The sequence below is a fragment of the Curtobacterium sp. VKM Ac-2884 genome (assembly GCF_015350945.1).
Taxonomy (GTDB): domain Bacteria; phylum Actinomycetota; class Actinomycetes; order Actinomycetales; family Microbacteriaceae; genus Curtobacterium.
The window spans coordinates 1-56,821 of the sequence record NZ_JADKSA010000007.1 but is presented as its reverse complement, the minus strand read 5'-3'; the positions used below and the strand labels follow the sequence as shown (position 1 = coordinate 56,821).

General features: G+C 71.3%; 53 protein-coding genes and 1 pseudogene (1 of these 54 cut by a window edge). 18 read left to right on the top strand and 36 right to left on the bottom strand.

Features of this window, described 5'->3' with window-relative positions:
• On the bottom strand, positions 1-57 hold the 5' portion of the coding sequence (locus ITJ60_RS17270; RefSeq protein ID WP_194648825.1) for a MarR family winged helix-turn-helix transcriptional regulator. 435 nt of this gene lie to the left of the window's left edge; only the first 57 of its 492 coding nucleotides appear in the window; it begins with the start codon at positions 55-57; its stop codon lies beyond the left edge, outside the window.
• Positions 58-95: 38 nt separating this feature from the next.
• Between ITJ60_RS17270 and ITJ60_RS17265 the strand changes: the two genes are divergently transcribed.
• Positions 96-1,310, top strand: coding sequence for an FAD-dependent monooxygenase (locus ITJ60_RS17265; protein WP_194648824.1), 1,215 nt, complete (start codon positions 96-98; stop codon positions 1,308-1,310).
• Between the two features lie 66 nt (positions 1,311-1,376).
• Here the strand turns inward: ITJ60_RS17265 and ITJ60_RS17260 are convergent, their stop codons facing one another.
• From ITJ60_RS17260 to ITJ60_RS17245, 4 genes are all read right to left on the bottom strand, one after another.
• A complete protein-coding gene (locus ITJ60_RS17260; protein ID WP_194648892.1) occupies positions 1,377-3,830 on the bottom strand; it encodes a glycoside hydrolase family 3 N-terminal domain-containing protein in 2,454 nt (817 codons plus the stop codon).
• 107 nt (positions 3,831-3,937) lie between these two features.
• Positions 3,938-4,819: a carbohydrate ABC transporter permease gene (locus ITJ60_RS17255; protein WP_123313217.1), complete on the bottom strand. Its 882-nt coding sequence runs from the start codon at positions 4,817-4,819 to the stop codon at positions 3,938-3,940.
• Positions 4,819-5,841: a carbohydrate ABC transporter permease gene (locus tag ITJ60_RS17250; protein WP_123313216.1), complete on the bottom strand. Its 1,023-nt coding sequence runs from the start codon at positions 5,839-5,841 to the stop codon at positions 4,819-4,821. The genes ITJ60_RS17255 and ITJ60_RS17250 overlap by 1 nt, the downstream gene beginning before the upstream one ends.
• Before the next feature lie 2 nt (positions 5,842-5,843).
• Complete coding sequence (locus ITJ60_RS17245) at positions 5,844-7,142, bottom strand: ABC transporter substrate-binding protein (protein WP_194648823.1); 1,299 nt, start codon at positions 7,140-7,142, stop codon at positions 5,844-5,846.
• Between the two features lie 145 nt (positions 7,143-7,287).
• Between ITJ60_RS17245 and ITJ60_RS17240 the strand changes: the two genes are divergently transcribed.
• Positions 7,288-8,319 carry a LacI family DNA-binding transcriptional regulator gene (locus ITJ60_RS17240; protein ID WP_194648822.1) on the top strand — a complete coding sequence of 344 codons (1,032 nt, stop codon included), beginning with the start codon at positions 7,288-7,290 and terminating at the stop codon, positions 8,317-8,319.
• A gap of 7 nt (positions 8,320-8,326) precedes the next feature.
• Here the strand turns inward: ITJ60_RS17240 and ITJ60_RS19420 are convergent, their stop codons facing one another.
• A complete protein-coding gene (locus tag ITJ60_RS19420) occupies positions 8,327-9,310 on the bottom strand; it encodes an AraC family transcriptional regulator (protein WP_194648821.1) in 984 nt (327 codons plus the stop codon).
• 121 nt (positions 9,311-9,431) lie between these two features.
• Between ITJ60_RS19420 and ITJ60_RS17230 the strand changes: the two genes are divergently transcribed.
• The gene (locus ITJ60_RS17230) at positions 9,432-9,878 is read left to right on the top strand and encodes a MarR family winged helix-turn-helix transcriptional regulator (RefSeq protein ID WP_194648820.1); all 447 of its coding nucleotides are present in this window, start codon (positions 9,432-9,434) and stop codon (positions 9,876-9,878) included.
• A gap of 67 nt (positions 9,879-9,945) precedes the next feature.
• Here the strand turns inward: ITJ60_RS17230 and ITJ60_RS17225 are convergent.
• The 8 genes and pseudogenes from ITJ60_RS17225 to ITJ60_RS17185 all read right to left on the bottom strand — a co-directional run bounded on the left by ITJ60_RS17225 (position 9,946) and on the right by ITJ60_RS17185 (position 18,437).
• Positions 9,946-11,644: pseudogene (locus tag ITJ60_RS17225) on the bottom strand (choice-of-anchor G family protein).
• 134 nt (positions 11,645-11,778) lie between these two features.
• The gene (locus ITJ60_RS17215; RefSeq protein ID WP_194648818.1) at positions 11,779-12,507 is read right to left on the bottom strand and encodes a hypothetical protein; all 729 of its coding nucleotides are present in this window, start codon (positions 12,505-12,507) and stop codon (positions 11,779-11,781) included.
• Entirely contained in the window at positions 12,504-13,055 is a 552-nt protein-coding gene (locus tag ITJ60_RS17210) for a signal peptidase I (RefSeq protein ID WP_123672932.1), read from the bottom strand. Before ITJ60_RS17210 ends, ITJ60_RS17215 begins: the two co-directional genes overlap by 4 nt.
• A gap of 8 nt (positions 13,056-13,063) precedes the next feature.
• The gene (locus ITJ60_RS17205; protein ID WP_228510604.1) at positions 13,064-13,801 is read right to left on the bottom strand and encodes an acyl-CoA dehydrogenase; all 738 of its coding nucleotides are present in this window, start codon (positions 13,799-13,801) and stop codon (positions 13,064-13,066) included.
• Positions 13,802-13,924: 123 nt separating this feature from the next.
• Positions 13,925-14,773 carry a carbohydrate ABC transporter permease gene (locus ITJ60_RS17200; protein ID WP_228510603.1) on the bottom strand — a complete coding sequence of 283 codons (849 nt, stop codon included), beginning with the start codon at positions 14,771-14,773 and terminating at the stop codon, positions 13,925-13,927.
• A complete protein-coding gene (locus ITJ60_RS19415; RefSeq protein WP_194648817.1) occupies positions 14,773-15,744 on the bottom strand; it encodes a carbohydrate ABC transporter permease in 972 nt (323 codons plus the stop codon). Before ITJ60_RS19415 ends, ITJ60_RS17200 begins: the two co-directional genes overlap by 1 nt.
• Positions 15,741-17,060 (bottom strand): ABC transporter substrate-binding protein, encoded by a 1,320-nt coding sequence (locus tag ITJ60_RS17190; RefSeq protein WP_194648816.1) that lies wholly within the window; start codon positions 17,058-17,060, stop codon positions 15,741-15,743. Before ITJ60_RS17190 ends, ITJ60_RS19415 begins: the two co-directional genes overlap by 4 nt.
• Before the next feature lie 360 nt (positions 17,061-17,420).
• Positions 17,421-18,437, bottom strand: a complete 1,017-nt coding sequence (locus ITJ60_RS17185) for a LacI family DNA-binding transcriptional regulator (RefSeq protein WP_194648815.1) — start codon at positions 18,435-18,437, stop codon at positions 17,421-17,423.
• A gap of 174 nt (positions 18,438-18,611) precedes the next feature.
• Here ITJ60_RS17185 and ITJ60_RS17180 point away from each other — a divergent pair, with 174 nt between their 5' ends.
• The 5 genes from ITJ60_RS17180 (at position 18,612) to ITJ60_RS17160 (ending at position 23,682) form a co-directional block, all read left to right on the top strand.
• Positions 18,612-19,823, top strand: a complete 1,212-nt coding sequence (locus ITJ60_RS17180) for a sugar ABC transporter substrate-binding protein (protein ID WP_194648814.1) — start codon at positions 18,612-18,614, stop codon at positions 19,821-19,823.
• Positions 19,824-19,971: 148 nt separating this feature from the next.
• Positions 19,972-20,832, top strand: coding sequence for a carbohydrate ABC transporter permease (locus ITJ60_RS17175; protein WP_194648813.1), 861 nt, complete (start codon positions 19,972-19,974; stop codon positions 20,830-20,832).
• The gene (locus tag ITJ60_RS17170; protein ID WP_111084887.1) at positions 20,829-21,719 is read left to right on the top strand and encodes a carbohydrate ABC transporter permease; all 891 of its coding nucleotides are present in this window, start codon (positions 20,829-20,831) and stop codon (positions 21,717-21,719) included. The genes ITJ60_RS17175 and ITJ60_RS17170 overlap by 4 nt, the downstream gene beginning before the upstream one ends.
• Before the next feature lie 47 nt (positions 21,720-21,766).
• Entirely contained in the window at positions 21,767-22,582 is an 816-nt protein-coding gene (locus tag ITJ60_RS17165) for a ThuA domain-containing protein (RefSeq protein ID WP_194648812.1), read from the top strand.
• A gap of 35 nt (positions 22,583-22,617) precedes the next feature.
• Positions 22,618-23,682 (top strand): Gfo/Idh/MocA family protein, encoded by a 1,065-nt coding sequence (locus tag ITJ60_RS17160; protein ID WP_194648890.1) that lies wholly within the window; start codon positions 22,618-22,620, stop codon positions 23,680-23,682.
• A 245-nt stretch (positions 23,683-23,927) separates the two neighbouring features.
• On the opposite strand, the gene opgC is transcribed toward ITJ60_RS17160, so the two are convergent.
• The 4 genes from opgC to ITJ60_RS17140 form a co-directional block, all read right to left on the bottom strand.
• Positions 23,928-26,453: an OpgC domain-containing protein gene (gene opgC / locus ITJ60_RS17155; protein ID WP_194648811.1), complete on the bottom strand. Its 2,526-nt coding sequence runs from the start codon at positions 26,451-26,453 to the stop codon at positions 23,928-23,930.
• A complete protein-coding gene (locus ITJ60_RS17150; protein WP_194648810.1) occupies positions 26,450-26,860 on the bottom strand; it encodes an ATP-binding protein in 411 nt (136 codons plus the stop codon). The genes opgC and ITJ60_RS17150 overlap by 4 nt, the downstream gene beginning before the upstream one ends.
• A complete protein-coding gene (locus ITJ60_RS17145; RefSeq protein WP_416371918.1) occupies positions 26,857-28,881 on the bottom strand; it encodes a glycosyltransferase in 2,025 nt (674 codons plus the stop codon). The genes ITJ60_RS17150 and ITJ60_RS17145 overlap by 4 nt, the downstream gene beginning before the upstream one ends.
• A 254-nt stretch (positions 28,882-29,135) precedes the next feature.
• Positions 29,136-29,876, bottom strand: a complete 741-nt coding sequence (locus ITJ60_RS17140; RefSeq protein WP_194648809.1) for a TetR/AcrR family transcriptional regulator — start codon at positions 29,874-29,876, stop codon at positions 29,136-29,138.
• Positions 29,877-30,044: 168 nt separating this feature from the next.
• Here ITJ60_RS17140 and ITJ60_RS17135 point away from each other — a divergent pair, with 168 nt between their 5' ends.
• Positions 30,045-30,971: an NAD-dependent epimerase/dehydratase family protein gene (locus tag ITJ60_RS17135; RefSeq protein ID WP_194648808.1), complete on the top strand. Its 927-nt coding sequence runs from the start codon at positions 30,045-30,047 to the stop codon at positions 30,969-30,971.
• Between the two features lie 281 nt (positions 30,972-31,252).
• Here ITJ60_RS17135 and ITJ60_RS17130 read toward each other — a convergent pair whose 3' ends face one another.
• From ITJ60_RS17130 to ITJ60_RS17120, 3 genes are all read right to left on the bottom strand, one after another.
• Positions 31,253-32,593, bottom strand: a complete 1,341-nt coding sequence (locus ITJ60_RS17130) for a fibronectin type III domain-containing protein (RefSeq protein WP_194648807.1) — start codon at positions 32,591-32,593, stop codon at positions 31,253-31,255.
• A gap of 247 nt (positions 32,594-32,840) precedes the next feature.
• A complete protein-coding gene (locus tag ITJ60_RS17125; protein WP_123294656.1) occupies positions 32,841-34,619 on the bottom strand; it encodes a DEAD/DEAH box helicase in 1,779 nt (592 codons plus the stop codon).
• Positions 34,620-34,668: 49 nt separating this feature from the next.
• A complete protein-coding gene (locus tag ITJ60_RS17120) occupies positions 34,669-35,133 on the bottom strand; it encodes a MarR family winged helix-turn-helix transcriptional regulator (protein ID WP_194648806.1) in 465 nt (154 codons plus the stop codon).
• A 96-nt stretch (positions 35,134-35,229) separates the two neighbouring features.
• Here ITJ60_RS17120 and ITJ60_RS17115 point away from each other — a divergent pair, with 96 nt between their 5' ends.
• Together ITJ60_RS17115 and ITJ60_RS17110 are read left to right on the top strand one after the other, a co-directional pair.
• Positions 35,230-37,479 (top strand): MDR family MFS transporter, encoded by a 2,250-nt coding sequence (locus ITJ60_RS17115; protein ID WP_228510601.1) that lies wholly within the window; start codon positions 35,230-35,232, stop codon positions 37,477-37,479.
• A 73-nt stretch (positions 37,480-37,552) separates the two neighbouring features.
• Entirely contained in the window at positions 37,553-38,140 is a 588-nt protein-coding gene (locus tag ITJ60_RS17110; protein WP_194648805.1) for a TetR/AcrR family transcriptional regulator, read from the top strand.
• A gap of 109 nt (positions 38,141-38,249) precedes the next feature.
• Here the strand turns inward: ITJ60_RS17110 and ITJ60_RS17105 are convergent, their stop codons facing one another.
• The 12 genes from ITJ60_RS17105 to ITJ60_RS17050 form a co-directional block, all read right to left on the bottom strand.
• On the bottom strand, positions 38,250-38,753 hold the full coding sequence (locus tag ITJ60_RS17105; protein ID WP_194648804.1) for a flavin reductase family protein: 504 nt from the start codon (positions 38,751-38,753) through the stop codon (positions 38,250-38,252).
• Between the two features lie 14 nt (positions 38,754-38,767).
• The gene (locus tag ITJ60_RS17100) at positions 38,768-40,477 is read right to left on the bottom strand and encodes an MDR family MFS transporter (protein WP_323749207.1); all 1,710 of its coding nucleotides are present in this window, start codon (positions 40,475-40,477) and stop codon (positions 38,768-38,770) included.
• Between the two features lies 1 nt (position 40,478).
• Complete coding sequence (locus ITJ60_RS17095) at positions 40,479-41,813, bottom strand: NtaA/DmoA family FMN-dependent monooxygenase (protein ID WP_123340573.1); 1,335 nt, start codon at positions 41,811-41,813, stop codon at positions 40,479-40,481.
• Entirely contained in the window at positions 41,810-42,502 is a 693-nt protein-coding gene (locus ITJ60_RS17090) for an isochorismatase family cysteine hydrolase (RefSeq protein ID WP_323749206.1), read from the bottom strand. Before ITJ60_RS17090 ends, ITJ60_RS17095 begins: the two co-directional genes overlap by 4 nt.
• A gap of 44 nt (positions 42,503-42,546) precedes the next feature.
• A complete protein-coding gene (locus tag ITJ60_RS17085; protein WP_194648802.1) occupies positions 42,547-43,611 on the bottom strand; it encodes an LLM class flavin-dependent oxidoreductase in 1,065 nt (354 codons plus the stop codon).
• A 48-nt stretch (positions 43,612-43,659) separates the two neighbouring features.
• Entirely contained in the window at positions 43,660-44,850 is a 1,191-nt protein-coding gene (locus tag ITJ60_RS17080; RefSeq protein WP_228510600.1) for an ABC transporter substrate-binding protein, read from the bottom strand.
• Between the two features lie 189 nt (positions 44,851-45,039).
• Positions 45,040-45,882 (bottom strand): ABC transporter permease, encoded by an 843-nt coding sequence (locus ITJ60_RS17075; RefSeq protein ID WP_173170619.1) that lies wholly within the window; start codon positions 45,880-45,882, stop codon positions 45,040-45,042.
• A 13-nt stretch (positions 45,883-45,895) separates the two neighbouring features.
• Positions 45,896-46,723, bottom strand: a complete 828-nt coding sequence (locus tag ITJ60_RS17070) for an ABC transporter ATP-binding protein (RefSeq protein WP_194648801.1) — start codon at positions 46,721-46,723, stop codon at positions 45,896-45,898.
• 174 nt (positions 46,724-46,897) lie between these two features.
• The gene (locus ITJ60_RS17065; protein ID WP_194648800.1) at positions 46,898-47,311 is read right to left on the bottom strand and encodes a hypothetical protein; all 414 of its coding nucleotides are present in this window, start codon (positions 47,309-47,311) and stop codon (positions 46,898-46,900) included.
• A gap of 44 nt (positions 47,312-47,355) precedes the next feature.
• Positions 47,356-47,778 (bottom strand): hypothetical protein, encoded by a 423-nt coding sequence (locus tag ITJ60_RS17060; RefSeq protein WP_194648799.1) that lies wholly within the window; start codon positions 47,776-47,778, stop codon positions 47,356-47,358.
• Positions 47,775-48,380 (bottom strand): nucleotidyltransferase domain-containing protein, encoded by a 606-nt coding sequence (locus ITJ60_RS17055; RefSeq protein ID WP_194648798.1) that lies wholly within the window; start codon positions 48,378-48,380, stop codon positions 47,775-47,777. The genes ITJ60_RS17060 and ITJ60_RS17055 overlap by 4 nt, the downstream gene beginning before the upstream one ends.
• Positions 48,381-48,453: 73 nt before the next feature.
• Positions 48,454-49,212 (bottom strand): SDR family NAD(P)-dependent oxidoreductase, encoded by a 759-nt coding sequence (locus ITJ60_RS17050; RefSeq protein WP_194648797.1) that lies wholly within the window; start codon positions 49,210-49,212, stop codon positions 48,454-48,456.
• A gap of 68 nt (positions 49,213-49,280) precedes the next feature.
• On the opposite strand from ITJ60_RS17050, the gene ITJ60_RS17045 reads away from it, so the two are divergent.
• A complete protein-coding gene (locus ITJ60_RS17045; protein ID WP_194648796.1) occupies positions 49,281-49,889 on the top strand; it encodes a TetR family transcriptional regulator in 609 nt (202 codons plus the stop codon).
• 84 nt (positions 49,890-49,973) lie between these two features.
• Here ITJ60_RS17045 and ITJ60_RS17040 read toward each other — a convergent pair whose 3' ends face one another.
• Complete coding sequence (locus ITJ60_RS17040) at positions 49,974-50,915, bottom strand: aldo/keto reductase (protein ID WP_194648795.1); 942 nt, start codon at positions 50,913-50,915, stop codon at positions 49,974-49,976.
• 109 nt (positions 50,916-51,024) lie between these two features.
• Between ITJ60_RS17040 and ITJ60_RS17035 the strand changes: the two genes are divergently transcribed.
• From ITJ60_RS17035 to ITJ60_RS17025, 3 genes are read left to right on the top strand one after another with little or no spacing between them, the layout of a single operon-like run.
• On the top strand, positions 51,025-51,615 hold the full coding sequence (locus ITJ60_RS17035) for a TetR family transcriptional regulator (RefSeq protein WP_307861005.1): 591 nt from the start codon (positions 51,025-51,027) through the stop codon (positions 51,613-51,615).
• 40 nt (positions 51,616-51,655) lie between these two features.
• Positions 51,656-52,069 carry a VOC family protein gene (locus ITJ60_RS17030; RefSeq protein WP_194648794.1) on the top strand — a complete coding sequence of 138 codons (414 nt, stop codon included), beginning with the start codon at positions 51,656-51,658 and terminating at the stop codon, positions 52,067-52,069.
• A gap of 7 nt (positions 52,070-52,076) precedes the next feature.
• Positions 52,077-52,472, top strand: a complete 396-nt coding sequence (locus ITJ60_RS17025) for an arsenate reductase ArsC (RefSeq protein WP_123672903.1) — start codon at positions 52,077-52,079, stop codon at positions 52,470-52,472.
• A gap of 4 nt (positions 52,473-52,476) precedes the next feature.
• On the opposite strand, the gene ITJ60_RS17020 is transcribed toward ITJ60_RS17025, so the two are convergent.
• A complete protein-coding gene (locus ITJ60_RS17020; protein WP_123294645.1) occupies positions 52,477-52,746 on the bottom strand; it encodes a hypothetical protein in 270 nt (89 codons plus the stop codon).
• 98 nt (positions 52,747-52,844) lie between these two features.
• Here ITJ60_RS17020 and ITJ60_RS17015 point away from each other — a divergent pair, with 98 nt between their 5' ends.
• A complete protein-coding gene (locus ITJ60_RS17015; RefSeq protein ID WP_194648793.1) occupies positions 52,845-53,717 on the top strand; it encodes a DUF808 domain-containing protein in 873 nt (290 codons plus the stop codon).
• Positions 53,718-53,836: 119 nt separating this feature from the next.
• Positions 53,837-54,271 carry a VOC family protein gene (locus ITJ60_RS17010; RefSeq protein WP_194648792.1) on the top strand — a complete coding sequence of 145 codons (435 nt, stop codon included), beginning with the start codon at positions 53,837-53,839 and terminating at the stop codon, positions 54,269-54,271.
• A 19-nt stretch (positions 54,272-54,290) separates the two neighbouring features.
• Here the strand turns inward: ITJ60_RS17010 and ITJ60_RS17005 are convergent, their stop codons facing one another.
• Positions 54,291-55,244, bottom strand: coding sequence for a manganese catalase family protein (locus tag ITJ60_RS17005; RefSeq protein ID WP_194648791.1), 954 nt, complete (start codon positions 55,242-55,244; stop codon positions 54,291-54,293).
• Between the two features lie 140 nt (positions 55,245-55,384).
• Between ITJ60_RS17005 and ITJ60_RS17000 the strand changes: the two genes are divergently transcribed.
• The gene (locus ITJ60_RS17000) at positions 55,385-56,770 is read left to right on the top strand and encodes an FAD-binding oxidoreductase (protein ID WP_194648790.1); all 1,386 of its coding nucleotides are present in this window, start codon (positions 55,385-55,387) and stop codon (positions 56,768-56,770) included.
• The last annotated feature ends 51 nt before the right edge of the window (positions 56,771-56,821 follow it).

Sequence of the window (56,821 nt, the reverse complement as noted above, 5' to 3'; positions counted from 1 at the left end):
CATGACGGCCACCTCGTCGTCGGACCACACCGTGGTGAGGGGGTCGATGTCGGGCATCCAGCTTCCTTTACTGTGCAGTTGCTTTACTGTGAAGCATGACCTTACAGCACGCAGTGATCTCCGGAGCCAGCATCGCAGGCCTGTCCGCCGCCTGGTGGTTGCGCCACGTCGGGTGGCAGGTGACGGTGATCGAACGTGCGCCGTCCTTCCGCGACGGCGGGCAGAACGTCGACGTCCGCGGGGTCGCTCGCGAGGTGCTCGAGCGCATGGGCCTGGTCGACGCCGTCCGCGCACGCAACACGACCGAGACCGGGACGGTGATCGTCGATCGTGACGGCAACGTCCGGTCCGAGCTGCCCTCCGACGGCCCGGACGGTGCCACCGCCGAACTCGAGGTCCTGCGCGGCGACTTCGCCCGGGTGATCCTCGACGATCTGCCCGACGGCGTCAGCATCGTCTACGGCGAGACGATCCAGGACGTCGACGACCAGGCCGGCGGACGCCGGGCGACCGTGACCACCGACGCCGGACGGGTGCTCGACGCCGACCTCGTGGTCATCGCCGAGGGCGTCCGCTCCCGGACCCGCGACAGGCTCTTCGCCGCGGAGGGCGAGGTCGACGAGCGGGACCTCGGGGTGACCATGGTCTTCGGGACGATCCCGCGCACGCCGTCCGACGACGACCGCTGGCGCTGGTACAACGCCGTCGGCGGGCGTCAGGTCCACCTGCGCCCGGACCCGTACGGCACGACGCGGGCGATCCTGGCCTACGCCGGCGGCGACGACCTGGTCGGCCGCTCGCGGTCGGAGGCCCTGGCGACACTGCGGACCCGCTACGCCGACGCCGGCTGGCAGACCGAGCGCGTGCTCGACGGGTTCGACGGCTCGGACGACGTCTACCTGGACGAGCTGACCCAGATCCGGATGCCGCGCTGGCACCGCGGCCGCGTGTGCGTGATCGGCGATGCGGCCTGGTGCGTGACACCGATGGGTGGCGGTGGCGCTTCGCTCGCCCTGACGAGCGGGTACGTGCTGGCGGCATCGGTCACGGCGGACGAGGACCTCGACCGCGCGCTCGACGCCTTCGACACGTGGATGCGCCCCCTGGTCGACAAGATCCAGGGCATCCCGAAGGGCATCGTGCACTTCGCGTACCCGCAGACCCGGCTCGGGCTCGCCGCCCGGGGTGTGGCGGACAAGGTGCTGCTGTCGGCGCTCTTCCGACCACTGGCAGCACGGCTGACCCGGGTCGCCGACAGCGATCGCCCCCTGCCGCCACTGCCCGAGACCCTGCAGCAGGGTTCGCGGTAGCGCTGCCGGGGCGGGCCGTGCGTCCTGATCCGTCCGCACGGCCCGCCCCGTCGGCGCAGCCCCGGTTCAGGCCACCGTCCACTCGACCATCCGCGGGTCGTCCAGCGTGACCTCGCGCACCGGCCCGGTCACCATGACCGAGGCGCGCTCCGTCGCGGAGCCGGGGACGGGGTGTCGGACCGGCCCACCACCGGACGCGACGATCCCGCCTGCCGGCACCGGGCCTCCCGGTCGTGACGCCGCCGCGTGGGAGGCGACCCAGACCTGCACGTCCCCGGGTTCGACGACCCGGCGCATGCGCCGGTCGGTGAACGCGAACCGCTGGACGGGAACGCGGAAGCGGACCCGGGTGGACTCCCCCGCGGCGAGCGCGACTCGCGCGTAGCCGAGCAGCTGGACCTCGGGTCGGGTGACGCTGCCGTGCACGTCGTGGCCGTAGAGCTGGACGACGTCCTCGCCCGCGTGTGCGCCCGTGTTCCGGACGGTCACCGAGGCGTCGAACCACCCGTCGGAAGGCACCGACGCGTCGACCGTCAGCTCCTCGTACGCGAACGTCGTGTAGCCGAGGCCGAAGCCGAACGGGCGGACCGGCGTCGAGTCGGCGGCGGTGACGTCCGAGGGCCCCCCGAGCCGCGGGTGCAGGTACGTGTACGGCTGGGCGCCGGCGGCACGCGGCAGCGAGACGGGCAGGCGACCGGACGGCGATGCGGCGCCGGTGAGCAGCTCGGCGATGGCGGTGCCGCCCTCCTCGCCGGGGAAGAACGCCTGCACGACGGCCGCCGGACGTCCCGCGCTGGCCGGGCCAGCGGCGACGACGCCGTCGCCGTCGCCGTCGAGCGCCCACGCGATGGCGTACGGCCGCCCTGTGAGCAGCACCATCACGGTCGGCGTGCCGGTGGCGACGACCGCCTCGACGAGCGAGCGTTGCACGCCCGGCAGGTCGAGCGACTCGGTGTCGTTCCCCTCGCCGACGGTGCCGCGGCCGAACAGGCCGGCCTGGTCGCCGACGACGACGACCGCGACGTCGGAGGCAGCGGCCACGGCGACGGCGTCCGCGAACCCGGCACGGTCGGAGCCGGTGACGGCGCAGCCCGCGGCGAAGCGCACGGCATCGTCGCCGAGGGCGTCGACCAGCGCCTCGCGCACGGTCGGGATGGCGAAGCCGAGCGGCAGGTCGGGGTGCGACGCGAGCACGTGGTTGGCGAAGGAGTAGCAGCCTTGCAGGGCCTCGGCGCGGTCGGCGTTGGGGCCGATGACGGCGATGGACGCACCGGCGCGCAGCGGCAGCACGGGCGCGGCGGCCGGCACGCCTGCGCCAGCGCCAGCAGGCGCCCCAGCCCCAGCGCCAGCACCAGCGCCAGCGCCAGCGCCAGCGCCTGCGCCTGCGACCACATCGTGGTTCGACAGCAGCACCAACGACCGCGCCGCCAACTGCTTCGCCAACGAGCGGTGCAGCGGGGTGTCCAGGTCGATGCCGGTGGGTGGCTCGTCCTCGAACGCCTGCGGGTCGAGCAGCCCCAGACGCTCCTTCTGCCGCAGCACCCGCAGGACCGCGCGGTCGAGCAGGGCCTCGTCGAGCAGCCCCGAGCGGACCCGTTCGACGAGCGGCGCGAGGTAGGCGTCCCCGGTGGGCAGCTCGACGTCGATGCCCGCCTCGAGCGCCAGTGCCGCCGCTTCGCCACGATCGGCGGCGATGCCGTGCATGACCTCGAGGAACGCGACCGAGAAGTAGTCCGCGACGACGGTGCCGTCGAAGCCGAGTTCGTCACGCAGCAGGCCGGTCAGCAGTTCACCGTTCGCCGCGACGGGCACGCCGTCGATCTCGGCGTACGAGTTCATGACGCTCCGGGCGCCCCCGTCGCGCAGGGCCATCACGAACGGCGGCAGGTACACGTCGGCGACCTCGCGCGGTCCGGCGTGCACGGGTGCGTGGTTCCGCCCCGCCTGCGAGGCCGAGTACCCGAGGAAGTGCTTGAGCGTCGCGTCGACGCCGGCCGCCTGCAGGCCGCGCACGTAGGCGGTCCCCACGGTGCCGACCAGGTAGGGGTCCTCGCCGATGCACTCGTCGACCCGCCCCCATCGCGGGTCGCGGATCACGTCGAGGACCGGTGCCAGGCCCTGGTGCACGCCGAGCTGCCGCATCGACGCGCCGATGGCGGCGCCGACCTGCTCGACCAGCTCCGGGTCGAAGGCCGCACCCCACGCCAGCGGGGTGGGGAACGTCGCGGCCTTCCACGCGGCGAGCCCGGTCAGGCACTCCTCGTGCACGAGCGCGGGGATCCCGAGCCGGGTCTCGCGCTTGAGACGCCGCTGTTCCGCCCACAGCCAGGCCGCGCGGTCGTCGGGTTCGACCGGTCGCGTGCCGTAGACGCGGGTGAACTGGCCGATGCCGTCGCGGGTGATGTCCGCCAGGGTGCGGCCGTCGGCGGCCGCCGCCATCTCACCCTGCATGGGCGCGACGACGCCGGTCTGGTCGAGCCAGTAGCCGACGAGCTGCGCCGCCTTCTCGTCAAGGTTCATGGCGGCGAGCAGGGCGGTGGCGCGGTCGGGTCCGGTCGCGTCGGGTGCGTCGTGGTCGGCCTGGAGGCGCGGCTGGCGTCCGGTGTCCCGGGTCGCGTCCGTCGTCGTCACCCCTTCACCGCCCCGGTCAGGCCGCCGACGATGCGGCGCTGGAAGATGGTGAAGAACACCAGTGCCGGGATCATCGACATCGACGTGAACGCGAGCACCTTGGCCGTGTCGACCGAGTACTGCGACGAGAACGCCTGCACGCCGAGCGGCAGTGTGTAGCTGCCCTCGTTGTTCAGGATGAACAGCGGCAGGATGTAGCTGTTCCAGCTCGCGATGAACGCCAGGATGCCGACCGTGACGACGCCCGGCAGCGACAGCGGCACGACCATGCGGAAGAAGAACCCGAGGCGGCTGGCGCCGTCGATCGACGCTGCCTCTTCGAGCTCGTCCGGGATCGCCCGCAGGAACGGCACCAGGATGATGACCGTGGTCGGCAGCGCGAAGGCGATCTGCGGCAGGATCACGCCGGCCAGGCTGTTCGTCAGACCGAGGTCCTTCACGAGCAGGTACAGCGGCGTGATGGCGACGGTGATCGGGAACATCAGACCGGCGGCGAACAGGGCGTACAGCGCACCGCGGCCGGCGAACCGGTACCGGGCGAGCACGAAGCTCACCATCAGTCCGAGCACGACGACGCCCGCGGTGGTGGTCACGGCGCTGATCGTCGAGTTCGCGAGCTGCTGCCAGAAGATCCCGCTGGACAGCACGGATCCGTAGTTGCCGAGCTCGAACGGCGCTGGCAGCCCGGCCGGGCTCGTGGTGATCTGCGAGTTCGTCCGGAAGCCGCCCAGCACGATGTACAGCACCGGGGCGAGGTTCGCGGCGACGAACAGGATCGCCACCAGGTAGGTGAGCGGGTTCGCGCGACCGATGGCCGCGCTGGAACGCCGCTCCCGAGTGGCCCGCCGCCCGGGGGCGACGATGCTCGTGGTGGCCATCAGTTCTTCCTCTCGGTGAGTGCGCCCGCGGTGTCGCGGCGGAGCACGAAGCGCTGGTAGATCAGAGCGACGGCGAGCGAGATCACGAACATGACCACGGCGACGGCGCTGCCGAAGCCGAAGTTGCCGGACGTGCGGCCGTTGGCGACCATGTACGTCGCCATCGTCGAGGTGCCGGCGGTCGACGAGATGTACTGCCCCCAGATGATGTAGACGAGGTCGAACAGCTGCAGTGAGCCGATGATCGACAGGAACGCCCAGATCCGGATGGTGGGGCCGAGCAGCGGCAGGGTGATCCGCCGCTGGATCTGCCAGTAACCGGCACCGTCGATGGCCGCCGCCTCGAACAGCTCCTCGGGGATGCTCTGCAGGCCGGCCAGGAACAGGATCACCGCGAAGCCGATGTACTTCCACGAGATGATCACGAGCAGGGTCCAGATGGCGATGTCCGGGTTGGACAACCAGTCGGCCCGCAGCCCGCCGAGGCCCATGCCCTGGAGCAGGTCGTTCACCGCGCCGTTCGACTGGAGCATCAGGCTCCAGCCGGTGCCGACGATCACCTCGGAGATGACGTACGGCACGAACACGAGCACGCGGACGAGCCCGCGGCCGTGCATCTTCTGGTTGAGCAGGAGCGCGAGCACGATGGCGATCGGCCCCTGCAGCACGAGCGACAGCACGACGATGAAGCCGTTGTGCATCAGGACCGCGTGGAACGCCTTGTCCTGGAAGATGATCAGGTAGTTCTGCAGCCCCACGAAGTCGGTGGGCGGGCCGTAGCCCTGCCACTTGAAGAACCCGTAGTAGGCGGCCAGCACCACGGGCAGGATCACGAAGGTGACGAAGACGATGACCGCGGGGCCGGCGAGCACCGCGATCTCGACGCGCTTCCGCCAGTCCGCGATGCGGCGCGTGGACCGCCGTCCGGCGGGGAGCGGCGTACCGCTCCCCGCCGGGGACGTCCCCGCGGCCGTGTCCGACCCGGTGGTCGGGGTCGTGCCGAGCGAGGTGTCGAGGGTCATGGTCAGCCCTTGGCCGCAGCCTGGTTGGTGGTGTCCACGATGTCCTTCGCGCTGCCCTTGCCGGCGAGCAGGTCGACGACGCTGGTGTTCAGCGCGTTGCCGACGTTCTGGCCGTACAGGGTGTCCAGGTACTGCGAGACGAACGGGGCCTCCTGGTAGGCGGCGAGGGCCGACTTGAGGTAGTCCGCGTCGACGACCGACTGGGCCTCCTGGTTGACCGGGATGGCCTGGAACGCCGTGTAGTAGGCCTCCTGGTTGTCCTTCTGCACGATGAAGTTGAGGAAGTCCGTGCAGGCCTTCTTCGGCGCCTTCGCCGAGCAGGAGTTGCCGTCGACGCCGCCCATCATCGACTTCGGGTCACCCTTGCCACCGTCGATGGTCGGGAACGGGAACCAGCCGAGGTCGGCCAACGGCTTGCCGTCCGGGGTGAGCGAGCTGATCACGCCCGGGTCCCACGCCCCCATGAGCTCCATGGCGGCCTTGTGGTTGGCCAGCAGACCGGCGGAGCTGCCGGCACCCTGCTGGGCAGCGGTGGTCAGGAAGCCGTTGTTGAACGGCTCGGTGGCGTTGAAGTCCTCGAGCTGCTCGCCGGCCTTCGTCCAGCAGGCATTGTCGAACTTCAGCGACTTCGCCGCGCCCTCGAGCGTCTTCTGGCTGCACTCGCGCAGCGCGAAGTTGTAGTACCAGTGGGCGGCGGGCCAGGCGTCCTTCGCACCGACGGCGACGGGGTCGATGTCGGCGGCCTTGAGCTTCGCGATGTCGTCGTTCAGCTCGTCCATCGTGGTCGGGGTGCCGTCGATGCCGGCCTTCTGGAACAGGTCCTTCGAGTACCAGATGCCCTCGGGGAGCACGGCGCCGGGCATGGCGTAGGTGGCGCCGTCCTTCTCGTAGCCCGCGAACGTCCCGGCGCTGATCGACTTCTTCGCGTCGGCGCTGATGGAGTCGGAGATGTCCATGAGCTGCCCGGCGGCGATCATCGCGTCCATCTTGCCGCCACCGCGCTGCAGGAAGACGTCCGGCCCGTCGCCCGAGTTGAGCGCGGTCTGCAGCTTGCCGTCCAGGTCCTCGTTCTGGATCGCCTGGGTCTTGATGGTGACGTTCGGGTACTTCGCCTCGAACGCCTTGACCGTCGAGGCCCAGTAGGCCTTGCCCGGTCCGGTGGTGGAGTTGTGCCAGAAGGTCATCGTGACCTTCCCGTTGCCGTCGTCGGCCGCGTTGCCGCCTGCCGAGCAGCCCGTGGCCACCAGTGCTGTCGCCCCGATCAGCGCGATGGCTGCCGCGGCACGGATCTTCCTCGTCATCGTGGAACTCCTCGTGTCGTCGTTGACATGCAGCGACATCCACTGCCGCTGCGGAGAGCGTGCCAGGTGCTCCTGCCGCTTGTCAATCGATATCGATAACGTTTTCTACGCCGTTTCGACGCTCCATCAGCGGTACGGTGAGCACATGGACTCGGCACTCGGCGCGCGTCCCGGTGCCGGCCGGGTGACGATCGGCGACGTCGCACGGGTCGCGGGGGTCTCGATCCCCACCGTGTCGAAGGTCATCAACCAGCGCGACGGCGTCGCCGCGGCCACGATGATCCGCGTGCAGCAGGTCGTCGCCGACCTCGGCTACGAGACGTCCTTGGTCGCCCGCAGCCTGCGGAGCTCCCGCACCGGGGTCGTCGGCATCCTGGTGCCCGAGTTCGAGCCGTTCTCGACCGAGCTCCTGCGCGGCATCTCGAGCGCGACGACCGGCACCGGCTACGAGCTGCTCGCCTACGCCGGCCTGATGACCGGCGCCGACCGTCCGGGCTGGGAACGCCGGTCACTGTCACGTCTGTCCGGCACCCTCATCGACGGCGCCATCGTCGTCACCCCGACCACGGCCCTGTCGAGCTCGTCGATCCCCGTCGTCGCCATCGACCCGCACACCGGACCCGAGGGCCACGCGACGGTCGACGCCGACAACGAGGGCGGGGCCGTCCAGGCCGTCGAGCACCTGCTCGCGCTCGGGCACACCCGGATCGCGCACCTGCGCGGCCGAGTCGACCTGGCGTCCGCCCAGCTGCGCGAGGCCGGGTACCGCTCCGCACTGACCGCCGCCGGACTCACGATCGACGAGCGGCTCGTCCGCGACGGCGACTACCAAGAGGAGCAGTCCGCGGCCGTGGCGCGGGACCTGCTCACGATGGACGAGCGACCGACCGCGGTGTTCGCCGCGAACGACTCGTCGGCCGTCGGTGTGCTGCGGGCCGCGGCAGAGCTCGGCCTGCGGGTGCCGGAGGACCTGTCCGTCGTCGGGTTCGACGACGTCCCCCAGGCGTCGATCACGACACCACCCCTCACCACCGTCTCGCAGCCGCTGGCCGAACTCGGGTCCCGCGCGGTCGAGATGCTGCTGACGATGCTCCGTGGCGAGGCCGCGTCGGACCACGTCCGCCTGTCGACCACCCTGCGGGTACGCGCCAGCACCGGTCCCGCGCCGCGCGCCTGATCGCTGATCAGCGGCGCAGGGTCTGCTTCGGGTACTCGCCGAACCGCGCCGCGTACGACGCCGAGAACCGACCGAGGTGCGCGAACCCCCAGCGTCGGGCGACGTCCCCGATCGCTCCGACCTGCGGGTCGAGTGCGAGGAGTTCGCTGCGCACGCGGTCCAGACGGACGTCCCGCAGGTAGGTGAGCGGGGACACGTCGAACACCCGACGGAACGACTCCTGCACGGACCGCACGCTCAGGCCGGCCACCGCGGCGAGGTCGGCGATGGTCACGGTCTCGGACGCGTGCGCGTGGACGTACTCGACGGCGGCGCGCAGCCGGGCGTTCCGCGGCAGGGCCAGTTCCGCCGGCAGGTCGTCGAGCTGCGGCGGGAAGGTCTCGAGGAACGCGGCGATCGCGAGCGACTTCGCCTCGGTCCAGGTCTCCGAGTCCGGACCGCCCACACGGAGCGCGCGGGACAGCGCGGCGAGGGCACCCTGCCACCGGCCGTACATCGCGTTGTCCGGTTCGCGCGCGTGGTCGAAGCGGAGCGGCCGGTCCCCCAGGTCGAGCTGTTCGCCGGCGATCCGGTGCACGAGCTCCCGGTCGAGGTGCACCAGGCGCTGGTCGTGGTCCTCGGCTGCGAAGACGAACGCGGTGTCGCAGGGCAGGAGCGTCGGCACGTTCCGGTGCAGGTCCACCCGCTGCCCGGCGACGTCGAGGTGGGCGCTGCCGCTCGTCATCCACGCGACGATGTAGTCGGTGCTGATCGGCATCGCACCGCGCAGCACGCCGCGCATCTGGGACCGACGGATGCTGATCCCCGTGTCGCCGACCGCGGTGTAGCGGTAGACGAACTCGCTGCCGGTCTGCTGGGCGGACCACTGCTCGGCACCGTGCACCGTGGCCAGGTCACGCGCCGCTGACTCCGGATCGCTGCCGGACACCTCGAAGCGCACCGGCTCGCTCGCGCGTCCACCGGCGCGCGGGGCCTCGTAGGTGTCAGTCACGGTGCATCGCCCCCGTGCCGGACACCCGAACCTGACCGCGCGACTCGTTATGTGGATACGCTGACCCGGTGAGCACGGCGTACGGTGGCGCAGACCCGACCGGTTCGAAAGGGGCGCTCCCGTGAGCGATCTCGACCTCGTGGCGGCACTGACGCGACTCGAAGCAGCGGTGTCCGCGCTGCGAGCGCGGCTGCGCGAGCAACTCGACGTGTCCGGCAGCGACCTGACCGTGCTGCAGTTCGTGTCCCGCGCCGAAGCGGCCGACCGGACCGTCCGCGTGAAGGACCTCGCGCAGCACCTCGGCCTGACCGGACCGGCGGTGACCGGCATGGTGGACCGACTCGAGCAGAGCGGGCACCTCAGCCGCGTGCCGAACCCGGCCGACGGTCGGAGTCGCCACATCGAGCTGACCGAGACCGCCAGACGCGACTACTCGATCGCCATGGACGGCACGAACAAGCACCTGCACGAGCTGTTGGCCTCCTTCTCGGAACGGGACAGGGTCCGGTTCGTCCGGATCGTCGACCGCATCATCGCGGCCGTCGACCTCGGCGCCCCGAGCCCCTGACGGCAGATTACGGGCGCTCAGCGTGCGGCTCCGGTGATTGTCCACCATGCGCAGCTAGGTAACGATGCTACCTATCTCGGGGCCGGGCCGTTCCGACGAGCGACACCGAGTTCGGCCCCACCGCAGCGCTGGCCAGGTCGACGCGGGCCAGTCCCCCGGGCACCAGGGCGTCCGCGATCGACAGGCGGAGTGCGGTCTGCGTGTACTGCCCGGTCGTCGCACGGCCGGCAGGGGTCGGGGCGGCCGCGAGGTCCTGCTGCACGTTCACCCGGAGCGAGAGCACCCCGGGCAGCCGCGCGAGGACCGTCCCGAGCGCACGGACGACCGGGCCACCGATCGTCGTCGTCAGCGTCGTGCCGAGCGTCCCGACGAGCGCGAACAACCGGGTCGTGAGCGTCCCCACCACCGCCTGGGTCAACGGGTTCACGAGCGACGTCGCGAGGCCGGTCACGACGCCGAGCAGGCCGCCCAGGTCGAGTCCGAGCAGCGCGACGCCGACCGACAGCTTCGTCTGCCCAGCCATGAGCGCCGCGACCCCGGTGTCGACGCCGATCGACAGCGTGGCGATCTTCACGCGGATGCCGAGCACCAGGGGTGCGCTCAGGTCGGCGGCGAGCGCGATCCGCACGTGCAAGGCCCCGAGCGCGGTCGTCAGGGCGGTCGTGATCTTCCCCGCCCAGGCGTCCACCACCTGCCCGAGCCGGTCGGCCAGCGCACCGAGGGTGACGGCGTCGAGCACCACCTCGTGGTTCGGCGGCAGGTCGTTGAGCCCGTGCTCGTCGTCGCCGAGCAGGTGCGCGAGGTCGACCCGGACGGATCCGGCCGACAGGTCGAGCGACAACGTTCCGCCGGCGTCCTGCACGGGTTCGGCGAGCAGCGGCGCGACCGCTCCTGCCAGGTCCGGCCCGGTGATCTCGACCGTGCCCCCGATGGTGCCGAGCCCGAGGCTGCCGGTGAGCCCGCCGAGCACCCCGAGCACGCCCTGGTTGATCGTCCGTGCGAGCACCCCGTCCGTGCCACCGAGCGTGTCGACCGCGGCGTCGAGCTGCACCACGGTGTCGTCCACCGCCGTGACGAGCGCGCCGACGAGCGGGCTGTCCACACGGAGGTCGAGGCTCGTGATCCCGTAGTCGCGCTCGAGCCCGGCGGACCCGCTGTCGGCTGCCACCTGCTGCACCGCGGCACGCAGGTTCGTCGCGAGCGTGCGCTGGACGACCCCGCCCCACACGTCTTGGCTGATGGCGTCGCACCCGGCGAGCTGCGCACTCGCACCGACGGCCCCGACGTCGAGCCCGACGTCGGTGACGTCCGCGATGCCCGGTAGTGCGCGGCCGAGCGTGATCGAGGCCGGGTCGGGCAGGTCGCCGGACGGGGTCGTCGGTGTGACGAGCACGCCACCGGAGCCCCGACGCCGCCACGGCTTCTCCGGTTCCCGACGCCGTCGCGACCTGGTTCACCGCGCCCGCTGAACCGGCCGGCAGTCCGAGGCCGAGACCGGTGAGGTCGATGCCCGCCACGTCGCCGAGCAGGCCGACGTCGAGCGGGTTGCCGAACGCCTGCGTGAACGGGCGGCCGCCGGTGCCGAGCTCGGGCGCGGTGGCCGGCTCGACCGATGCCGGTGCGGCGCCGGTCTTCGCGACGTCGACCCCGCGCACCGTGGCGACGTCGTCGAGGTCGATGCCGGCGATGCTCCCGCCCAGGAACCGGCTCGAGGCCGTCGACGTGTAGTCCGCGTCGGTGCCGCAGTCGAACGAGGACGTCCCCACGGCCCCGTGCGCCCACTCGCGGTCCGACCACGACGCGGTGCTCGGGACGGCGGTGGGCGTGACCAGGGCTGCGGCGACGACGATGCCGGTGACGACCGCGATCCGGCCACGGCGCAGGTGCAGCGGACGCCGGCTCACGACCGGCTCCTGGGGCGCCGGAGTCGGAGAGCGACGCCGGCGAGGACGGCCGCGACCGCGACGAGCACCGGCCCCGCGAACCCACCACCCGTCATCGCGAGCACGACCGGGCCGACGCCAGCGCCGTCTCCGTCGCGTTCGCCGCTGCCGTGCGCCGGGCGTCCGGACACGACGGGTTCCCCGCCGCGGGCGGTCACGCCGACGCCGACCTCGGCGGTCCGGGGCACCGTGGTCGCGGCGTCACCGAGGGACAGCCGGACGAGCAGGTACGCCGAGCCGTCGCCGTCCGGGTCGGGCACACGGACCGACGGCGCGGAGGTCGCCCAGTCGACGAGGGGGACCGTGTCGACGAGGGCGGCCGTCGGCCCGCCACACGTGGGGGCTCCGGACGGGTCCCCCCACGGCTGGTCGCACGTCGCGACCGACACGAGCACGCCGTCGGTCCCGCCCGGCAGGCCGCCCCGTCCCGTGAGCTGCAGGTCGAGGGTGACCGGGCCGGGCTCGTCGACGCTCGTCCGCACCTGCCACGTGACGTCCGCGTCGTTCCCCGCCCCGGGCAGCACGAGGGGCTCCGGACCGGTGTGCAGCACCAACCGGCCCGGCGTGCCGGTCTCGGCCACGGGCCTCCAGTCCGTCGCGGCGACCGCCACCGCCGTCGTGCCGATCCCGGTCGCACCGACGAGCACCGCGGCGACCGCCGCGGAGGTGGCGAGGACGCGGGTCACGAGTCCTCCCGCCGGGCCGGCCAGAACGCCCACGCGACGAGCACGCCGACGAGCGCGACCGCCAGCCCACGGGCCGGGGCACTCGTGACCACGACGAGCACCGAGCCCAGGCCGGGGGCGTGCGCCAGCACGAGTCCGGCGTGCCGGACGACGTACGGGTCGCGGTCGTCGGAGGCGTTGTCGTCGCCCCGCAGGGTGAGCGACCGCGCCGCGGAGTCCCCCGGGACCCGGTCCACCGCGACCACCCGGTGGGTGACGGGCAGGGCCGACCCCGCGCGTGGGACCGTGACGACGTCCCCGTCGGTGATCTCGGCCGCGGGCACGCGGTGCGTGATGGCGAGCCCGCCCGCAGGGATCGTCGGGGCCATCGACCCGGTGGTGACGACGACGAACGACAGTCCGGTGAACGCCACGGCGGCCCAGGCGAGCAGGCACGTGAGTCCGATCGCGCCGGCGACCGTCAGGACGACGGAGCGGACGCGGTCGGCGGGACGACGGGGCGGCGCCACGCCCTCGTCGGAGGACGTCGGCGCGGTGGAGCCGCGCACGGCCGCGCTCAGTCGGACTCGGCGGCGAACTGCCACGCGGGCGCGGCCGTCCGCCCCTGGAGCGCGTCGACCGTGGTGCCGGCGGGCAGCGTCGGCGACTCCGGCAGCGAGACCTCGAAGCAGTACACCTGCGTCGACCCGCCGGCCGCGGCGAGGGGCCGCGCGATCGTCGCGGCAGCCGTGCCGAGCGGCCCGGACGCGACGCTCGTCCACGGCACGTCGAACGCGGTGGCGTCACACACGGCGGTGGTGTCCGTGATCGCGGCGACCCGGACCTGCAGGGCATTCCACAGCACGTCGTCGGCGTCGGAGACCGTGACCCCGGACGCCGGCACCGCTGCCCGGAGCACCAGGTCGCCGGCGATCGAGTCGGCGGTGGTGCGGAGCGCGACGGGGGCGTAGGTCGCCGTTCCCGGCGACAGGGCGAGCGCGTCGACCGAGAACCGGAGCGCCTGCCCCGGGTTCGTCTCGTCCGAGGTGAAGCCCGCCGCGGCGAACGGCGCCGTGACGTTCTGCTCGACCTCGAACCCGGACGTTCCCACGCCCGGCCCGCCCGAGCCGTTGCCGCCGAACACCCACTCGGTGTCCGTCCACGACGCGAGCGTGTAGCCCGCACCGCCGACGACGAGGACCCCGCCGGCAGCGAGTGCGAACACCCGGTTGCGGCGCCGGGTGCGGCGGGCGGTGTCGTCCGCGGCACGACGGCCGCGGTTCCGGGCGCGCGGGGGCGCAGTGCTGTCAGCCATGACGTGTCTCCTGATCCGTGACGCCGATCGGTGGCGGCGACGGCCGGGGTGGTTGGTCCCGACCGTCGCCGTCGACGTCTGCTCCGATCCTGGCGGACTATCCCTCAGGAATCAATGGACGCGTCACCCCTTGACGGCGCCGGAGGTGAGCCCCGACACGATCGAGCGGCGGAACACGAGCACCAGGATGACGATCGGCACCGTCGCCGCGACGCTCGCCGCGAAGATCTGCGCGAAGGGCACCGTGAACTGCGTGCCGAACAGCGCGATGCCGACCGGGATCGTCCGGAACGAGTTCTCGCTGTTGAACGTCAGCGCCATCAGGAACTCGCTCCACGACGCCGTGAACGTGAACACCCCGACCGTGAACAGGCCCGGCTTCGCCATCGGCAGGATCACGCTGAGCACGGTGCGCCAGGCCCCGGCCCCGTCGATCTCGGACGCTTCCTCGATCGTCGAGGGGATCCCGACCAGGTAGTTCCGCATGATCCAGATGGCGAACGGCAGGTTGAACGCGACGTACGGCACGATCAGGCCCGGGTACGAGTTGAGCAGTCCGAGGTTGCGCTCGAGCAGGTACAGCGGCGTGAGCACCGCGATCGCCGGGAACACCGAGAGCATGAGCAACGACGTCATGATCGCCGTGCGGCCCTTGATCCACCGGCCGGCGAGTGCGTAGCCCGCCAGGAACGCCAGCGCGAGCACGATCACCGTCGTCGACACCGACACGATGACGCTGTTCACCATGTACTGCCCGAGCGCGTTGTCGCGGAAGGCCACCACGAAGTTGTCGAGGGTGAACGACTGCGGGAACGCGGTGGGCGGCGACTGCCCGATCTCGGACGCCGGCTTGAGCGACGTCGACACCAGCCAGTACAGCGGCAGCGCCGTGAGCACCGCGATGACGACGCCGCTGACGTTGACGGTGTTGACCCACCTGCGCCAGCCCTTGCGCACACGTTGACGGGGCATCAGGCATCCCCTCCCTTCGCCTGGTTCCGGAACGCCCGGAGGAACAGCAGACACCCGGCCGCGACGATGATCGCGGTGGACGTCGCGATAGCCGCGCCCGGGCCGATGTTGATGTCCTGGAACAGGACCTTGTAACCCATGATCGCGAGCGACTGGGTGGCGGTGCCCGGTCCGCCGTTCGTCAGCACGAACGGCAGGTCGAACACCCCGAACGCCTGCAGGATGCGGAACAGCACCGCGATCGTCAGCGTCGGGGTGAGCTGCGGCAGGACCACCCGCCAGAACGTCTGCCAGGTGCTGGCCCCGTCGAGCTCCGCGGCCTCGTAGTGGTCCTCGGAGATCTGCACGAGCCCGGCGAGCAGGATGATCGCCACGAACGGCGTCGTCTTCCAGATGTCCGCGACCATCAGGCCCGTGATCGCGGGCACCGGTTCGCCGAGGATCACCGGGGCGTCCCCGAACAGGCCGAAGAACCACGTCGCGACGCCGTAGGTGCTGTCGTAGATGTACTTCCACAACTGCGCGTTGACGATGGTGACGAGCGACCACGGGATGAGCATCAGCGCGAGCATCCAGCCGCGCGTGGCCCCGAGCCGCTCGAGCACGAGGGCGACGAGCATCCCGAGCACGAGTTCCACCGAGACGGTCACGACCGTGTACAGCACCGTGAAGCCGAGCGCGCGGTACCAGTCGGCGCTCTGCAGCAGGGCCGCGTAGTTGCCGAGCCCGAACGACTGGATCGTGAACCCCTCGTAGCCGACCTCGACGTCCGCGAAGCTCAGGACGATCGAGTAGACCACCGGGAAGATCGTCACCGCCGCGACGACCAGGAGCGCCGGGGCCGCGAAGCCCCACGCGCCCCGCGCGCGGATGCGGTCGAGACGCGACCGTCCGCTCAGGCGGGGCGGCGGGTCGAGGCGACCCGCGCCTCCCGGCCTGGTGCCCGACCGGGTGGCCGTACCGGCGCTCACAGCGCCTCCCCCTGCAGGGCGAGCGCGATGGCCGAGGCCATCGTGCTCGTGCCGCCGTCGACGGACGCCTGCCCGCCGAGGATGCTGTTGCCGTTCTGGTACACGCCCTGCGAGACCTTCGGGTAGTACGCCGTCGAGGTCGGACGGGGCACGAGCGTGATGCCGGCCGCGGTGTCGTAGGTGGGTCGCTGCTGGCGCTTCGCGTCCTCGCTGACGAGCGACGCGCTGCGGGCCGGCAGGACGCCGCCCTCGCGGGTCAGGAACTGCTGCGCCGTCTCGCTCGACATCCAGCGTGCGAACGTCAGTGCCGCCGCGGGCTGCTGCGTGTGCGGGTTGATGTAGTTCCCCCACCCGCCGATGGTGGAGTGGTGCTCGTCCTGCCCGTCGAAGGTGGGACGGGCGGCGAGCCCGACCTTGCCCGCGACCCGGCTGTCCGGCCCGTTCGCGATGCCCCACGCGTACGACCAGTTGCGCAGGAACGCCGCCCGACCGCCGGAGAAGGCGTCGTTCGTGTCCTGCTCCTGGTACGTCAGCGTGGCCCGGGGGCTCGCGCCGTCCGTGATCAGGGACCGCATGAACTCGAACGCTCGCTTCGTCTCCGAGCTCGTCGTCTCGGGCTTCGTCAGGTCGTCGTTGAGCAGCGAGCCGCCGGCGTCCGCGACGAACTCGGTGACGTTGCAGGTGAGGCCCTCGTACACGTCGCCCTGGAACGCGAATCCGTAGCTGACGTCACCGGTGTCGACGAGCTTCGCGGCCGTCTCGCGCACTTCCTCCCACGACCCCGGCACCTGCAGGGAGTGCTTCGCGAGCAGGTCCTTCCGGTACAGGAAGAACGACTCGTCGATGTAGAGCGGGAACATGTAGTACGTCCCGTCGACGCTCGCCGCCTGCCGCAGTCCTTCGGGGAACTGGTCGAAGAAGTCCTCGCCCACGATTTGGTTCACGGGGGTGGCGAGCTTGTTCTTCGCGAACTGCCCGGGCCACGCGACGTCGCCGAGGTAGACGTCCGGCGTGCTGCTGCCGGCCGCGATCTGCGTCGTCAGGCTCGTCCGGTTCGTGTCCGTGTCGCTCGGGGCGCTCACGATGCGCACCCGGATGTTCGGGTGCTCCTTCTGGAACTCGGCGATGAGCCGGCGCCGCAGGTCACCGCCGTCCTTCGAGGCGACCTGGCCCGCCCACCAGCTGATCGTCGCCTCGCCCTCCGGCGGGTCGGTGGGCCAGTCCTGGACCAGCGTGCGCTCGGGGCGCGTGGAGCAACCCGCGAGGAGCAGCACCCCCGCTCCCCCGAGCAGGAACATCCTGCGGTCGATGGCCATCCGTCCTCCTCGACGTGTGGTGCTGCGAACCTGTGCGTCCACACAACCAACCGGCCCTGAGCGCCCGGTGGATGGGCGGCGGCGGCATGGCCGAGTCTCGGGGTGGGCGACAGTCCTCCGGGCTGACGGCGCGAGGTGAGTCGCTGCGCGCGAGTCTCGTGGGCGGGTCACGTGACCATCCGTCGGACGGGAGGCGCAGTGCGGGCCCGCCCCGCGCCTCCCGTCCGTCTCCTGGCCACGTCACGGGCGCGGGCGAGTCTCGGGGCGGGCGACAGTCCTCGGGGGCGCCGGCGCGAGGACTGTCGCTGCGCCCGAGTCTCGGGGACGCGGCGCAGAGACTCGGGCGGGGCCGGCAAGTGGTCAGGCGGGGGCGGGGGCCGTGGACTCCGCGGTGCGGAGCATGCACGGCAGCAGGAAGTGCGGCAGGTCGTCGGACGTGCCGTCGAGCTGCTCGATGAGGGCGTCGGCGGCCCGGATCCCGAGCTCCTGACCCGGCGCGACCATGGTCGACAGCCGCGGGTAGTGCTGGTCGGCGTTGGCCTCGGACGATGCGATGCTGAGCACGGAGACGTCCTCGGGGACCCGCCGGCCGGCGGTGTAGAGGCCGACCAGGACGCCGGCGGACGAGTCGTCCTTCATCACGAGCAGCGCCGTGACGTCGGGGTCCGCCGCGAGCAGGTCGCTCGTGGCCTGGCGTCCGCCGTCGCTGCCCGGCCCGGCGGTGACGACCGTTCCGGCCAGCCCGCGCTCGGCGATCGCGCGCCGGAAGGTCGCCTCGACGCGCAGGTGCGGTGCGTAGCCGGCCATCGGGGTGCCCTCGAGGTCCTCGAGCACGAGTCCGAAGCGGCGGTGCCCGAGCGTCTCGAGGTGGTCGAGGCTGTCCTCGATGGTCGTCTCGAAGTCGATGTCGACGAAGGGCAGACCGCTGCTGTCGCGGGTCCGGCCGATCAGGGTGAACGGCACGCCGAGGTCGGTGAGGACGGCGACGCGGGGGTCGTCCATCCGCACCTCCATCAGGATGACGCCGTCCACGAGCCCACCCGAGACGAGGTCGTCGAGGTCGTCTCCAGCGGGGTCCACCGGCCAGAGCACGAGGTGGTGTCCCCGCTCGGACGCCCGTTCCGCCGCACTCATGAAGAACTGCGAGGTCGTCGGGCTGAAGCGGTTGCCGGTGGTCGGGAACAACAGCGCGATGATCCGGGTCCGCCGGCTCGCCAGGGCCCGGGCGACGACGTTGCCGCGGAACTTCAGCTCGCGCATCGCGGTCTTCACCCGCGCGGTCGTGCCGGGGGTCACGTACTTCGTCCCGTTCACCACGAAGGACACGGTGGCGATCGAGACCCCCGCCCGATCGGCGACCTGCTGCATCGTGGCCATGGCGCTGATCCTAGCGCGCGGGAAGTCAGAAAAGCGCTTTACAGGTGAAGCGCTTATCTGTTAGCTTCTCGCCCCAGGAGCACAGCGACGATGACGTCAGCGGCCTCGTCGATGCGTGCCTGCCCCAGCATCCGTCAAGAGAAGAGCTCTGCAATGAAGCAAAGATTCCCCTCCATGTCCCGCCGGACGCGCGCCCTCGTCGGCGCAGTCGCCGTCGTCGCCACGATCCCCCTGGTCCTGTCCGGCTGCTCCGGCTCCGGATCGGCCTCGTCGGGCGGCAGCAAGGCCCTGACGATCGAGGACTACTACGACGCGAACTACAACCCGGTCTACAAGCAGTGCGCGAAGGAGGTCGGCGCGACGGTCACGATCAACCACGTCGCCGGCGCCGGCCTGATCGCGAAGGTGCTGCAGCAGGCATCGTCGAAGACGCTGCCCGACGTCCTCATGCTCGACAACCCCGACGTCCAGCAGATCGCCTCCTCCGGCGCCCTGTCCGACCTGTCGGACTACGGTCTGGACGCCGACGGCGACGTCCCCGGCGTGAAGGCCGCGAGCACCTACAAGGGCAAGCTCTACGGCCTGCAGTCGAACACGAACTCCATCGCGCTCTACTACAACAAGAAGCTCCTGGCGGACGCCGGCGTCCAGCCGCCCAAGACGTGGGACGAGCTCAAGGCCGCGGCGAAGACGCTCACCAAGGGCTCGACCTACGGCTTCGCGATGAGCAACATCAACACGTACGAGGGCACCTGGCAGTTCCTGCCGTTCTTCTGGTCGAACGGCGGTGACGAGAAGGACATCGCCACCGCGGACGCCACCCAGGCGCTGCAGCTCGTCGAGGACCTGCAGGACGACGGCTCGATGTCGAAGAGCTCGATCAACTGGGCCCAGGCGGACGTCAACAACCAGTTCCTGGCCGGCAAGGCCGCGATGATGATCAACGGCCCCTGGCAGCTTCCGGCGCTCAACGAGAAGAAGGGCCTCGAGTTCGACAGCGTCCCGATCCCGACGCGCACCGGCGAGGCCACGGTCGCACCACTCGGCGGCGAGGCGTTCACCGTCCCGCAGACCGGCGACAAGGACAAGATGCAGCTCGCCGGCAAGTTCGTCGGCTGCCTCCACTCGCAGAAGATGCAGAAGACCCTGTCCGAGGTCAGCGGCAACGTGCCGACCAACCTCGAGGCCGGCGCCGCCTGGGCGAAGGACCACCCGCAGGTCGCGTCCTTCGTCACCACGGTGCAGACCGCCCGCGCGCGCACCGGTGAGCTCGGACCCGACTGGCCCAAGGCCGCCACGAAGATCTACACCGCCGTCCAGCTCGCCCTCACCGGCAAGGCCAGCCCCGAGGCAGCGCTCAAGCAGGCGCAGTCGCAAGAGCAGTAGTCCACGGGGAGCCGGCCGACCGGTCGGCTCCCTCCGGCGTGCAGGAAAGGACCCCGGCGTGAGCGCCTCGACACAGACACGACCACGGACGATCCCGCCCGTGACGACACCCCGACCCGGGCAACGACGAGCCCGGTTCCGATCCGGCGTGACCCGATGGCTCTTCGTGGTGCCAGCGGCGGTCTTCGTGGCCGTCTTCTTCGGCTACCCGGTGGTGAAGAACATCATCATGTCCTTCCAGGACTACACGACGGCGACCTTCTTCACCGGCGAGGCCCCCTGGGTGGGGCTCGGCAACTACATCGCGGTGTTCCAGAGCTCGGTCTTCACGACGAGCCTCGTGAACACCGCCCTGTTCACGGCCGGCTCGATCATCCTGCAGTTCGTCATCGGGCTGAGCCTCGCGCTGTTCTTCCGTCGGCACTTCCCGCTGTCGGGCTTCCTGCGGGGGCTGCTGCTCCTGCCGTGGCTGCTGCCGCTCATCGCCTCGAGCGCGGTGTGGAAGTGGCTGCTCGACCAGGACAGCGGGGCACTCAACCAGCTCCTCGGCCTGGTGGGCATCGCGCCGGTCCCGTGGCTGGTCAGCCCGAGCCTCGCGCTCATCGCCGTCATCGGCGTCAACGTGTGGCTCGGCATCCCGTTCAACACGACGATCCTGTACAGCGGTCTGCAGTCCGTCCCGCCGGAGCTCTACGAGGCCGGGTCGCTCGACGGCGCCACCGGGTTCAAGGCGTTCTGGTACATCACGTGGCCGAGCATCCGGTCGGTGGTCAGCGTCGTGGTCGTGCTCGGGGTCGTCTACACGTTGAAGGTCGTGGACATCATCCTCGGCCTGACCGGCGGCGGGCCGGCGAACTCGACCCAGACCCTCGCCACGAACGCGTACCACCAGTCGTTCATCAACTTCCAGTTCGGCATCGGAGCCGCGGTGAGCAACGTGCTCATCGTCGTCTCGTTCGTCTTCGCGATGGTCTACATCGCGATCTCCCGGAAGGCGGTCGACGAATGAGCGTCGGACTCGCGAACCAGACCGTCACCGCCACCCGCGCGATCACGACGAAGCGGACCACCCGGGCACCCCGCCCGCGCGGTTCCGCCAAGGGCATCCCGTTCACGATCCTCGGGTGTGTGTTCCTCGCGATCATGGTGTTCCCCGTCTACTGGATGGTGAACACCAGCCTGCAGGCGACGTCCGGGGCCGCCACGGCGACGTGGTTCCCGTTCTCCCCCACCTTCGCCGGGTACGAGGCGGCGTTCGCCCAGCAGGGGCAGAACTTCCTGTCGAGCATGATCATCGGCCTCGGCACCGTCCTGCTGACACTGGCCATCGCGACGCCGGCCGCCTACGGGCTGGCCCGGTTCCGGATGCGCGGCGGCCGGGTGTTCCTGCTCGTGCTGCTCATCACCCAGATGATCCCGGCGATCGTCATCGCGAACGCGCTGTACACGCTGTTCAACAACATCGGGCTGCTCAACAGCTACGTCGGGCTGATCCTGGCCGACAGCGCGGTCCAGGTGCCGTTCGCCATCCTGCTCATGCGGGCGTTCATGGAGTCGATCCCGCCGAGCCTGGTCGAGGCGGCACTCGTCGACGGCGCCAGCGACTTCCGGGCGTTCGTGTCGATCGTCGTGCCGATCAGCCGGAACGCCATCGTCACCGCGGCGCTCTTCACGTTCCTCGGCGCGTGGGGTGACTTCCTCATCGCACTGACCCTGACGTCGACGACCGCGGTCCGACCGATCACGCTCGGCATCTACAACTACATCGGGTCGAACGTCACCGACTGGGGGCCCGTCATGGCGACCTCGGTGCTGGCGTCCCTGCCCGCTGCCGTCCTGCTGATCTTCGCGCAGAAGTACATCTCCGCTGGTGCCCTCGGCGGTGCCGTCAAGTGACGGCCCCGGACCGACGCCACCACGTACCACCGTCTGAAAGGCACACCATGACCACCTCCCCGCTGCGCATCACCGTCTGGGGCGAGAACGTCCACGAGCAGGTCGAGCAGCACGTCGCCGAGCGGTACCCCGACGGCATGCACGGCGCGATCGCCGACGGCATCCGCGAGAACCTGCCCGACGCCGTCGTCCGGACCGCCACCATGCAGGAGCCCGAACACGGCCTGACCGACGAGGTCCTGGCCGCGACGGACGTCCTGACGTGGTGGGGGCACGCCGCGCACCAGGACGTCGACGACGCCGTGGTCGACCGGGTGCACAAGCACGTCCTGTCCGGCATGGGCCTGGTCGTCCTGCACTCCGGCCACTGGTCGAAGATCTTCGGCAAGCTGATGGGCACCACGTGCACGCTTCGCTGGCGGAGCGAGCACGACCAGGAACTCGTCTGGACCGTCAACCCGCAGCACCCGATCACCCGCGGCGTCCCGAACCCGATCGTCATCCCCGAGCAGGAGATGTACGGCGAGTACTTCGACGTGCCGACCCCCGACGAGCTCGTGTTCATCTCGGGCTTCACCGGCGGCGAGGTGTTCCGGAGCGGCATGACGTACCGCCGCGGCCTGGGGAAGATCTTCTACTTCTCGCCCGGCGACCAGGACTTCCCCGTGTACCACCACAAGGACGTCCGCCGCGTGATCGCGAACGCGACCGAGTGGGCGCGGCCGGAGCGCGAGCGTGAGATCCCGACGCTCCGCCGGTACGACCTGGGCGAGTACTTCGACGGGCAGCACTACCGCGGCCCGTTCGACGACGCGCCCGTCGACGACGCCCCCGTCGACGACCACGCCGGGGCGCAGGCGTGACCGCGCTCCGCGTCCTGCAGGTCGGCGCCGGGGGCATGGGTCGGGCCTGGCTCGGCACCGTCGCCGCCGACCCCGACGTCGAGCTGGTCGGCATCGTCGACCTCGACCTCGACGCTGCCCGGGCCGGTGCCGAACACGCCGGCGACCCGAGCATCCCCGTCGGCACCGACCTGACCGTGCTCGCCGCCGAGACCGGTGCACAGGCGGTGCTCGACATCACCGTCCCGGTCGCGCACCACCCCGTCACGCTGCAGGCCCTGCACGCCGGACTCCCCGTGCTCGGCGAGAAGCCCGCCGCGCAGACCGTCGCCGAGGCACTGTCGCTCGCCGCGGCCGCCGAGGCCACCGGCAAGCTGTTCATGGTGTCGCAGTCGCGGCGCTACAACGACCAGCTCGTCGCGTTCCGCCAGCACGTGCGCGGCCTGGGCGCGATCGGCGGCCTGGGCACCCGGTTCGCCAAGGCCCCGCACTTCGGCGGCTTCCGCGAGCAGATGGACGACGTCCTGCTGCTCGACATGGCGATCCACGCGTTCGACTCCGCCCGCTACGTGCTCGAACGGGACCCGGTGTCGGTGTACTGCGAGTCGTGGAACCCGTCGTGGTCGTGGTACCGCGGCGACGCGGCGGCGGCAGCGGTCTTCGCCTTCGAGGACGACGTCCGGTACGTGTACGACGGCTCGTGGTGCGCACCGGGCGCCGAGACCTCGTGGAACGGCGACTGGCGGGCCTCGGGTGCTGCCGGCACGGCGCTGTGGGACGGCGACCACGACCCGTCCAGCGACCTCGACGGCACCGCGGGCACGCCGTCGTCCGCGGCGAGTGTCGGGCACGAGATCGCCGGGGCGCTGACGTCGTTCGTGCACGCCGTGCGTTCCGGCGAGACCCCGGACGGTGAGGTGCACGGCAACGTCATGAGCCTCGCCATGGTCGAGGCGGCGATCGCGTCGACCCGCACCGGGCAGCGCATCGTCATCGACGAGGTGCTCGAGCGCGCGCACGCCGAGGCACTCGCCGCCGAGCGGCACGACGCGGTCCGCGACCGCCTGGCCGCCTGGGGTTCGGTGCGCGAGGCCCTGAGCGCGTCCGTCCCCACGCCGTAGGCGCCCCGGCCCGCCCGGCACCCCCGGCACGCCCGGCACGCCCGCGCGTGTCCCCCCGAGGTTCCGAAATCTCGGCATGTCGGCGTCTGACAGCCTCCGGATCGGAACCTCGGCGGACGTGAGCGGCGAGTCGCGGGACCGCGACCGCTCCTGTCGGGCGCGGCGCGTGCGGTGGACGCGACCGAGGACGGACGGGAGGCCCGTGGCGACGCCGCCACGGGCCTCCCGTCCGTCCCGCGGTCACGTCAACGCGGGATGACCGAGAACAGGAACTTCTTGCGGACCATGTACCAGGCCAGCAGGATCAACGCCGAGTGCACCACGAAGCCGATCCAGAAGTCGCCCCACGGCACGCCGGGGATCGACGCGATCGCCAGCGCGAAGAACACCTGCCACACGAAGACGTAGAGGCTCGCCTGCCCGATCGGGATCCAGAGCCAGCCGATCGCCGTCGAGATCGGCTTCCAGAACACCGTCAGGATCGCGTACGACACGATCGCGAAGAACGCGATGTCGACCAGTCGGCCCCACTGCAGGTCCACCCGCTGGTACGCCGTGTTGTACAGGTCCTCGTACATCGACGCCGGGAACGGGACCGGTGTGAACCCGGCGTGGTTCGCCGCCCAGACGTACACCAGGAACGCCGCGTAGCCCCCGACACCGATGCCGACCAGGACCTTCCCGAGCCGCCCGGTGAGCGCGCCGATGATCTGCCGTCGGTAGTACCCGAGCACGAGGCCGTGGGTGAACACGACCTGCCAGGTGAGCAGCGGGAACACCGCCTCGAACTGCGAGTTCAGCGGGCGGAATTCCGGGTTGATGGCCTGGAACACGTACAGCGCCCAGCTCACGACGAGCACCACCCACCAGAAGCCGCGGCGGATCAGCCAGAGCAGCGGTGGGATGAACAGGCTCAGCACCACGAACAGGCCCATGATGTTGAACGGCCACGGGCCCATCTCGAGCAGCAGGAACTGTCGGATGGCGTACCACGGCGGCGGGTAGCCGAGCAGCTGCATCGCGTTCGGGTACAGGTCGTACACCCGGCCCTCGGCACCGACGCCCCCGGTACCGGTCCCCCGGTCGGTGAACGTCGTGATCGCGTCGGTGTTCAGGAACGGGACGAAGCTCAGCGCGAAGACGACCGCGATCACCACGAGCGTGACGAGGTACTGCTTGCGGGCACGCTTCCACGCCCCGATCGCAGCCGCCCACTCGCCGAACTTCTTGATGGCGAACGGGTAGGTCATGCCGAGGACCATGCCGGACAGGAACACGAACATCTCGGCGCCGGTGATCGCACCGACCGCGTGCAGCGTGAGGTACGAGTACGGCCCGCCGATCTCGATGTGGGTGATCACCACCGCCAGGATGATGAACCCGCGGAACAGGTCGAGCCGCAGGTCGCGCCCGGGTTTCCCGTCGTCGGGGTAGCGCCAGCTCGGCAGCAACCGGCCGAACACACCGCTCAGCAGGAACACCACCGCCAGGCCCACGGCGACCCAGACGATCCACGCCATCTGGTCGCCGCCGGTGTCGTACTGCTGGTCGGTCGCGGCGTTGCCCTGCTGCGTGGTGACGCGGTCGGTGACGGGCCCGAAGGCGAAGTGGTCGCCGCGCTCGAGGTCGGTGCGGAACGAACCGGCGATCCCGGGCACCGCGGTATCTCGCCAGTCGGCGACACGGTTGCCCGCCTCGGGCTCGCGGCGGTTCGTCTCGAGGAAGGTCACGCCCCGGATCAACGGGCGGTCCTCGACCGATGCGAGCACCTGCCGCCACCAGCCCTGCTTGACCGGGAGCTCCGCGTCGCCCCGGAGGGTGTGGTCGTACAGCGCACCGGTGTCGAGCAACATCGACCGGTCGCCGTCGACGGCGAACCGGTCGTAGAAGCTGTCGGCCTGCTGCTGCTCGTAGCCCCAGGTCTCGTCGAACCGGGATTCGACCTCGCCGCGCTCCGGCACGTCGTTGCGGGTGAGGGGGACGTCACGACCGGCCGCCGCAGTCGACTTGCCCTTGCCGAAGGAGTACATCGACAACCCGACCCAGTCCACCGAGGCGTCGCCCGGCCAGTACGGCTCGTAGGGGTCGTCGGCCGCGGTCAGCTCGCCGTCGCCGTTGGTGTCGAGCTTCGCGACGTCGGTCGCGGAGAGGTCCGCCAGACGTCCCGCGGACTCACCGAACGGGTACCCCGCGCCGTACGACGGCGACCACACCATGCGCGCGTCGGAGTCGCCGCCGTGCACCGCGGTCGCGAGCGTCCGGAACGCCTGCACGAACTGGGTCGGCTGCTGCCCCCAGCGCACCCACGTGCCGTTCATCTGCGGCGCGAACCGCACGAGCACCTGGGTGTCGTACTGGTCGTGGACCTCCTGGAACACGGTGTTCGCGGCGCGGGCGTCGGCGGCGTCGAGTGACCGGAGCGACTGCCCGGGCTCGAGGCTCACGACGAGGACCGCGCCCTGCGTCGCCGCGGCACGCGTCGCACGGAGGAGCTCCCGCCGGGCCGAGCGGTCGAGCGGGTAGTCGATCTCCACCCCGTACATCGACGGCGTCGCGCCGAGCCGTCCCTCGTAGCCTGCCGGGGAGTCGTCGCCCCAGTCGAGGTCCGGGCCGAACCAGGTCGTCCCGCTCGCCGGCTCCGTCGCCGCGGCCGTGTGTTCCGTCGCCGCGGCCGTGTGTTCCGTCACCGCGGACGCCGGCAGCGCACCACCGAGCAGGAGCGTCGCGATCGTGACGAGGACGGCGACCACGCGGGCCGCCAGCAGCCTCACCGGTCGCACACCAGCGTCCAGACGTTGTGCCCGTGCTCGTGCCGGTGCTCCAGGCGGTCGAGGGCGGCGATCGCGAGCGCCAGGCCACGTCCGCTCTCCTGCTCGACGTCGGCCATCGTGACGGCGCTCAGGTCGATGTCCACGGGCAGACCGTTGTCGGTGAGCTGCGCGGTGAGCGCCCGCTCGGTCGACTCGAGCCGCACGGTGTAGCGCCGACCGGTCTCCTGGTCGGAACGCGCGGTGTGCTCGACGATGTTCGCGGCGACCTCGGCCAGCGCGGTCTCCAGCGCGAAGCGGAGCCGGACGTCGTCGATGCCGAGCCCGTCCCACCAGGCGCCGAAGCGGTCCTGGACCTCGTCGAGCGACACGGGCGTCGCGGCGACGTCGAAGGTGGTCTCGGCGTTCACAGTGGCCCTCCGGCGGTGCTCGACTCGTGCTCTGACTGGACTCCCGTGCTCGGGCCGCGGTAGCGCACGGCCCGGATCACGATGCTGAAGATGAACAGGTCGAAGACGACCCACGCGGTGTTGACGAGCGGCGCGATGCCCGACGCCTGCCCGGTCAGGTAGCGGATACCGATCAGGATCAGGGCCGCGACCAGCGCCCCCATCGCGATGAGCTGCGGCTTGACGAGGTCCCACCGGGGCTTCTGCTCGGTCTCGTCGCGCACCTTGGGCGTGACCCGGAACCCGAGCGGCTTGCCGCGGAACACGTTCTCGAACGCACTCGTCACCGCCTCGATCCACACCGGGAACAGCGCGAGCGAGTACTGCTGCCCGCGCCACGTCGGTCTGCCGGCGGCCACCACCCAGAACAGCAGCTGGTTGAGCACGAGGAACGGGATCAGCCGGGCGAAGAAGTCGACGCTGTAGGCCTGCACCGGGACGACGCCGAACGACAGGCAGAGCACGGGGGCCGCGATGTAGACGATCGCGGCGAACCCGGACAGGTAGCTCCACATCGTCGAGAAGTACATCAGGCGCTGGCCCCAGGACAGGCCCTTCTGCACCAGCGGGTTCTCGCGGAAGAACACCTGCATGGTGCCCTGCGCCCAACGGAGCCGCTGCACGAGCATGGTCGGCAGGTCCTCCGGCGCCAGACCCTTCGCCAGGATCTCGTCGTGGTACGCCGACTTCCAGCCGAGCCCGTGCAGCCGCATGGCGGTGGCCATGTCCTCGGTCACCGAGATCGTCGCCAGGGGCATGATCGGCTGCGCCTCGTCGTCGCGGTTGACGTCGAGTGCCCGTGCGAGGACCGCGATCGACTCGATGGCCGCCACGGGCGATGCGTCACGCCGCCCGAGCACGTCGAGCGCGGCGTCGTCGAGCCCGGCGAAGGTGTTCGCGTCGGTCGACATCGCGGCGAGTTCCTGCAGGTCGTTCCGCACGGACTCGAGGTCGGCGGCGGCGAACCGGAAGGCGATCGTGTCGATCCCCCGCTGGAACGCGTAGGTGACGTCGCCGAGCGGTTCGCCGGCCCGGACCTGGTCGCGAGCGCGGTCGACGACGGCTTCGGCCTCGTCCAGGGCGCCGAGCACCCGCGGGTCCGTCTCGGTCTCGCGGGCACGGGCCAGCAGCTTCCGCGACGTCGTGATCGTGCGCTGCACCGAGGCCTCGACCTCGACCACGTAGCGGGAGATGCCGAGCTGCATCAGGGCCTCGCGCCGCAGGATCGCGTTCGACCCGCAGAAGAACGCGGCGTTCCAGCCGTCCTTCGACTGCTGGATCGGCCCGTAGAACAGCGGCGCCTGACTGCCGAGCAGGTCCGCCTCGGGGACGTTCTCGAACCACTGCGGCGTCTGCACGAGCGCCATCCGCGGGTCCTTGAAGTAGCCGAGCGTGCGGTCGAGGATGCCGGGTTCCGGTACCTGGTCGGCGTCGAGGATGAGCAGGAACTCGCCCTGGGTCGCGAGCAGGGCGTTGTTGAGGTTGCCGGCCTTGGCGTGCCGGGGACGGTCGATCCAGTCGGCACCGCGGGTGATGACGCCGATGCCGAGCGAGTCGGCGGCCGCACGCATCTCGGGGCGGTTGCCGTCGTCGAGGATCCACGTCGTGTGCGGGTGCGTGATCGCCTGCGCCGCGCGGGCCGTGCGCACGACCATCTCGACGGGTTCGTTGTAGGTGGTGATGAAGACGTCGACCGTGACGTCGGAGGACGGCTTCGTCGGGGGCTCGCCACGCTCGCGCAACCGCCACGCCCCGAACGCGAACAGGAGCGAGTCGATGACGCTGTAGGTCTCGGCCAGGATGAGCGGCACGGCGATCCACCAGGAGTGCCAGTTCACTGAGGCGGCCCAGCGCCAGACGACGTAGTTCACACCGGCGATCGACGCCAGGAGTGCGACCGTGCGCACCGTGACGAGTCGTCGGCGAGCCGTGCCGGTGGTGAGCCGGCGGCGGTCCTGGCGGCTGACGTCGAGCGCCGTCACCCGGTCACTCCGTCTGCGGGGTCGCCGGCCGAGCTGCGTCGCAAGGGTGCCTCCTGATCCGCGCGGACCCCGGCCGCAGCGCACGCCCGGGTGTGGTGCCGTCCGACCGCTGCCCAGGGGGCACCGTGCCGGCCGTCCGCTCCGGTCGTCGGGCACGACCTCGGCGTAGGGACCTGTCTACCGCAGTGACCGGCACTCTGTCAGGCCCCGAGTGCGAGTCGTGGACAACGGCCTGGGCCGACCGGACGACCGGATCAGAACGCGGCTGCGAACCCGAGGTCGTCGGCGAGCCGCGCGACCACCTGGTCGAAGTAGGCGGCACCGTCGGACACGGAGCCGACGAAGTGGCCGAAGAGCTCGAACGAGATCGTCCCGAACACCGTCGACCAGGCCATCAGGGTGCGGACCAGGACCTCGTCGGGCAGTGCGATGCCGAACGACCGCAGGGTGGTCACTGCGTCTGCGACTGCGGGGCCGGCCACCCCGGGAGCCGCCGTGGGCGCGGCGGGTGATCCGGGCCTCCCGTCCGCCGCCGACGCCGACGTGACGTCCCCGCCGGGCGCGACCGCGTCGGCCACCACCCGCACCAGCGCGAGCGTCGTCCGCGCGGCGGGCACGACCGTCTCGCGCGGTGCGGCGTAGCCCGGCACGGGCGACCCGAACAGCAGCGCGAAGTCGCCCGGGTGCGCGACGGACCACGATCGGATCGCGCGGCACGCGGCGACCCAGCGTGCACCCGGTTCCGGGCCGGCCGCGGCGTCAGCCGCTTCGACCGCTGCGCCGAGTTCGTCGTAGTCGACGATGAGCAGCGCGGTGAGCAGGTCGTCGCGGCTCGGGAAGTAGCGGTACACCGCGGACGACACCATGCCGACGTCGCGAGCGACGGCTCGGAGGCTGAGCGCTGCGGGCCCCTCGTCGGTGAGGCGGGTGCGCGCGGCGGCCAGGATGTCCGCCCGGATCGTTTGCCGGGCGAGCTCGCGTGCTGTCGGTGCCATCCGGTCACCATGCCACACGAGAGCACTGCACACAAATGAGAGCGGTGCTCTTGCATCCTCGTCACCGAGCGCGCATCCTGGGTGCGAGAGCACCGCTCTCGCTCACCGAGAGCACCGCTCTCGCTCACCGAGAGCTTCGCTCTCGCACACCGAGGGAAGCAGGAACCCATGTCACACGACCACCTCGTCATCGGCGCCGGCCCGGTGGGCCGCCACGTCGCAGCGCTGCTCGCCGAACGCGGTGAGCACGTCACCGTCGCCACCCGCTCAGGTCGGGACACCGGCCTGTCGCGGGTCGACCACGTCGCGCTCGACGCCTCCGACGCCGAGGCGCTCACCCGGGCAGCCGACGGCGCCGCCGTGCTGTACAACTGCGCGAACCCGGGCGACTACACCCAGTGGGAGCGCACCTGGCCACCGCTCGCGGCGTCGATGCTGACCGCTGCCGAACGCACCGGCGCCACCTACGCGATCACCGGGAACCTGTACCCGTACGGCCCGGTCGACGGACCGATGCGCCCGGACACCCCGGACGCTGCGACCGACCACAAGGGGATCCTCCGCGCACGGCTGTGGGCCGATGCCCTGGCCGCGCACCGTGCCGGACGCATCCGCACGGTCGAGGTCCGCGCTTCGGACTACGTCGGCCCGGGCATCGGGGCGAACGGGCACGTCACCCGGGTGCTGCCAGCCGCACTGCAGGGGAAGGCCGTGACGATGATCGGGCGGACCGACCTGCCGCACACCTTCACCGACGTACTCGACGTCGCCAGGACCCTCGTGGCGGCGGCCTCGGACGAGGGCGCGCACGGCCGCACGTGGATGGTGCCGAGCAACGCTCCTCGTACCCAGCGGCAGGCGCTGACCGAGGTGCTGGCCGCGGCCGGCAAGGCACCCGTGGCCGTCCACCGGATGCCGGCGGGGGTGATCCGCGCACTCGGGCTCGTGTCGCCGATGATGCGGGAGCTCGCCGAGATGAGCTACCAGTGGACCGCACCGTACGTGGTCGACGATGCCGAGAGCCGCGCGGCGTTCGGCATCGAGCCGACCCCGTGGGACGAGGTGTGTCGGCGGACCGTCGCGGGGGTGGCGTGAGGCGGGGGCGTGGCGGGCGGGGGTGGCGTGAGGCAGGGGCGTGGGCTGGCGGGGGTGGCGGTCTCTGGTGGCGGTCTCTGGTGGCGGTCTCCGGTGGCGCCGAGGTTCCACAACACGCTGCCGGTGTGCCGCCGAGGTTCCACGGAGCGGCCGTACGAGCGCCGACACTCCAAGATCTCGGAACCTCGGGCCCCGCCGCCCCCCGCCCGCCGCACCCCCGGAACACAGGACGGGGTGGGACGCGCCGTTGCGTCCCACCCCGTCCTGTCTCGGTCTGCCGGTCAGATCACCAGCAGCCGCGAGTACTGCGCCGACGACAGCTGCTGCGCAGCCCCGCCGGAGGCCGGCACGCGCCACAGTCCGGCCGAGGGCCCACTGTCGACGTTTACGAACACGTCGCCGTCGTCGGAGGCGGCACCCGTGTTCGGTCCGCGCGACCCCGCCGTGATGCCGGAGACCGCCACGGTGGACTTCCCACCGGAGCCGACCACGAGCTTGTCCGGGATCGTGCGGTCGACCTTGCAGCCGGCCGGGCTGGTCGGGTACTCGGCGGGGGCGCTGCACCACTCGGCGGACTGCAGCAGCGAGAACCCGTCGGCGTTGGCGGCCGCGTACTCGAACGCCAGCCGGGGCTCGATCCGCGTCAGCGCCGTGGCGCCCGGCTTCAGCTGGTACCAGGCCCACGAGCCGGCGCCACCGGGCGAACGGATGTCGACGTACACGTTGCCGTGCGAGTCGGCGAGGACCGCTGCGGGGTACCCGACGCCGGAGCTGCCGGGGAGCGTGATCGAGCGGGCCGCGATGCCGGTGCCCTTCACGGACGGCGACACCTGGCCCCCGCCGAGCACGACGACCTTGCCGTCCGGGGTGACGGTCCAGAAGCGCGGCTGGTCGACGGGGTCCTTGCCGCCCAGGTCGAGCACGGTCGTCGCGGTGGAGCTGCCGACGGGGAGCTTCTGCACCGAACCGTTCACCGAGTCGATCCAGTACAGGTTGCCGGCGACGTCGGAGCGGAGGTCGGGCGTCAGGTGCAGGCCGGTCGCCAGGTTCCGCGTCGCGCTGCCGTCGGCGGGGTGGAACAGGATGGAGGTGTGGTCGGCCGACGGGGTGAACACGTCGCCGACGTCGTCCGCGGCGAAGCCCGTCCCGTTCGCCGCGACGACCTTCCCGGTGCTGGAGCCGTCCTCGGCGAACCGCACGACGTTGCCGGACGCGTCGAGGGCGAACAGCGACTGCGTCGTGTCGACCACGGACGGCGTGGTGTAGCTGACCAGCGTCGCGCGACCGGACTGCTTCGCGCCGATCGCCCGGACCGAGAACTTGTAGGTCGTCTTCGGCGTGAGGTCGCCGAAGCGGTCGGATCGCGCCTTCGCCGGCAGCCGGTCGACGCCGGCGTCGGGCTGGTGCTGCGCGGGGGTGATCGTGACCTTCCAGCCGACCACCTTCGCGCCGGACTTCGGGGCACCCCAGGTGACGGTGGCGCTGTCGGCCGCACCCGAGACCCGGACGGAGGTCGGCGCACCAGGCGCCGAGGACGGAGACGAGGGGGCAGCCGTCGCCGGCGCCACTCCCCCGATGACGAGCGCCGCCGCTGCTGCGACGGTGATGAGTGCTCGGTACACGTGCGTTCCCCTGCCTTCTCCGCGGCTCCCTGCGTCACGGCTTCCGGTATCACAGCACCGCTCGGGAGCCAGGGGAACGGGTCCGGGCCTGATGTGCGGTTCCCCGCACCGCAAGGCTGGTGACGCAACGCCGGTACGCGGGGCGGCCCGCGGCCTGAGACGCGACCGGACGACGGACGGGAGGCGCGGTGCCAGCTGGCACCCCGCCTCCCGTCAGCAGGTGGTCGCGTCGAGGACGCGGCTCGCGTCAGTAGCGCGGCTTGCGCTCCGGACGCTCGTCGCGGCGGCCGCCACCACGGCGGTCGGGCTTGATCTCGATGAGCTTGCCGCTGATCCGGGTGTCGGTCAGCCGGTCGAGCACGCCGCCGTCCATGTCGGCGGGCAGCTCGACGATGGAGAAGTCCGGCTGGATGCGGATCGCGCCGAAGTCGTCGCGGCGCAGGCCGCCCTCGTTCGCCAGGGCGCCGACGATCTGGCGCGGCTCGACGCGGTGACGACGGCCGACCTCGATGCGGTAGGCGGTCATCGGCTGCGAACGGCGGGGCGCACGGTCGCGGTCGCGGTCGCCGCCTCGGTCGCTGCGCGGGCCGCGGTCGTCGCGCGCACCGCGGTCGTCGCGCTCGCCACGGCGGGCATCGCGCTCCATCTGCGTGCGGAGGGCGTCGTCGGCTGCGGTCAGGAGCAGCGGCGAGTCGCCCTGCGCCACGACGGCCAGGGCGGCGGCGACGTCGTCCGAGGGCACGTCGTGGTGCTCGACGTAGTGCGCGATGACGTCGCGGAAGGCGGCGATGCGGCCCTGGTCCTCGAGCGCTGCGGTGATCGCGTCGTCGAAGCGGGTCAGGCGCGTCTCGTTGACGTCGTCGATCGTCGGCAGCTGCATCTGGGTGAGCGGCTGCTTCGTGTGGCGCTCGATCGCGGAGAGCAGGCGACGCTCGCGGGGGGTGACGAAACTGATCGAGTCGCCCGAGCGGCCGGCACGACCGGTGCGGCCGATGCGGTGCACGTAGGACTCGATGTCGACCGGGATGTCGTAGTTCACGACGTGGGTGATGCGGTCGACGTCGAGGCCACGGGCGGCGACGTCGGTGGCGACGAGGATGTCGAGCTTGCCGGACTTCAGCTGGTTGACGGTCCGCTCGCGCTGGGCCTGGGCGACGTCACCGCTGATGGCGGCAGCGGCGTAGCCCCGGGCCCGGAGCTTCTCGGCCAGGGTCTCGGTCTCGCTCTTGGTGCGGACGAAGATGATCATGCCCTCGAAGTCTTCGACCTCGAGGATGCGGGTCAGGGCGTCGACCTTCTGCGGGTACGAGACCATCAGGTAGCGCTGCGTGATGTTCGCAGCGGTCTTCGTCTTGGTCTTGACGGTGATCTCGGCCGGGTCCGTCAGGTACTGCTGCGAGATGCGGCGGATCTGGGCGGGCATCGTCGCCGAGAAGAGGGCGACCTGCTTGTCGTCGGGGGTGTCCGCCAGGATCGTCTCGACGTCCTCGGCGAAGCCCATCTTGAGCATCTCGTCGGCCTCGTCGAGCACGAGGTACTTCAGCTCGGACAGGTCGAGCGTGCCCTTCGCCAGGTGGTCCATGATGCGACCGGGCGTGCCGACGATGACGTCGACGCCGCGGCGCAGGGCGGACAGCTGCACGCCGTACGCCTGACCGCCGTAGACCGGCAGGACGTGGACGTGCTTCATGTGCGACGCGAACTGCTCGAACGCCTCGCACACCTGCAGGGCGAGCTCGCGCGTCGGGGACAGCACGAGGGCCTGCGGCTTCTTGCTGCCGGGCTCCATGCGGGACAGGATCGGCAGCGCGAAGGCGGCGGTCTTGCCGGTTCCGGTCTGCGCGAGGCCGACGACGTCGCGGCCGTCGAGCAGCGTGGGGATGGTGGCTTCCTGGATGGCGGAAGGGGTTTCGTAGCCGATGTCCTTGACGGCCTTGAGCACAGCATCGCTCAGGCCGAGATCGGCGAAGGTCACCACGGGCCCCTCGTCGGTGGTCTCGGTGGTGGTGGCGGTGTCCGTGCTCATACACCAACGGTATCTCGAATGCACGCTCCGCAGTGACGGCCGGGTCACGTCACGGGCGTGTGGCGCCGATCCCGAGGACCGCGTCGGCCCGGTCGTTCAGCCGCGTGAGCATCTCGGCGAGCGAGCGCAACTCGTCCGAGGCGAACTCCTCGGTGAGGTCGTCGAAGACCTCCGCACCGGCGGCGTCGAGCTGGTCGAGCAACTGCTTGCCCGCGGGTGCGAGCGAGACCAGGGTCGCTCGCCCGTCGGCGGGGTCCGGCGAGCCGACCAGGTGCTCGGCCTCGACGAGCGACGCCACCCGGCGGCTGATCACCGGGCGGGACAGGCCCGTCGCGTCGGCGATGGCGGTCGCCCGGACGGGTCCGTGACCGGCGACGGCCCGCAGGATCACCCGCGCCGTCGGGTCGAGCCCGCCGCGGGACTCGATGAGCGAGGAACGCAGGGTCTGCCGGACCCACAGCCGGTCGAGCTGGGATCGCAGGAGTCGCTCGGCAGCACGCCGCTCGTCGGACATGGGGCCAGCGTAGTGGGCACATTTAGTTGCTTGCTGGAAGCAACAGATGTATCGTTGCGCGGTCTGCAAAGTTACACAGCACGAAAAAGGAGTTCGATGACCGCCACCGCACCCGTCCAGGTGCAGCACGGTCGGCACAGCGCCGAGGCCCCAGCAGCCTCCGGTGGTACCGGCCCGCAGCCCCTGATGACCCACCGCCAGATCCTCCTGGTGATCTACGGCCTGATGGCGGGCATGTTCCTGTCGTCCCTCGGCCAGACGGTGTTCGGCACGGCGATCCGCACCATCGGCGACGACCTGCACGGCCTCGACCAGCAGGCCTGGGTGACCACGGCCTACCTGATCACCTCGACGATCGCGACGCCGATCTACGGCAAGCTCTCCGACATCTTCGGCCGCCGGCCCCTCTACATCTTCGGCATCGTCGTGTTCATCCTCGGCGCCGTCCTGTCGTCGATGTCCACCTCGATGCTCATGCTCGCGGCCTTCCGCGCCGTGCAGGGCATCGGCGCCGGTGCGCTCATGTCGCTGCCGCTCGCGATCATGGGCGACATCCTCGCCCCGCGCGAACGTGCCAAGTACCAGGGCTACTTCCTCGCCGTGTTCGGCATCTCGTCCGTCATCGGGCCGCTGATCGGCGGGCTGCTCGCCGGTTCCTCCGAGATCCTGTGGATCACGGGATGGCGCTGGGTCCTGCTGATCAACGTGCCGATCGGTGTCGCCGCGCTCCTCATGGTCATCGTCTTCCTGCACCTGCCGAAGGTGCACAGTGCCGACGACGCGAAGCCCAAGGTCGACTGGTGGGGCGCGACCGCCGTCATCGTCACCCTCGTGCCGCTGCTGCTCGTCGCCGAACAGGGCCGCATCTGGGGCTGGGGCTCCCCCGCGGCCATCGCCTGCTACGTCGTCGGGGTCGTCGGCCTGATCGGGCTGCTGCTCATCGAGTCGAAGATGGGCGACGCGGCGATCATCCCGCTCAAGCTCTTCCGCTCGGGCACGTTCTCGATGGCGACCGTCATCGGGTTCCTGGTCGGCTTCGCGATGTTCGGTGCGATGCTCACCATCCCGCTCTACCTGCAGATCGTCGTGGGGCTCACCCCGACCGAGTCCGGCTTCGCCACGCTGCCCCTGGTCGGCGGTCTCATGATCGCCTCGATCACGAGCGGTCAGATCGTCGCCCGTGTCGGCCGCTACCGGATCTTCCCGGTCATCGGCACCGCGCTCGTGTCCGCCGGCTACGTCGTCCTGACCTTCATGTCGATCGACAAGCCGCTCTGGTTCCTGATGATCGGCATGTTCCTGATCGGCCTCGGCCTCGGCTCGGTCATGCAGTCGCTGACCCTGGCCTCTCAGGGCTCCGTCGAGGCCCGTGACATGGGCGTCGCCACGTCGTCCGCCACGTTCTTCCGGCAGATCGGTGGAACGCTCGGCACCGCGGTCCTGCTGTCCATCCTGTTCTCGGTGATGCCGGCGAACATCCTGCACGCCACCGCGAACGAGAAGGACCTCGGCCCGGCGCTCGACGCCGCGCTCAACCCCACCGTCGCCAGCGCGAAGGCGAACCAGGGCGCGATGGACAAGATCTGGACGCCCGTCGTCACCCCGCTGACGAAGACCGTGCAGTCGCAGCTCGACGCCGCCTCGGCGAAGGCTACGCAGGCCGCCGACGCCGCGGTCACCGAGCAGGTCACGGCAGCCGTGCAGCAGCAGGTCGCCGCCGGCGCGGTCCCCACCGCCTCGGCCCAGTCCGTCATCGACCAGCAGGTCGCAGCGGCGACGCCGGCGGCCGAGCAGTCCGCGCTCGAGCAGGTCGCCGACCAGGCACACGCCAGCGTCCAGGACGGCACCGTGTCCGTCGACTGGTCGAACGCCTCGCAGCGCTCGTACTGGGTCGACGAGCTCACCCCGGAGCTCGCGAAGAAGATCGACGACGGCAACACCACGAGCGACAGCGCCACCAGCACGAACGACACCTCGTTCCTGACCGGTGCCGACAGCCGCCTGACCCGGCCGTTCATGGCGGGCTTCAACGCCTCGTCCGTGACGATCTACTGGGTCGGCCTCGGCGTGATCCTGCTCGCGTTCGTGCTCACCTGGTTCTTCCGGGTACCGCCGCTGCGCCAGCGCTCCGCCCTGCAGGAGCGTGCCGACCTGTCCGCCGAGGCCCAGCTCGAGGCAGAGGCCGGCGCCGCCGCTGCCGACGCCGGCTCGTTCACCGGTCCGATGACCGGCTCGGTGCCGACCGGCTCGGTGCCGACCGGCTCGGGCTCGACCGGCTCGGGTTCGACCGGCTCGGGCTCGACCGGATCGGGCTCGACCGGATCCACACCGACGCACCGTCGGTGACCGACCGGGCCGTCCGTGCCGTGCCCCCTTTCCGGCACGGGCGGCCCACCAACCCCCACCACCAGGAGTCCACGTGATCACCACCCCGGCAGCTGCAGCGGCGACGGAGCCGTGCACCCTGCGGGAGCGCAAGAAGCAGCAGACCCGCCAGGCGCTGCACGACGCGGCCCTGACACTGGTGTCCGCGCACGGGCTGGACGGCGTCACCATCGAGCAGATCTGCGCCGATGCCGACGTCTCGCCCCGCACCTTCTTCAACTACTTCTCGTCCAAGGCGCACGCGGCCCTCGGACTCGACTCCGTCGAGGTCCCGGAGCCCTCCGCAGCATGGTTCGCCGAGGCTCGCGGCGGCCTGGTCGACGACCTCTGCACCCTCGTCGCGGCGACCGTACCGCTGTCCCAGGACCGCCGACGGATGAAGGAGCTGCTGGTGCTCCGGCCCGAGATGTCCTCGATGGTGATGCAGTGGATGGCCGAGTCGCGCCAGTCCCTGCTCAGCGTCGTGGGCACCAGGACCGACGACCAGACCGCTCGCACGGCGGTGACGCTCGTGATGTCGGCGCTCAGCGAGGCCGCCCACCGCGACTCCGTGCGGAGCAACGACGAGCTCGCGGTGCGGCTCCGGGCCGTGGTGCGCGAGATGGCGGCGCTGGCCTCCTGACGGGGCGCCGCGCGAGGCGTACCGAGTCGTTTCGGGCGTACCGGGTCGGAACTTCTGACCAGGTACGCCCGATTCCGCTTTCCATCGCACGCGTTCTGGGGAAGGAACGTCAGGCGGTGGCGACGCCTGCTGGCCGCCGCGACGGTCGGTGCCAGACGAGTGCGGCGTTGGCGCGGTCGCGGGCGAAGCGGAGCACCCGCAGCACCACGATGTCGTGGTCGCCCGCGCGGTGGACGGCCTCGACCGAGCACTCCAGCCACGAGTGCGCGCCGTCGAGCAGGATCGCTCCCGCCCCGGTGTCCGAGGACGGCACGCCGACCAGTCGCTGGGACCGATCGCGGGAGGCCAGCTGCCGGGTCTGCGCCGCGTGGCCCTCGGCGAGGACGGAGATGCCGAGCACCGGCGCCCCGGCCAGGTCCGGCCAGGTCGTCGACGAGTGCTGCACGGCGATCGTCGCGAGCGGCGGGTCGTACGAGACCCCGACGGTGAACGACGTCGCCACCATGACGACCGGCACGCCCTCGACCCGGGCCGCGATGGCGGCCACGACGGAGGGGACCTCGGCGATCGCCTCACGGATGTCGAGCGGGTCGTCGATGAAGTCGTGCTGCATGGTGGTTCCTTCGTTCAGGAGCGGGCGAGCAGGGTGCGGGCACGGCGCTCGTCGGCACGCATCGCGGCGACGAGGGCGTCCGGCCCGGGGAACGTGCGCTGCCGCCGGAGCCGACGGCCGACGGTGAGCTCGACAGGGGTGCCGTACAGGTCGCCGTCGAAGTCGAGCACGTGGATCTCGACGGTGCGCGGCCGGTCGGCGAAGGTGCTGTTGCTGCCGATCGACACGAGCGCCTCACGGGCACCGGACCACGTCGGCGCGGTCAGCCAGCCGACGTAGACCCCGTCCGACGGAACAGCGCCCGCGTCGTCGGGCAGCAGGTTGGCGGTCGGGAACCCGAGCCCGTGCCCGACCCCGGCGCCGTGCACGACCGCGCCGGTCAGGACCACCGGTGCGCGACCCGGCAGGGACGCCGCCGCCACGAGTGCCCCGAGGGCCGCCAGCGCCAGGGCACCGAGGGCCACCGCGTCGGTCGACACCGCGAGCAGCACGGCGGTGACCGTGCTGCCCAGGACGGCACCGAGCTGCTTCACGGTGTTGAAGGTGCTCGACGCCGCACCGATGGTCGCCGGTCCGGCGCCGAGCACCGCCGCGAGCGAGAACGGCGACCAGACGAACGCGTTCGCGACCCCGAAGCCGGTGAACGCCGTCGCCACCGCCCAGAGGGGTGCGGCGGTCCCGATGAGCACGGCGGTCAGTGCCACCGAGACGACGAGCAGGACGGCGCCGATGGTCGCCGTCGCACGGGGGCCCGCGGTGTTCGTCGTGCGGCCGACGAACGGTGCGGCGGCCAAGCAGGCGACCCCCATCGGCACGAGCACGAGGGCCGCGGCCCCCGGCCCGAGACCACGTCCGTCCTGCAGGTCGAGCATGAGCGGGATCGGGGCAGAGCCGACGCAGAACGACGCGGCGGTCGCGCCCCACGAACCGGTCACGAACCCGCGGTCGCGGAACAACCCGAGCGGGACGAGCGCCCGGTCCCCCGCGCGGCGCTGCACCGTGAGCACCGCAGCGACGACGAGTGCGCCGAGCACCACCAGGCCGGCCCGCGGCAGGGGTGCGGCGAGGACGCCGTCGCCCGTGCCCTGGACCCCGACGACGACCGCGAACACCCCGGCGGTCACCCCGACGACGGCGAGCACCGGCAGGGGCACCGCGATGCGTCGGGACACCGGCACGAACCGGAGCACGGCGACGGCGGTGACGATGCCGACGGGCACGTTCACCAGGAAGACCGACGGCCACCCCCACGCCTCGACGAGCACGCCGCCGACGATCGGACCGGCGACGGTCGCCGCGCCGCCGCCGGCGCTCCAGACGGCGAGGGCGACGGCGAGCCGGGGTGGTTCGAACAACGAGCGGATCACCGTCAGGCACTGGGGTGTGAGCAGTGCGGCACCGACGCCCTGCGCGGCGCGCCAGACGATGAGCCCGCCGATGCCCGGTGCGAACGCGCACCCGACCGACGCGACGGTGAACACCGCGAGCCCGAGCAGGTAGACCCGGCGGTGCCCGAAGCGATCGCCGAGCCGTCCGGCGACGAGGAGCGGCACGGCGAACGCGAACAGGTAGGCGCTGTTCACCCAGACCGACAGCGACGCCTCGGTGCCGAGGTCGCTGCCGATGTCCGGCAGGGCGACGGACACGATCGTGCTGTCCAGCAGCAGCATGAAGAAGCCGAGGCAGAGCCCGCCGAGCGCGAGCCACCGACGGGCCGGGGTCACCTCACACCGCCAGGTTCTCGCGGAGCGTCGACCCCGGGTACCGCGGCGCCAGGGCACCTCGGGCACGCAGCTCCGGCACGAGCAGCTCGCTCAGGTCGGCGAACCCGGTGGGCATGCCGAGCGGGCTGGACAGCATGTAGCCGCCGCGTCCGCCGGTGGCCGCGAAGTTCTCCTGCAGGGCGTCGGCGACCCCCGCGGCGTCGCCGACCAGCATGTGGTCGAGGCCCGTCGCGGCACGCCAGCCGTGCTCGAAGAAGTCGTCGCGCTCCATGGTGTGGTCCTCGCCGAACTCGGCGACCAGGCTGCCGACCAGGCCGGCCGGGCTCGCCTGCGCGGCGACGATCTCGTCGCGCAGCTCGCCGAGGCGGAACGTCTCCGGGAGCGTGGAGAAGTCGTACCCGGCGTTGTGCGAGATGAAGGTGCCGACGGCCTCGCGGTTCCAGAACGACAGCAACGAGTCACGGCGGGCGGCGGCCTCGGCGTCGGTGGCGCCGACGATGACCTGGGTCGCCCAGAGGATCCCGACGCCGGACGGGTCCCGACCGGCGTCGGTGAGCGCTGCGTCGAGGGCGTTCCGGTGCCGGAGCTGTCCGGCGACGCTCGATCCGAACCCGAACACCAGGTCGGCGAACGACGCACTGGCGGCGATGCCGCGCGGCGAGCTGCCGGCCTGCACGACGACGGGGTGCCGCTGCGGACTCGGGACGCTCGCGAGCGGGCCGCGCACCTTGAAGAAGCGGCCGTCGTGGTCGATCGGGTGCACCCCGGCCGGGTCGGCGAACCGCCCCGTCGCGCGGTCGCGGACGATCGCGTCGGGGGCGACGGAGTCCCAGAGCGCACGGCAGACGCCGATGAACTCCTCCATCCGTTCGTACCGCAGGTCGTGGTCGATCAGGTGGTCGGACCCGTAGTTCGCCGCGTCCGCGCCCCGCGACGAGGCGACGACGTTGAACGCCATCCGCCCGCCCGTGACGTGGTCGAGCGAGTTGAGCAGTCGGGCGACGGAGAAGGGGTGGGTGAACGTGGACGAGTAGGTGAGCCCGAACCCGATGTGCTCCGTGACGGTGGACATCGCGGCGATCACGGGCGACATGTCCTGCCGGGGCCACTGGATGCCCCACTCGACGGCCGGGTCGATGCTGCCGCGCCACGTGCTCGGCACACCGGACCCGTCGCCGAAGAACAGCATGTCCACGCCGGCGCGCTCAGCGGTCCGGGCGACCTCCATGTACATGCGGACGTCGGGGAAGTCCTGGCCGACCCAGCTGCCGGCCGCTGCCCACCGCCCCTCGGTGTGGGTGAAGGACAGGTCGTAGGCCAGGTGCATGCCGCTCATCGCGAACCCACCGGCGAAGCGGACGCAGCCGCAGACGCGGACGCAGCCGCAGATGCAGACCCGGACGCAGCAGCAGCCGCGCGCCACAGCGCCACCGCCTCGTCGGCGTCGGTCACGACGCCCACGTTGAGGTCGATCAGCGTCAGTGCGGCGTCGTGCACGTCGGTGTCGTACGCGGCGGTGGCGTCCTGCGGGACCACCACGGGCCAGCCGAGCTGCATCGCGTCCTGTGCGGTGGCGAGGACGCAGCACTCGGTCGTGAGTCCCACGACGGTGACCCAGCCGATCCCTGCGGCGGTGAGCCGGGCCTCCAGGTCGGTGCCCAGGAACCCGCTGTAGCCGCGCTTGACGACGCGTGTCTCACCGGGGGCGGGCGCCGTTCGGTACCACTCGGCGCCCTCCGTGCCGATCCGGCACGGCTCGTCGTCCGGCATGGGTCCGGCCGGGTCGCCCCCGCGCAGCCACGTGCTGGAGCGCCACGGCCGCGCCGGGTCGCTGCCGAGTTCGACCCAGACGACGGGGACGCCCGCTGCGCGGGCCTCGTCGACGAGCGAGCCGATGCGGGTGACGGCGGCGTCCACGGCGACGGAGGCGCGGTCGTCGAGTCCGTACGGCGCGATCCGCGCCGGCTCACCGAAGTCGCGCTGCACGTCGACGACGACGAGCGCGGGCGGGAGCGCTGATGACACCAACTGTGCGAGCCGCGGGTCGCGACCCGCGTCGAGTCCCCCGGTCACCGGACGACCGCCGCGTCGTGCTGGCGGAGCGCCGGCAGGACGGTCTCCCCGAACAGCACCATGTCCTGGTCGTACTCGGGGAAGATCAGCATCAGGCCGTCGAGCTCGCCCCGGTCGACGATGTACTCGATGTGCTCGGTGACGGTCTCGGCGGACCCGGCGACGTACGCGGTCTGGAACGCGTCCTCACCGGCAGCACCGTCCGCCCAGGCACGCGCCTGCTCGGCGGGGACGCCCCACGACGCCCGCATCGAGGCCAGTGCTTCGCGGTCGACGCCGGCACCCCACTCGCGCACCTTCCGCTGCGCGGCGGCGTCGGTCTCGCCCTGCACGACCGTGAGCATCGAGTAGGTGCGGCACTCGCGTCCCTCGGCGGCGGCACGGTCGTGGACGTCGCGGGACAGGTCGCGCATCTCGTCCAGGCTGTCCGCTGCCAGGAAGGCGCCGTCGGCGTGCTTCGCCTGGAACGCCCGGGCTGCCTCGGACTTGCCAGCGCTGATGATGGTCGGCCGCGATGCGGGGTGGGGGCGGGACTCGCACGCGTCGAGGTCGAAGTACGGCGTGTGCATCGTCACGCTGTCCTCGGTCCACAGGCGCGTGACCGCCTCGGTCCAGAGCTCCGTCATCCGGTACCGGTCGGCGTGGCTGAGAGCCGCGTCCCAGATCCCGAACTGCTCGAACTCCGCCGCGTAGGCGCCGTTGACAATGTTCATGCCGGCCCGGCCGCCGGAGAGGTCCTGCAGCGTCGTGTACATCTTCGCGGCGACCGCCGGGTTGTGGACGTTGGCGTGCATCGTCGCCCAGATCTTGACCCGCTCGGTGGCCTCGGCGATGCCGGCCATCATCGTCATCGACTCCAGGGATCGGCCCCAGTGGTCGGTGGAGCCGCCGAAGCCGCGCCACTTCGCCATCGACATCACGAAGTCCAGGCCGATCGTCTCGGCGTGCAGCGCCGCCCGCTTGTTCCAGGCGTAGGTCGCCTCGGGGTGGGGTGCCGTGGTGGAGAGCATCCACCCGCCGTTGCCGATCGGGAGGAAGATCCCGTACTCCTTCGCGGGCATCTCACGCCGCCTTTCTGGTCGTTGCGGAACACTCGGTGGCGAAGGGACTCACGGTGCCGGCCACACGGTCTCGCCGTCCTTCGTGATGGCGTCGATGTACTCGTTCGTGAACCAGCTCTTCGCGTCGTCGGCGGTCACGGAGCTCTTGACGATGTCGAACTGGTGCAGCATGTCGACGAGCTTCGTCACGTTCTCCGGGTCGATCCCGCCGAGGGGCTGGTCCGGCGTCGGGTTGTCCGCGATGACCTTCGTCTCGGTGGTCCAGATCTTGGTGTTCTGGGCGGTGTCGTAGGTGGCGCCGGACAGCTTCGCGGCGTACCCGACGCACTGCTTGGTCTTCGCCTCGCTCGCGGAGCAGAAGTCGTAGGCGTGCAGGGCTGCGCGCAGGACGTCCTCGACCGCGGTCGGGTGCGCCTTCGCGAAGGCGGGGTTCACGGCCATCGCGCCGATCGACGAGGGGATGTCGTAGTCGACGGGCTGCCAGACGGTGACGTCGTCACCGGCGGCCTTCAGCAGGTTCGGCTCGTTCGACACGAAGCCGGTCAGCGCCTCGAGGCCGTTCTGCTTGCGGGGCAGGACGGACGGGTCGTAGCCCTCCTTGACGAGCGTCAGGGAGTCCCACTCGACGCCGGCCTTCTCCATCATCGCCCGGACCGACGCGGGGACGTAGCCCTTGTGGCCGACGACCTGGCCGTCGAGCTGCGGCAGCTTCGTGATGTCCTTGTTCGTCATCAGGACGTCGAGGCCGGCGTTCGAGTACGACGAGATCCCGGTGATGTCGATGCCGTTCGCGCGGGCCTGGATGAGGTCCTGCTCGGCGACGGCGGACACGGTGGCCTGGCCGCTGGCGAGGAGCTTCGTGTTCTGGGCGGTGTCACCCGAGCCCGGCTTGAGGGTCACGTCGAGGCAGAGGTCCTTGAAGTAGCCGAGCTCGTCCGCCGCGATGTACTCGAGGATCGACGCCGACGACTGGTACTGGTAGCCGGACAGGTAGGTGATCTTGCCGGCGTCCTGGTTCTCCTTGCACCGCTCGGCCGAGATCGCGCTGCCCTCGGACGAGGTGGTGCCGGCGCTCGAGCCGGTGCTGCAGCCGGTGAGCGCGAGGGCGACGACGGCGGTGGCGAGGGCCGCGAGTGCGGCCTTGGTGCGGTGCGTGGTGCGGTGCGTGGTGCGGTGCGTGGTGCTGTGCTGCATGGTGCTGTGCTGCATGGTGCTGTGCTGCATGGTGCTGTGCTGCATGGTCACTCCTGTGGGAAGGGATGGGTGGTGCAGGGCGGGTGCGGGTGCAGGTGGTGCGGGTGGGTCTGTGGGGTCGGTGGGTCGCCTGACGTCGGCCGGGAGGCGCGGCTGACGTCGCGCGGGCAGGCTCGCGCCGGCGGGTGGTGCGGCAGGGCCGCGGGGCGGCCGCGGGGTGCGTCGGACCGCGCGTCAGTCGTTCGCGGTGCGGTGCCAGTGCAGGACGCGCCGCTCGACGAGCGTGATGAGTCCGAGCAGGACCACGCCCATCACCGCGAGGATCGCGATCGCCGCGTAGACGACGTCGAGCTGGTTCATCGACGACGCCGTGCTGATCACGGTGCCGAGGCCGCCGGTGGAACCCGAGGCGGAGAGCTCCGCGACGACCGCGCCGATGATCGACAGCGGGAACACGATCCGGAGCGCTGCGAACACGAACGGCAGGGCGTTCGGGATCCGCAGGTGCACGAGCATCTCGAACCGGGAGGCATCGATCGTCTTGTAGACCTGCAGCACGGGCTGCGGCACGGACCGGAGGCCCGCGGCGGTGTTGATCAGGATCGGGAAGAAGCAGATGAGTGCCGTGATGACGAGCTTCGGCAGCGGCCCGAACCCGAACGCCACCACCAGGGCCGGGGCGATCGCGACGAGGGGCGTGACGTTCAGCACGATGGCGATCGGCATGACCGCACGGCGGACGATCGGCAGCTCACTCGTCAGCACCGCGAGCACGAAGGCGGCGAGGAACCCGATGGCCAGGCCGACGAGCGACTCCGCCAGGGTGATGCCGGCGTTCTGCAGGTAGTAGGGCAGCTGCGTGGCGAGGGTCTCCCCCACCGCGGGCAACGGCGGCAGCAGGTACGGCATCGCCGTCGCGCCGATCTGCCAGAGCACCGCCAGGACGGCGAGCATCACGACGAGGGGCAACCAGACGGTCGGTCGGAGCCAACCGGGCACCGGTCGGCGCGCGGTGCGTCGTTCGGCGTCGGCCGTGGTGGCGGTCGCGGCGGGCGTGGAGGTGGTGGTGGCGCTCATGGTCCCGTCTCCCTCAGGCCGCATCGGTCATGCGCCAGGCGCTGTGCAACCGGGTCCGGACCAGGTCTTCGTACTCGTGGAACCGCTGTTCCTCGAACAATCGCTGGTTGCGCGGGCGGGGCAGGTCGATGTCGATGACGTCGACGATCCGGCCGGGGCGCGGCGCCATCACGACGACGGTGTCCGACATCCGGACGGCCTCGGACACCGAGTGCGTCACGAAGAGCACCGTCGTGCGCAGCTCGTCCCACAGGTCGAGCAGCTGGTCCTGCAGGCTCTCGCGGGTGAACTCGTCGAGCGCCGAGAACGGCTCGTCCATCAGAAGGACGTCGGGGCGCAGGCCGAAGGCCCGGACGATCGCGGCACGCTGCTGCATGCCGCCGGACAGCTGCGCGGGGAGCTTGTCCATCGCCTCGCCGAGCCCCGCCATGCGCAGGAGTTCGCGCATGTCCGGGCCGGTGCCGGTCGTGCGCTCCTCGAGGTCCTCGATGACCGCGCGGCGACGACCGGCACCCGGGTTCACGCGCCCGGCGAGCGACACGTTCTGCAGCACGGTGAGCCAGGGCAGCAGCGCCGGTGCCTGGGGCACGAGTCCGATGAGCTTCGCCGCGCAGGCCTGGGCCGGCGTGACACCGTGCACCCGGACGTCACCGCGGTCGGCGGGCTCGAGCCCGGCCACCAGGCGGAGCAGCGTCGACTTCCCGCAGCCGCTCGGGCCGATGAGCGACACGAACTTCCCGGGTTCGATCGTCAGGCGGGCGTCGTCGAGCGCGACCATGGCGCTCGGGCCGCTGCCGTAGACCTTGCGCACCGCGTCCACGCGGACCGCTGATGTGGTCATCCGTTCCTCCATACCGTCGGCGAGCACGCAGGCTCGGTCTCGTATGGCGGAGAGCGTGCGTCGCGAGCTCGGGTTGGTCTGCGACGCGGAAATCCGCTGCTGGTGACGAGGTTAGGACGCCCGTGTTACGGAGTCGGACCACATGTGTTGCGAACGTGTGAACGAGTGCGCGGCTCAGCGCGGCGTGGGCACCGTGGTCTGCCCGTCCCAGACGAGCACCTCGACGCCGAGGTCCTCGGCGGCCACCGCCACCCACCCGGCGAGCGCCCTCGCCGCGGGTTCGGCGACGACGAGCACGGCCCGCTCCACGCCGGGGACCGACCGCCGCAGCCACAGCAGCTTGAACAGGTCCGCCATCACCTTGTTGCGCCAGGCGGGCTTGTAGGCGCCCTGGTTCGCGACGAGCTGCACGACGACGCGGTCGGCGTCGTCGATGCCCTCGACCTCGACCCGGGCGCGGTCGAGCACGACGGTGCGCGGGCGGAGGACGACGCCGAGGGCGGTGCCGGTGTGCTCGAGCATCCGGCGTTCGACGGAGTCGGGGGCGAACCTGCCCCACTCGGAGCGCGCGACGGGGACCTCGGTCATGTCGGCAGTGTAGGCGGGCCAGCCGCTCCGGATCGACCGGCGCATCAGACCGACCGCGCGGCCGCCTCGAGGGCCTCGGCCGCCTCCCCGGCGCGCACGATGTCGCCGTCGCTGACCGACCGCGCGTTGTACTCGGCTTTGGTCTTCACCGCCAACAGCACTTCGAGGTGCTTCGCGACCGACTGTCCAGCAGCCGCACGCAGCACGGGTACCGCTTCGTCGTGTGCTCCCGATCGCGAGTACTTGCCGGTCCGAGCGACGCAGATCGCGTCAGCCGCGGCGATGCCGCTGAGGACGCACTGCGTGACGAACGCGTTCGCGAACTGCGATCCGGCGCTGAAGACCCCTGCGTCACCGCCGAGCGCGCGGAGGACCTCTGCAGCTTCGAGGAACTCCGTCGCCTTGGCGAGCCGGCCCCTCCGGAACGACTCGTCGCCCGGTGCGGTGGTGCCGGTTCGCGGGGTCATCCAGTCAGGGTACGGAGCTTGCGGGACAGCCATCGACCATCGCCTGCGATGGGAATTCCGTCCCGAGCAACCGATGCGAGGAGCGGGTCGGTGCCATCGATCTCGTCCTCGTCGAAGACGACCGGCCGCACGGCGTTCCCGGTCCACCGCCCGGCCGTTCGGCACAACGCGTGGATCTGGTCCTCTGCCTCCGCACGTCGGCCGTGCTCGACGATGAAGCAGACATCGAGGTCGCTGTCCGGCCGCATCTCACCACGGGCGCCGGAACCGAAGAGCGCGGCGTACCGGAGGGGGATCGATCGACAGCCCGATCGGAATCGTTCGAGGAGCGCGCGCCGGAGAGAGGCCAGAGCGGTGATCGCATCGGCGGCGAGGTGTTCCCGGTTCAGGCTGAACGACTTCGTCCGTCCGGTCCGGTGCCCGTCGACGACACCCTGCTCGACCAGCCGATCCGCGCTGTTCCGGACCCCGGCGTACGACCGGTCCGGCACCAGGCTGCAGATGTCCGCGATCGTCATCGGTCCTGGCGCTCGTGCCAACACGGCGAGCACATCGCCGTCCACGGAGGTGGTCACCGTCGCGAAGGGGGACTGCAACTGCATCGGAACCTCCGATCGGATACGAGTAGAAATCTACCACTTCTAGTAGATTTCTACTCGTATCTGAGCATCTTCGTCAGACGACCGACCACCCACCGTCGCTCGGCAGCACGGCGCCGTTCACGTTGGCGGAGTCGTCGCTGAGCAGCCAGGTGATGGCCGCGGCGAGCTGCTCCGGCTGCGCGACCGGCGGGATCGCGACCTGCATGATGGGGCCGACCCGGCTGGCGGCGTACTCGCTGCGCATCGGCGCCTCGATGTTCGTCGCGACCGCACCCGGCGCGACCGCGTTGGCCCGGATGCCCTGCGGCCCGTGGAAGAACGCCACGCTCTTGGTGAACCCGGCGATCGCGTGCTTCGACGCCGTGTAGGCGGCACCCGCTGCCGAGGCGCGGAGTGCGGCCTCGGACGCGACGTTCACGACGGCGCCGCGGCCGGCGGCGATCATGTGCGGCAGGACGGCACGGGTGAGGCGCATCGGTCCGGTGACGTTGACGCTGAAGACGCGGTCCCAGGTGGCGTCGTCGACCTCGCTCGGCGGCAGGAAGGCGTCCATGATGCCGGCGACGTTCGCCAGTCCGTCGATGCGGTCGCCCGCGGCCGCGATGAGTGCATTGATGGTCTCGGTCGCGGCGACGTCGCCGACGACGGTCTCGAGTTCGAGGCCCTCGAGTTCGGAGCGGAGCGCGTCGAGGCGTTCGGCGACGACGTCGGTCGCGATCACCCGCCCGCCCTCGTTCGCGATGCGCGTCGCCGTGGCGCGTCCGATGCCGGAACCCGCCCCGGTGACGATGATGGTCCTGCCGGTGAAACGTCCGGCGGTGGTGTCGGTCATGTCGTCTCCTCACTGAGAGGCGCTCGCTGCGCCACGATGGTTATAGCACTCAGTGCCGAAAGGACTCCATGCGCCCGACGAGCGACCGGCCGACGAGCGATCGACCGACGAGCGATCGACCGACGGGACGCCCCCGCACGATCGACCCGGACGCGGTGTCCCTCGTGGCGCTGCGGCTGTTCGACGAGCAGGGCTTCGACGCCGTGTCGATGGCGGACGTCGCGACAGCAGCCGGCGTGAGCCGCCGGTCGTTGTTCCGGCTGTTCCCGAACAAGGCGGCGCTCGTCTGGGGCGGGCTCGACGAGTTCGCCTCGCGGTTCGGTGACGCACTCCGGCAGCGGCCGTCCACCGAGTCGTCGTCGGTCGCCCTCCGCGCGGCGTACCGGATCGGCGCGACCTTCCCCGACGACGCCGTCGAGGTCACCCGCCACCGACTGCGTGTCATCCGCGCCAACCCCTCGCTCGAGCACGTCGGCGCGGCCACGGTCACGACCCTGACCGACGCGATCGTCCGGTTCGTGGCCGAGCGGGACGGCGCGACGCCCGACGACCTCGCGGTGTCGGTGCGTGCGCACGCCCTGGCGGCCGCGGCGAGCGCGGCCCTCACCTGGTGGGCGCTGCACGGCGACGGCCGACCGGAGGACGTCGTGGACCGCGCACTCGCCCTGCTCGCCTGAGACGCGCCCTGGACACGACCACCGGACGGACGGGAGGCCCGTGGCGGGCGCGCCACGGGCCTCCCGTCCGTCACCCGGCCGGGCTCAGCCCATCGCGCGCTTCCCACGGACGTCGCGCGACAGCGCGTCGATGCGCGCCACCTCGTCGTCAGTGAGCCGCACATCGGCGGCTGCGACGTTCTCGGCGACGCGTCCGGGGTTGCGCGATCCGGGGATCGGGACCAGGTCGGCGCGCTTCGCCAGGATCCAGGCCAACGCGAGCTGCGAGAGCGAGACGCCCTTCGCGTCGGCGATCTCGGTGAGTGCGGCGACGACGGCGACGTTCGCGTCGAAGTGCTCCGGCGCCCACCACTCGAGCTGCTGACGGATGTCGTCGGCCGCGTAGGCGCTCGCGGGCTGCACGGCACCACTCAGGAACCCGCGCGCCAGGGGCGAGTACGCGACGACGCCGATGCCGAGCTCGTCGACGAGGGGGAAGAGCGCCTCGGACTCCCGCGAGAAGACGGAGTACTCGGTCTGGAACGCCGAGATCGGGTGTACAGCGTGCGCACGGCGGATCTGGTCGGCATCGGTGTTCGACAGGCCGAGGTACCGGACCTTGCCAGCCTGCACGAACTCCTGCATCACGCCGACGACGTCCTCGATCGGGACGGCCGGATCGTGGACGTGCTGGTAGAGCAGGTCGATCGAGTCGGTGCCGAGGTTCTGCAGGCTCGCGTCCACCACCTGCCGGATGTGCTCCGGTCGGGAGTCCGGCGCGTAGGCCTCGGGCGTGAACCCGAACTTCGTAGCGATCGTCACCTCGTCGCGGATCGGGGCGAGCGCCGCGCCGAGGAGCCGCTCGCCGGTCCCCCAGCCGTACAGCTCGGCCGTGTCGAAGTGCGTGACGCCGAGTTCGTGGGCGTGCCGGATCGCGGCGACGGACTCGGTGTCGTCGCCGGGTCCGTACGCGAACGTGGTGCCCATGGCGCCGTAGCCGATGGCGCTGACGGTGAGGCCCTGTCGGCCGAGGGTGCGTTGCTGCATGGTGCCGTCCCTTCGTGACGTGTGGTGGTCATGCGAGTGGCACTGTACGCCACCACTGTCATAGTCTGACAACTTGGACCGAAGATGACGTCGCGGTACGATCGACCCCGTGAGCGACGCGCGAACCGGCCTGCGGGACATCACCCGCGATGCCGTCCGCGCGCGCATCGCCGCCGTGGCACTCGAGCGGTTCGACACCGACGGGTTCGACAACGTCACCGTGGAACAGGTCGCCGCCGAGGTCGGGATCTCGGCGCGGAGCTTCCACCGGTACTTCCCCGCGAAGGAGGACGCCGTCATCGGCGACCCCGCGCGACACCGGGACGCCCTCGCCGGGGCGTTCCGGTCGCGGTCGACGACCCAGCCGGTGTGGCCCGCGCTGCGCGAGGCGTTCGCCGAGATGCTCGAGCGCGGCAGCACCGACGACCCCGAGACCGGACGACGGTCCGTCCGCGTGATGACGAGCACGGCGTCGCTGCGCGCGCGGAACCTCGAGAAGCACCAGGCCTGGGCGGACGTCCTGACGCCCCTCGTCGTCGAGCAGCTCCACGGGCCCGACGCCGACCTGCGGGCGCGGGTCCTCGTGCAGGCCGCCCTCGGGTGCTTCGACGTGTCGATCACCACCTGGGCCACGGGCGACGACCCCGACGCGGCTGCGATCCTGCGGCGCGCGTTCGACGGCATCGCACCGAGCACCTGACGAGCGGACACGCGCCGTCGCCCGGCGGTATCGTCCGGGCATGAACGTCACCGGACCGTCGCCGTACTTCCAGTTCGCCGGCACCGCCAGGCAGGCCCTCGAGCACTGGCGAGGGGTCTTCGGCGGCGAGGTCCAGATCGCGACCTACGCCGACTTCTCACGGACCGACGGCCCCGCCGACGCGGTCGCCCACGGGCAGCTCACCGGCGGGCTGCAGCTCTTCGCCGCCGACGCGAGCGAGACCGACGAGCCGTTCGCAGCGACCGGTCTGCTGTTCTCGCTCCTCGGGGCCGACGAACCCGACGTCCTGCGGCGCTGGTTCGACGCGCTCGCCGAAGGTGGCACGGTCGTCGACGCCCTGCAGCAACGGCCGTGGGGTGACTGGGACGGCACCGTGCGGGACGCGTTCGGCGTCACGTGGCTGATCGGGTTCGAGGCGTCCGCGCTGGGATGATGGGCGCATGACCGATCGCCCCGCCGTCCTGTTCGTGTGCGTCCACAACGCCGGACGCTCCCAGATGGCCGCGGGGTGGCTGCAGCACCTCGCCGGTGACCGCGTCCGGGTGTTCTCCGCCGGCAGCGAGCCCGCCGACCAGGTCAACGCCGTCGCCGTGCAGGCCATGGCCGAGCAGGGCATCGACATCGCCGACGCCCGACCGGCGGTGCTCGAGACCGAGACCGTGCGCGAGTCGGACGTCGTCATCACCATGGGCTGCGGGGACGCCTGCCCGGTGTTCCCCGGCAAGCGGTACGAGGACTGGGACCTCGCCGACCCGGCCGGGCTGGGGATCGAGCAGGTCCGCCCGATCCGCGACGACATCCGGATGCGGGTCGAGCGGTTGATCGCGTCCCTGTAGCCGGTTACTGCTGGTCGGACGGCAGCAGCGGCGCCCAGTAGGCGTCCGCGCCGTCGGCCTGCACGGCGTCGCGCTCGAACCGGAAGCCGTAGTCGCGCACGAAGTCGAGTGCGGCGGCCTGCTCGTCCTCGGCGTCGTCGTGCGCGGCGTCGAACAGGTACACGCCGTGCCCCATCTTCACGCCCGAGTCGCTGATCACCGTGAGGTCCCAACGCCCCTCCTCGGCGCGTTCGATCCGTACGACGGCGGCCTGTGCAGCGGTGAAGTCAGCCATGCCGTCAGCCTACGGACGGCGCCCCGGCGGCGTTCAGGGTCCGCCGCGCCCACTACGCTGAGCACCGTCACAGGCCCGGATGAGCGGAGAACGAAGTCATGTCAGTCGGATTGCTCGCCGTGGTGGACGACATCCTCTCCGCGGCCCTGAAGGCGAGTGCGAAGACCGCCGGTGTCGTCATCGACGACGCCGCGGTCACCCCGCAGTACGTGCAGGGACTCGCGCCGGCCCGGGAGCTGCCGGTCGTCGGTCGCATCGCGCTCGGCAGCCTGTTCAACAAGTTCATCATCATCATCCCGCTGGCGCTGCTGCTCACCGCGTTCGCGCCCTGGGTGCTGCCGTACCTCCTGCTCATCGGCGGGACGTACCTGTGCTTCGAGGGCGCGGAGAAGGTCACCGAGTGGTTCGGCGTCCACCACGGCACAGGCAGCACCGACTCGGTCACCGAACCGAAGCTCGTGTTCGGCGCCATCCGGACCGACCTCATCCTGAGCACCGAGATCATGCTCATCGCCCTGGCCGGTCTCGACCCCGACCTCGGGCTCTGGCCGACACTCGGTGCACTCATCGTGATCGGGCTCGTCATGACCGCGGTCGTCTACGGCGCGGTGGCCTTGCTGGTGAAGATCGACGACGTCGGTCTGCAGATGATGAAGAACTCGGTCCGCCGGACCCGTCGCACAGGAGCGCGGATCGTGCGGGCGATGCCGACGGTCTTCCGGGTCATCAGCGTCATCGGCACCGTGGCCATGCTCTGGGTCGGCGGTCACCTGGTCATCGCGAACCTCGCCGAGACCTTCTGGCACGGCCCGTACGACCTGCTGCACACGATCGAGCACGCGATCGAGGCCGCGGGCCCGGTGATCACGTGGGTCGTCGACACCGCGGTCTCGGCGCTCGCCGGCGTCGTCCTCGGCATGGTCGTCGTGGCGATCGTCCTCGGCATCGGTCGCCTCCGCGGGAAGCACTGACTGACACTGCTGTTCCGCCGTCGGAACACGAGTGTTCCGACGGACCACTCGTCGATCGACTCGTGGTCCGTCGCAGAACGGGTGCGCGCGACCCACGCCGCGCGCCTACCCTGGCGCGCATGGCAACGGTGCGACAGGTCCAGGTGACGTTCGACTGCGCCGAGCCGGAGCGGGTCGCCCGGTTCTGGTGCGAGGTCCTCGGCTACGAGGTGCCTGCTCCCCCGCCCGGGTTCGACGACTGGCAGGCGTTCAACGCCTCGCTCCCGCCCGAGCACCAGGACTCCGCCTTCGCGTGCGTCGACCCGACCGGCGTCGGCCCGCGCTTGTTCTTCCAACGGGTACCCGAGGGCAAGACGGTGAAGAACCGCGTGCACCTGGACGTCCGGGTCGGCACCGGTCTGGTCGGCGACGAGCGTCTCGCAGCGCTCGACGCGGAGAGCGCTCGCCTCGTCGCGCTCGGCGCGACGCAGTTCCGCCGCATGCTCGCGGATCAGGTCAACGAGTCCTGCATCGTGATGCAGGACGTCGAGGGCAACGAGTTCTGCCTCGACTGACCCGCGAGCGCGCGCGGGCTCAGGCCACCGGCCCGTAGAGCGGCGTCTCCGCCTGGTCGAGCTCGAGCTCGGCCGTCTGCTGGATGAGCGCCAGCAGGTCGGCGTCGAGCCCGGGGGCGAACTCCTCGAGTCGCTCCGGCGCGATGAACGACGGCACGCCGGCCGGGGCCTGCTCGGTCGCGGTCAGGTCCGTGCCGTCCTTCGACGGTGACGCCCCGCGGAAGATCTTGCCCGCCTCCGAGGCCCCGTCGAGGTCGAAGCTGTACTGCTTGCTCTGCAGCCCGAGGTCGAGGAGCTCCTTGACCTCCGGGAACCGCTCGGCGTTCGTCTTCGGGATCGGCAGCAGGGTCTTCCAGTCGACGCCGAGGGTCTCGAGCGCCTTCGCGTAGGCGTTCTCGTGCGCCTGGTCGCGGACGATCAAGTACGCGACGGTGCTGCGCGCGGTGGGGTTGTCCGTCATCTCGTAGATCCGGCACTTCTGCAGCCGACCGGTGGACTCGAGCATCAGGTTGTAGAGCAGGTCGAGCGGCAGGTTGCCGGAGTTGTAGACGTAGCTGCCGCTCCACGGGTTGCCGGCCGCGTCGACCGGCAGGGCGCCCTGAGCGCCGACGAGGTAGTGGTGGATGTTGCTCGTGTCGAGCGCGATGTTGAGCGGCGTCGCACCCTTCGCACCCGGCTTGTCGAGCGGATCGGTGAGCTTGCCGGTGTACTCGGGCGAGCCGTCGAGCAGGCGGGAGATCGTGGTGCCGATGAGCTCGACGTGGCTGATCTCCTCGGTGCCGACACCCTGGATGAGGTCGCGGTACGGCTTCGCCGCCGGGCCGCGGAAGTTCATCGCCTGGAACAGGTACTGCATCATCGTGCGCATCTCGCCGAACTGCCCGCCGAGCCCTTCCTGCAGGGCGTTGGCGGCTGCCGGGTCGGGCTCGCCGTCGGCGATCTCGTTGATCCAGGTCTGTGCGTGGAAGTACATGGGGCCTCCTTGCCGTCCGCGACGGATCCGCCGCGTGCCTCACCGTCGTCCGGCCTCCCTGGCAGGCGACACGGGTCGTCCGCTCAGCGCGGTATCGTCGTCGGCGCCGCACCGCAGCGCCCGGAAGGACCCCCGAACCGATGACCGTCAGTCACGCCGTCGACACCGCCGACCTCGACGACCTGCTCGCGCCGGACCAGGTCCTCCGCGACCCGGCGTCGCTCGAGCGGTACCGCCACGACGACGCCGAGTGGGCCGACTCCGCGGCACCGCTCGCCGTCGTCCTCGCACGCAGCACCGACGACGTCGTCGCCACCGTCCGGTGGGCGGCAGCCGCCGGCGTGCGGGTCGTGCCGCGCGGCGCCGGGACCGGGCTGTCCGGCGGGGCGAACGCGATGGCCGGATCGGTCGTCCTGTCCCTCGAGCTGATGGACGCGGTGCTCGAGGTGAACACCGACGAGCGCTACGCGGTCGCCCAGCCCGGTGTGATCAACGACGCACTGCGGGCTGCCGTCGCGGAACACGGACTCTGGTACCCGCCGGACCCGGCGAGCTCGGCCATCTCGACGATCGGCGGCAACGTCGCGACGAACGCCGGCGGGATCTGCTGCGTGAAGTACGGCGTCACCCGCGACTACGTGCTCGGGATGACCGTCGTGCTGGCCGACGGTTCCGTGGTGGAGCTCGGACGCCGCACGGCGAAGGGCGTCGCTGGGTACGACTTGGCCGGCCTGATGGTGGGCTCGGAGGGCACGCTCGGCATCGTCGTGTCGGTCACCGTCAAGCTGCTCCCCCTGGCCGGACGCGACGAACGCGCCGTGATCGGCTACTTCCCCTCGCTCAGCGCCGCCGGGGACGCCGTCGCCGCGATCTCGCGTGCCGGGATCATCCCCGCCGCACTCGAGATCGTGGACCGGACCTGTCTGCGGGCCGTCGACGACTGGATGCACCTCGGGCTGCCGTCCGACGTCGACACCCTGCTGCTGGCCCGGGTCGACGAGCGTGGTGCCGCGGGGGACGAGCTCGCCGACCAGGTCGCGGCCGTCTTCGCGCAGGCCGGCGGCACCGACGTCGAGCGCGCCACGGACCCCGACGACATCGACCGGCTGTTCCAGGCACGGCGACTGGCGTACCCGGCACTCGAGCGGCTCGGCCCGGTGCTCACCGAGGACATCTGCGTGCCCCGCAGCGCGGTGCCCGAGATGCTCCGCCGGATCCAGGCGACCGCGGCAGCGCACGACGTCACCATCGCGAACATCGCGCACGCCGGCGACGGCAACCTGCACCCGCTGATCATCGCTCCCGAGGGCGACGACGCCGCGAAGGCCCGCGCGAAGCAGGCGTTCGACCAGATCGTCGCGGACTGCCTGGCACTCGGCGGCACCGTCACGGGAGAGCACGGCGTCGGTCTGCTCAAGCTGCCGGGCCTGCGGCAGGAGCTGGGCGAGCGGGTCCTCGCGATGCACCGTGCCGTCAAGGACGCCCTGGACCCGGCGGGGACCCTGAATCCCGGCAAGGCGTTCTGAACGCACGTCGACGACGGACGGGAGGCCCGGGGCCAGCTGGCACCGGGCCTC

Coding starts and splice junctions, on each gene's coding strand:
- ITJ60_RS17005 (WP_194648791.1), bottom strand. CDS start 55,244: ATGTACTTCCACGCACAGACCTGGATCAACGAGATCGCCGACGGCGAG.
- ITJ60_RS17115 (WP_228510601.1), top strand. CDS start 35,230: ATGACCGCCACCGCACCCGTCCAGGTGCAGCACGGTCGGCACAGCGCC.
- ITJ60_RS17180 (WP_194648814.1), top strand. CDS start 18,612: ATGTCCCGCCGGACGCGCGCCCTCGTCGGCGCAGTCGCCGTCGTCGCC.
- ITJ60_RS17085 (WP_194648802.1), bottom strand. CDS start 43,611: ATGCCCGCGAAGGAGTACGGGATCTTCCTCCCGATCGGCAACGGCGGG.
- ITJ60_RS17190 (WP_194648816.1), bottom strand. CDS start 17,060: ATGGCCATCGACCGCAGGATGTTCCTGCTCGGGGGAGCGGGGGTGCTG.
- ITJ60_RS17245 (WP_194648823.1), bottom strand. CDS start 7,142: ATGACGAGGAAGATCCGTGCCGCGGCAGCCATCGCGCTGATCGGGGCG.
- ITJ60_RS17070 (WP_194648801.1), bottom strand. CDS start 46,723: ATGACCACATCAGCGGTCCGCGTGGACGCGGTGCGCAAGGTCTACGGC.
- ITJ60_RS17250 (WP_123313216.1), bottom strand. CDS start 5,841: ATGACCCTCGACACCTCGCTCGGCACGACCCCGACCACCGGGTCGGAC.
- ITJ60_RS17095 (WP_123340573.1), bottom strand. CDS start 41,813: ATGAGCGGCATGCACCTGGCCTACGACCTGTCCTTCACCCACACCGAG.
- ITJ60_RS17140 (WP_194648809.1), bottom strand. CDS start 29,876: ATGGCACCGACAGCACGCGAGCTCGCCCGGCAAACGATCCGGGCGGAC.
- ITJ60_RS17120 (WP_194648806.1), bottom strand. CDS start 35,133: ATGTCCGACGAGCGGCGTGCTGCCGAGCGACTCCTGCGATCCCAGCTC.
- ITJ60_RS17170 (WP_111084887.1), top strand. CDS start 20,829: ATGAGCGTCGGACTCGCGAACCAGACCGTCACCGCCACCCGCGCGATC.
- ITJ60_RS17265 (WP_194648824.1), top strand. CDS start 96: ATGACCTTACAGCACGCAGTGATCTCCGGAGCCAGCATCGCAGGCCTG.
- ITJ60_RS17075 (WP_173170619.1), bottom strand. CDS start 45,882: ATGAGCGCCACCACCACCTCCACGCCCGCCGCGACCGCCACCACGGCC.
- ITJ60_RS17185 (WP_194648815.1), bottom strand. CDS start 18,437: ATGGCCACGATGCAGCAGGTCGCCGATCGGGCGGGGGTCTCGATCGCC.
- ITJ60_RS17010 (WP_194648792.1), top strand. CDS start 53,837: ATGGCAACGGTGCGACAGGTCCAGGTGACGTTCGACTGCGCCGAGCCG.
- ITJ60_RS17000 (WP_194648790.1), top strand. CDS start 55,385: ATGACCGTCAGTCACGCCGTCGACACCGCCGACCTCGACGACCTGCTC.
- ITJ60_RS17160 (WP_194648890.1), top strand. CDS start 22,618: ATGGGTCGGGCCTGGCTCGGCACCGTCGCCGCCGACCCCGACGTCGAG.
- ITJ60_RS17205 (WP_228510604.1), bottom strand. CDS start 13,801: ATGGCTGACAGCACTGCGCCCCCGCGCGCCCGGAACCGCGGCCGTCGT.
- ITJ60_RS17135 (WP_194648808.1), top strand. CDS start 30,045: ATGTCACACGACCACCTCGTCATCGGCGCCGGCCCGGTGGGCCGCCAC.
- ITJ60_RS17020 (WP_123294645.1), bottom strand. CDS start 52,746: ATGGCTGACTTCACCGCTGCACAGGCCGCCGTCGTACGGATCGAACGC.
- ITJ60_RS17125 (WP_123294656.1), bottom strand. CDS start 34,619: ATGAGCACGGACACCGCCACCACCACCGAGACCACCGACGAGGGGCCC.
- ITJ60_RS17055 (WP_194648798.1), bottom strand. CDS start 48,380: ATGCAGTTGCAGTCCCCCTTCGCGACGGTGACCACCTCCGTGGACGGC.
- ITJ60_RS17065 (WP_194648800.1), bottom strand. CDS start 47,311: ATGACCGAGGTCCCCGTCGCGCGCTCCGAGTGGGGCAGGTTCGCCCCC.
- ITJ60_RS17200 (WP_228510603.1), bottom strand. CDS start 14,773: ATGCCCCGTCAACGTGTGCGCAAGGGCTGGCGCAGGTGGGTCAACACC.
- ITJ60_RS17165 (WP_194648812.1), top strand. CDS start 21,767: ATGACCACCTCCCCGCTGCGCATCACCGTCTGGGGCGAGAACGTCCAC.
- ITJ60_RS17030 (WP_194648794.1), top strand. CDS start 51,656: ATGAACGTCACCGGACCGTCGCCGTACTTCCAGTTCGCCGGCACCGCC.
- ITJ60_RS17080 (WP_228510600.1), bottom strand. CDS start 44,850: ATGCAGCACAGCACCATGCAGCACAGCACCATGCAGCACAGCACCATG.
- ITJ60_RS17255 (WP_123313217.1), bottom strand. CDS start 4,819: ATGGCCACCACGAGCATCGTCGCCCCCGGGCGGCGGGCCACTCGGGAG.
- ITJ60_RS17060 (WP_194648799.1), bottom strand. CDS start 47,778: ATGACCCCGCGAACCGGCACCACCGCACCGGGCGACGAGTCGTTCCGG.
- ITJ60_RS17050 (WP_194648797.1), bottom strand. CDS start 49,212: ATGACCGACACCACCGCCGGACGTTTCACCGGCAGGACCATCATCGTC.
- ITJ60_RS17025 (WP_123672903.1), top strand. CDS start 52,077: ATGACCGATCGCCCCGCCGTCCTGTTCGTGTGCGTCCACAACGCCGGA.
- ITJ60_RS17045 (WP_194648796.1), top strand. CDS start 49,281: ATGCGCCCGACGAGCGACCGGCCGACGAGCGATCGACCGACGAGCGAT.
- ITJ60_RS17240 (WP_194648822.1), top strand. CDS start 7,288: ATGGACTCGGCACTCGGCGCGCGTCCCGGTGCCGGCCGGGTGACGATC.
- ITJ60_RS17260 (WP_194648892.1), bottom strand. CDS start 3,830: ATGAACCTTGACGAGAAGGCGGCGCAGCTCGTCGGCTACTGGCTCGAC.
- ITJ60_RS17015 (WP_194648793.1), top strand. CDS start 52,845: ATGTCAGTCGGATTGCTCGCCGTGGTGGACGACATCCTCTCCGCGGCC.
- ITJ60_RS17105 (WP_194648804.1), bottom strand. CDS start 38,753: ATGCAGCACGACTTCATCGACGACCCGCTCGACATCCGTGAGGCGATC.
- ITJ60_RS17040 (WP_194648795.1), bottom strand. CDS start 50,915: ATGCAGCAACGCACCCTCGGCCGACAGGGCCTCACCGTCAGCGCCATC.